Annotated in this window: 55 protein-coding genes, 1 tRNA gene, 1 other RNA gene and 1 pseudogene (1 of these 58 only partly in view); 27 read left to right on the forward strand and 31 right to left on the reverse strand. The window is 69.4% G+C overall.

What is annotated here, in order from left to right; translation table 11 throughout:
* Positions 1-358 precede the first annotated feature (358 nt).
* Both AC07NB_RS16995 and AC07NB_RS17000 read left to right on the forward strand, forming a co-directional pair.
* Entirely contained in the window at positions 359-1,258 is a 900-nt protein-coding gene (locus AC07NB_RS16995; RefSeq protein ID WP_494572483.1) for an SDR family NAD(P)-dependent oxidoreductase, read from the forward strand.
* Positions 1,259-1,493: 235 nt separating this feature from the next.
* Complete coding sequence (locus tag AC07NB_RS17000) at positions 1,494-2,699, forward strand: acetyl-CoA C-acyltransferase (protein ID WP_494572452.1); 1,206 nt, start codon at positions 1,494-1,496, stop codon at positions 2,697-2,699.
* Positions 2,700-2,731: 32 nt separating this feature from the next.
* Here the strand turns inward: AC07NB_RS17000 and AC07NB_RS17005 are convergent, their stop codons facing one another.
* On the reverse strand, positions 2,732-3,463 hold the full coding sequence (locus tag AC07NB_RS17005) for a helix-turn-helix transcriptional regulator (RefSeq protein WP_494572453.1): 732 nt from the start codon (positions 3,461-3,463) through the stop codon (positions 2,732-2,734).
* 212 nt (positions 3,464-3,675) lie between these two features.
* Here AC07NB_RS17005 and AC07NB_RS17010 point away from each other — a divergent pair, with 212 nt between their 5' ends.
* On the forward strand, positions 3,676-4,290 hold the full coding sequence (locus AC07NB_RS17010; protein ID WP_291838448.1) for a glutathione S-transferase family protein: 615 nt from the start codon (positions 3,676-3,678) through the stop codon (positions 4,288-4,290).
* Positions 4,291-4,294: 4 nt separating this feature from the next.
* On the opposite strand, the gene AC07NB_RS17015 is transcribed toward AC07NB_RS17010, so the two are convergent.
* From AC07NB_RS17015 to AC07NB_RS17030, 4 genes are all read right to left on the reverse strand, one after another.
* Positions 4,295-5,740 carry an alpha,alpha-trehalose-phosphate synthase (UDP-forming) gene (locus AC07NB_RS17015; protein ID WP_494572454.1) on the reverse strand — a complete coding sequence of 482 codons (1,446 nt, stop codon included), beginning with the start codon at positions 5,738-5,740 and terminating at the stop codon, positions 4,295-4,297.
* 6 nt (positions 5,741-5,746) lie between these two features.
* Entirely contained in the window at positions 5,747-7,534 is a 1,788-nt protein-coding gene (locus AC07NB_RS17020; RefSeq protein WP_494572455.1) for a glycoside hydrolase family 15 protein, read from the reverse strand.
* Positions 7,531-8,319 carry a trehalose-phosphatase gene (gene otsB / locus AC07NB_RS17025; protein ID WP_291838456.1) on the reverse strand — a complete coding sequence of 263 codons (789 nt, stop codon included), beginning with the start codon at positions 8,317-8,319 and terminating at the stop codon, positions 7,531-7,533. Before otsB ends, AC07NB_RS17020 begins: the two co-directional genes overlap by 4 nt.
* Before the next feature lie 79 nt (positions 8,320-8,398).
* Positions 8,399-9,496: a serine hydrolase domain-containing protein gene (locus tag AC07NB_RS17030; protein WP_494572456.1), complete on the reverse strand. Its 1,098-nt coding sequence runs from the start codon at positions 9,494-9,496 to the stop codon at positions 8,399-8,401.
* Between the two features lie 77 nt (positions 9,497-9,573).
* Here AC07NB_RS17030 and AC07NB_RS17035 point away from each other — a divergent pair, with 77 nt between their 5' ends.
* Complete coding sequence (locus AC07NB_RS17035) at positions 9,574-10,563, forward strand: KpsF/GutQ family sugar-phosphate isomerase (protein WP_291839973.1); 990 nt, start codon at positions 9,574-9,576, stop codon at positions 10,561-10,563.
* Here the strand turns inward: AC07NB_RS17035 and AC07NB_RS17040 are convergent.
* Positions 10,560-10,760, reverse strand: a complete 201-nt coding sequence (locus AC07NB_RS17040) for a hypothetical protein (RefSeq protein ID WP_494572457.1) — start codon at positions 10,758-10,760, stop codon at positions 10,560-10,562. The two genes, AC07NB_RS17035 and AC07NB_RS17040, sit on opposite strands and share 4 nt — an antisense overlap.
* Positions 10,761-11,171: 411 nt before the next feature.
* Between AC07NB_RS17040 and AC07NB_RS17045 the strand changes: the two genes are divergently transcribed.
* Positions 11,172-11,855, forward strand: a complete 684-nt coding sequence (locus AC07NB_RS17045; protein ID WP_494572458.1) for a hypothetical protein — start codon at positions 11,172-11,174, stop codon at positions 11,853-11,855.
* Positions 11,856-11,890: 35 nt separating this feature from the next.
* Here AC07NB_RS17045 and AC07NB_RS17050 read toward each other — a convergent pair whose 3' ends face one another.
* Together AC07NB_RS17050 and AC07NB_RS17055 are read right to left on the reverse strand one after the other, a co-directional pair.
* Entirely contained in the window at positions 11,891-12,460 is a 570-nt protein-coding gene (locus tag AC07NB_RS17050; protein ID WP_494572459.1) for a CAP domain-containing protein, read from the reverse strand.
* Positions 12,461-12,517: 57 nt separating this feature from the next.
* Positions 12,518-13,081 (reverse strand): hemerythrin domain-containing protein, encoded by a 564-nt coding sequence (locus AC07NB_RS17055; protein ID WP_492314134.1) that lies wholly within the window; start codon positions 13,079-13,081, stop codon positions 12,518-12,520.
* A gap of 171 nt (positions 13,082-13,252) precedes the next feature.
* Between AC07NB_RS17055 and AC07NB_RS17060 the strand changes: the two genes are divergently transcribed.
* From AC07NB_RS17060 to AC07NB_RS17075, 4 genes are all read left to right on the forward strand, one after another.
* Positions 13,253-13,630 carry a VOC family protein gene (locus AC07NB_RS17060; protein ID WP_494572460.1) on the forward strand — a complete coding sequence of 126 codons (378 nt, stop codon included), beginning with the start codon at positions 13,253-13,255 and terminating at the stop codon, positions 13,628-13,630.
* Positions 13,631-13,788: 158 nt separating this feature from the next.
* Positions 13,789-14,994, forward strand: a complete 1,206-nt coding sequence (locus tag AC07NB_RS17065) for an acetyl-CoA C-acetyltransferase (RefSeq protein ID WP_492314132.1) — start codon at positions 13,789-13,791, stop codon at positions 14,992-14,994.
* Between the two features lie 16 nt (positions 14,995-15,010).
* Complete coding sequence (locus tag AC07NB_RS17070; RefSeq protein WP_494572461.1) at positions 15,011-17,185, forward strand: 3-hydroxyacyl-CoA dehydrogenase NAD-binding domain-containing protein; 2,175 nt, start codon at positions 15,011-15,013, stop codon at positions 17,183-17,185.
* 1 nt (position 17,186) lies between these two features.
* The gene (locus AC07NB_RS17075) at positions 17,187-17,579 is read left to right on the forward strand and encodes a hypothetical protein (RefSeq protein ID WP_494572462.1); all 393 of its coding nucleotides are present in this window, start codon (positions 17,187-17,189) and stop codon (positions 17,577-17,579) included.
* Positions 17,580-17,587: 8 nt separating this feature from the next.
* On the opposite strand, the gene AC07NB_RS17080 is transcribed toward AC07NB_RS17075, so the two are convergent.
* Positions 17,588-18,019: a DUF488 domain-containing protein gene (locus AC07NB_RS17080; protein ID WP_291837801.1), complete on the reverse strand. Its 432-nt coding sequence runs from the start codon at positions 18,017-18,019 to the stop codon at positions 17,588-17,590.
* Positions 18,016-18,366: a hypothetical protein gene (locus AC07NB_RS17085; protein WP_492314129.1), complete on the reverse strand. Its 351-nt coding sequence runs from the start codon at positions 18,364-18,366 to the stop codon at positions 18,016-18,018. The genes AC07NB_RS17080 and AC07NB_RS17085 overlap by 4 nt, the downstream gene beginning before the upstream one ends.
* 92 nt (positions 18,367-18,458) lie before the next feature.
* Here AC07NB_RS17085 and AC07NB_RS17090 point away from each other — a divergent pair, with 92 nt between their 5' ends.
* Both AC07NB_RS17090 and AC07NB_RS17095 read left to right on the forward strand, forming a co-directional pair.
* Positions 18,459-20,171 carry an amidohydrolase gene (locus tag AC07NB_RS17090; RefSeq protein ID WP_494572463.1) on the forward strand — a complete coding sequence of 571 codons (1,713 nt, stop codon included), beginning with the start codon at positions 18,459-18,461 and terminating at the stop codon, positions 20,169-20,171.
* A 38-nt stretch (positions 20,172-20,209) separates the two neighbouring features.
* Positions 20,210-20,283: transfer RNA gene (locus tag AC07NB_RS17095), tRNA-Gly, on the forward strand.
* Positions 20,284-20,288: 5 nt separating this feature from the next.
* On the opposite strand, the gene AC07NB_RS17100 is transcribed toward AC07NB_RS17095, so the two are convergent.
* From AC07NB_RS17100 to AC07NB_RS17135, 8 genes are all read right to left on the reverse strand, one after another.
* The gene (locus AC07NB_RS17100; RefSeq protein WP_494572464.1) at positions 20,289-21,266 is read right to left on the reverse strand and encodes a TraB/GumN family protein; all 978 of its coding nucleotides are present in this window, start codon (positions 21,264-21,266) and stop codon (positions 20,289-20,291) included.
* A gap of 43 nt (positions 21,267-21,309) precedes the next feature.
* Positions 21,310-21,963: a hypothetical protein gene (locus AC07NB_RS17105; RefSeq protein ID WP_291837407.1), complete on the reverse strand. Its 654-nt coding sequence runs from the start codon at positions 21,961-21,963 to the stop codon at positions 21,310-21,312.
* 9 nt (positions 21,964-21,972) lie between these two features.
* Positions 21,973-22,161: a helix-turn-helix transcriptional regulator gene (locus tag AC07NB_RS17110; protein WP_291837405.1), complete on the reverse strand. Its 189-nt coding sequence runs from the start codon at positions 22,159-22,161 to the stop codon at positions 21,973-21,975.
* A gap of 10 nt (positions 22,162-22,171) precedes the next feature.
* Positions 22,172-22,612 (reverse strand): hypothetical protein, encoded by a 441-nt coding sequence (locus AC07NB_RS17115; protein ID WP_492314125.1) that lies wholly within the window; start codon positions 22,610-22,612, stop codon positions 22,172-22,174.
* Positions 22,613-22,701: 89 nt separating this feature from the next.
* Positions 22,702-23,967, reverse strand: coding sequence for a DNA recombination protein RmuC (locus AC07NB_RS17120; protein WP_494572465.1), 1,266 nt, complete (start codon positions 23,965-23,967; stop codon positions 22,702-22,704).
* Positions 23,968-24,122: 155 nt separating this feature from the next.
* Positions 24,123-24,725, reverse strand: coding sequence for a recombination mediator RecR (recR, locus tag AC07NB_RS17125; protein WP_291837397.1), 603 nt, complete (start codon positions 24,723-24,725; stop codon positions 24,123-24,125).
* Positions 24,725-25,060, reverse strand: coding sequence for a CPCC family cysteine-rich protein (locus AC07NB_RS17130; protein ID WP_291837395.1), 336 nt, complete (start codon positions 25,058-25,060; stop codon positions 24,725-24,727). Before AC07NB_RS17130 ends, recR begins: the two co-directional genes overlap by 1 nt.
* Positions 25,060-25,389, reverse strand: coding sequence for a YbaB/EbfC family nucleoid-associated protein (locus tag AC07NB_RS17135; protein WP_291837392.1), 330 nt, complete (start codon positions 25,387-25,389; stop codon positions 25,060-25,062). The genes AC07NB_RS17130 and AC07NB_RS17135 overlap by 1 nt, the downstream gene beginning before the upstream one ends.
* Before the next feature lie 161 nt (positions 25,390-25,550).
* Between AC07NB_RS17135 and AC07NB_RS17140 the strand changes: the two genes are divergently transcribed.
* Both AC07NB_RS17140 and AC07NB_RS17145 read left to right on the forward strand, forming a co-directional pair.
* The gene (locus AC07NB_RS17140; protein ID WP_494572466.1) at positions 25,551-26,165 is read left to right on the forward strand and encodes a malonic semialdehyde reductase; all 615 of its coding nucleotides are present in this window, start codon (positions 25,551-25,553) and stop codon (positions 26,163-26,165) included.
* 94 nt (positions 26,166-26,259) lie between these two features.
* A complete protein-coding gene (locus AC07NB_RS17145; protein ID WP_494572467.1) occupies positions 26,260-28,692 on the forward strand; it encodes a TonB-dependent receptor plug domain-containing protein in 2,433 nt (810 codons plus the stop codon).
* 1 nt (position 28,693) lies between these two features.
* Here AC07NB_RS17145 and AC07NB_RS17150 read toward each other — a convergent pair whose 3' ends face one another.
* Positions 28,694-30,580 (reverse strand): DNA polymerase III subunit gamma/tau, encoded by a 1,887-nt coding sequence (locus AC07NB_RS17150; protein ID WP_492314119.1) that lies wholly within the window; start codon positions 30,578-30,580, stop codon positions 28,694-28,696.
* A gap of 166 nt (positions 30,581-30,746) precedes the next feature.
* Positions 30,747-30,840, reverse strand: an RNA gene (gene ffs, locus AC07NB_RS17155) — signal recognition particle sRNA small type.
* 57 nt (positions 30,841-30,897) lie between these two features.
* Here ffs and nudC point away from each other — a divergent pair.
* Positions 30,898-31,839, forward strand: coding sequence for an NAD(+) diphosphatase (nudC, locus tag AC07NB_RS17160; RefSeq protein ID WP_494572468.1), 942 nt, complete (start codon positions 30,898-30,900; stop codon positions 31,837-31,839).
* On the opposite strand, the gene AC07NB_RS17165 is transcribed toward nudC, so the two are convergent.
* Positions 31,827-32,225: a hypothetical protein gene (locus tag AC07NB_RS17165; protein WP_494572469.1), complete on the reverse strand. Its 399-nt coding sequence runs from the start codon at positions 32,223-32,225 to the stop codon at positions 31,827-31,829. The genes nudC and AC07NB_RS17165 overlap by 13 nt on opposite strands.
* Positions 32,226-32,332: 107 nt before the next feature.
* Between AC07NB_RS17165 and AC07NB_RS17170 the strand changes: the two genes are divergently transcribed.
* Entirely contained in the window at positions 32,333-33,136 is an 804-nt protein-coding gene (locus tag AC07NB_RS17170; protein ID WP_494572470.1) for a helix-turn-helix domain-containing protein, read from the forward strand.
* Between the two features lie 135 nt (positions 33,137-33,271).
* Here AC07NB_RS17170 and AC07NB_RS17175 read toward each other — a convergent pair whose 3' ends face one another.
* Complete coding sequence (locus AC07NB_RS17175; RefSeq protein WP_494572471.1) at positions 33,272-33,994, reverse strand: 3-deoxy-manno-octulosonate cytidylyltransferase; 723 nt, start codon at positions 33,992-33,994, stop codon at positions 33,272-33,274.
* 151 nt (positions 33,995-34,145) lie between these two features.
* On the opposite strand from AC07NB_RS17175, the gene AC07NB_RS17180 reads away from it, so the two are divergent.
* Positions 34,146-34,874 carry a c-type cytochrome gene (locus AC07NB_RS17180; RefSeq protein ID WP_494572472.1) on the forward strand — a complete coding sequence of 243 codons (729 nt, stop codon included), beginning with the start codon at positions 34,146-34,148 and terminating at the stop codon, positions 34,872-34,874.
* Between the two features lie 246 nt (positions 34,875-35,120).
* On the opposite strand, the gene AC07NB_RS17185 is transcribed toward AC07NB_RS17180, so the two are convergent.
* The gene (locus AC07NB_RS17185) at positions 35,121-35,894 is read right to left on the reverse strand and encodes a C40 family peptidase (RefSeq protein ID WP_494572473.1); all 774 of its coding nucleotides are present in this window, start codon (positions 35,892-35,894) and stop codon (positions 35,121-35,123) included.
* 168 nt (positions 35,895-36,062) lie between these two features.
* Positions 36,063-37,448, reverse strand: coding sequence for a leucyl aminopeptidase family protein (locus AC07NB_RS17190; protein ID WP_494572474.1), 1,386 nt, complete (start codon positions 37,446-37,448; stop codon positions 36,063-36,065).
* A gap of 74 nt (positions 37,449-37,522) precedes the next feature.
* Here AC07NB_RS17190 and AC07NB_RS17195 point away from each other — a divergent pair, with 74 nt between their 5' ends.
* The 5 genes from AC07NB_RS17195 (at position 37,523) to AC07NB_RS17215 (ending at position 41,472) form a co-directional block, all read left to right on the forward strand.
* Complete coding sequence (locus tag AC07NB_RS17195) at positions 37,523-38,335, forward strand: tetratricopeptide repeat protein (RefSeq protein WP_291834610.1); 813 nt, start codon at positions 37,523-37,525, stop codon at positions 38,333-38,335.
* A gap of 29 nt (positions 38,336-38,364) precedes the next feature.
* Positions 38,365-38,829: an iron-sulfur cluster assembly scaffold protein gene (locus tag AC07NB_RS17200; RefSeq protein WP_291834613.1), complete on the forward strand. Its 465-nt coding sequence runs from the start codon at positions 38,365-38,367 to the stop codon at positions 38,827-38,829.
* An 81-nt stretch (positions 38,830-38,910) separates the two neighbouring features.
* Positions 38,911-39,171, forward strand: coding sequence for a membrane protein insertion efficiency factor YidD (gene yidD / locus AC07NB_RS17205; RefSeq protein WP_291834641.1), 261 nt, complete (start codon positions 38,911-38,913; stop codon positions 39,169-39,171).
* Entirely contained in the window at positions 39,168-41,093 is a 1,926-nt protein-coding gene (gene thrS, locus AC07NB_RS17210) for a threonine--tRNA ligase (RefSeq protein WP_492314110.1), read from the forward strand. The genes yidD and thrS overlap by 4 nt, the downstream gene beginning before the upstream one ends.
* 88 nt (positions 41,094-41,181) lie before the next feature.
* Entirely contained in the window at positions 41,182-41,472 is a 291-nt protein-coding gene (locus AC07NB_RS17215) for a GIY-YIG nuclease family protein (RefSeq protein ID WP_492314109.1), read from the forward strand.
* A 58-nt stretch (positions 41,473-41,530) separates the two neighbouring features.
* Here AC07NB_RS17215 and phnE read toward each other — a convergent pair whose 3' ends face one another.
* From phnE to AC07NB_RS17240, 5 genes and pseudogenes are all read right to left on the reverse strand, one after another.
* Positions 41,531-42,289, reverse strand: coding sequence for a phosphonate ABC transporter, permease protein PhnE (gene phnE, locus AC07NB_RS17220; RefSeq protein WP_291834643.1), 759 nt, complete (start codon positions 42,287-42,289; stop codon positions 41,531-41,533).
* A 231-nt stretch (positions 42,290-42,520) separates the two neighbouring features.
* Positions 42,521-43,378: pseudogene (gene phnD / locus AC07NB_RS17225) on the reverse strand (phosphate/phosphite/phosphonate ABC transporter substrate-binding protein); the annotation flags it as partial.
* Between the two features lie 50 nt (positions 43,379-43,428).
* Positions 43,429-44,445, reverse strand: coding sequence for a phosphate/phosphite/phosphonate ABC transporter substrate-binding protein (phnD, locus tag AC07NB_RS17230; RefSeq protein WP_492314108.1), 1,017 nt, complete (start codon positions 44,443-44,445; stop codon positions 43,429-43,431).
* Positions 44,442-45,239, reverse strand: coding sequence for a phosphonate ABC transporter ATP-binding protein (gene phnC / locus AC07NB_RS17235; protein WP_291834622.1), 798 nt, complete (start codon positions 45,237-45,239; stop codon positions 44,442-44,444). Before phnC ends, phnD (AC07NB_RS17230) begins: the two co-directional genes overlap by 4 nt.
* Before the next feature lie 123 nt (positions 45,240-45,362).
* Positions 45,363-48,146: a M16 family metallopeptidase gene (locus AC07NB_RS17240; RefSeq protein ID WP_494572475.1), complete on the reverse strand. Its 2,784-nt coding sequence runs from the start codon at positions 48,144-48,146 to the stop codon at positions 45,363-45,365.
* A gap of 258 nt (positions 48,147-48,404) precedes the next feature.
* On the opposite strand from AC07NB_RS17240, the gene AC07NB_RS17245 reads away from it, so the two are divergent.
* From AC07NB_RS17245 to AC07NB_RS17255, 3 genes are all read left to right on the forward strand, one after another.
* Positions 48,405-49,670 carry a type III PLP-dependent enzyme gene (locus AC07NB_RS17245; RefSeq protein ID WP_492314106.1) on the forward strand — a complete coding sequence of 422 codons (1,266 nt, stop codon included), beginning with the start codon at positions 48,405-48,407 and terminating at the stop codon, positions 49,668-49,670.
* Positions 49,671-49,770: 100 nt separating this feature from the next.
* Positions 49,771-50,850 carry a 1,9-bis(guanidino)-5-aza-nonane synthase gene (locus AC07NB_RS17250; protein ID WP_291834633.1) on the forward strand — a complete coding sequence of 360 codons (1,080 nt, stop codon included), beginning with the start codon at positions 49,771-49,773 and terminating at the stop codon, positions 50,848-50,850.
* Between the two features lie 93 nt (positions 50,851-50,943).
* The gene (locus AC07NB_RS17255; RefSeq protein WP_291834636.1) at positions 50,944-51,126 is read left to right on the forward strand and encodes a hypothetical protein; all 183 of its coding nucleotides are present in this window, start codon (positions 50,944-50,946) and stop codon (positions 51,124-51,126) included.
* Between the two features lie 68 nt (positions 51,127-51,194).
* Here AC07NB_RS17255 and AC07NB_RS17260 read toward each other — a convergent pair whose 3' ends face one another.
* A complete protein-coding gene (locus tag AC07NB_RS17260; RefSeq protein WP_494572593.1) occupies positions 51,195-51,842 on the reverse strand; it encodes a PadR family transcriptional regulator in 648 nt (215 codons plus the stop codon).
* Between the two features lie 136 nt (positions 51,843-51,978).
* On the opposite strand from AC07NB_RS17260, the gene AC07NB_RS17265 reads away from it, so the two are divergent.
* The 3 genes from AC07NB_RS17265 (at position 51,979) to AC07NB_RS17275 (ending at position 53,699) form a co-directional block, all read left to right on the forward strand.
* On the forward strand, positions 51,979-52,332 hold the full coding sequence (locus tag AC07NB_RS17265; protein ID WP_494572477.1) for a ribonuclease: 354 nt from the start codon (positions 51,979-51,981) through the stop codon (positions 52,330-52,332).
* Between the two features lie 105 nt (positions 52,333-52,437).
* Positions 52,438-52,926: a hypothetical protein gene (locus AC07NB_RS17270; RefSeq protein ID WP_494572478.1), complete on the forward strand. Its 489-nt coding sequence runs from the start codon at positions 52,438-52,440 to the stop codon at positions 52,924-52,926.
* Positions 52,927-52,949: 23 nt separating this feature from the next.
* Positions 52,950-53,699 carry a phosphatase PAP2 family protein gene (locus AC07NB_RS17275; RefSeq protein ID WP_494572479.1) on the forward strand — a complete coding sequence of 250 codons (750 nt, stop codon included), beginning with the start codon at positions 52,950-52,952 and terminating at the stop codon, positions 53,697-53,699.
* On the opposite strand, the gene aguB is transcribed toward AC07NB_RS17275, so the two are convergent.
* Positions 53,696-54,420, reverse strand: partial view of an N-carbamoylputrescine amidase gene (aguB, locus tag AC07NB_RS17280; RefSeq protein ID WP_494572480.1) — the 3' portion only. The gene runs 142 nt beyond the window's last position; only the last 725 of its 867 coding nucleotides appear in the window; the start codon falls outside the window, past its right edge; the stop codon is at positions 53,696-53,698. The two genes, AC07NB_RS17275 and aguB, sit on opposite strands and share 4 nt — an antisense overlap.

The following is a 54,420-nucleotide window of genomic DNA, read 5'->3' on the forward strand; positions in this document are numbered from 1 at the left end:
AATTGCGGACCGGCGTTTTGCGACACCAGTTCCAGGTCGTCGATGGTGTGGTACCCGGCGTCGATCGCCCCGTACCAACCATTCGGCTCGGCCGCCGCAGCGCCGGCTGCGAACAGCCCCGCCATCGCGACGCCGGCGAGAAGTTTCACCTTCATCATATCCCTCACTCAAGGTTTGCCCGATATCCCCACGCTTACACGGGGGGCTCCCGGCACCTAACCACAATGTACGGTTCCGGTTCCGCAATCTGGCTCTCAATGCGGCGACTGTGGCGCCGTTTCAACACAATGGGCGGGGTTTCCCTGATTGAAACGCCTGCTAGGAGAATACTCACCACAGGGAGAATGTTCGAATGACGATGAGTTTTGAGGGTCGCGTGGCCATCGTGACCGGCGCCGGGGGTGGTTTGGGGCGCGAACACGCCCTCGCGCTCGCCAAACGCGGCGCAAAAGTGGTCGTCAACGATCTGGGCGGGGCCCGCGACGGCTCGGGCAGCTCGGCCACCGCCGCCGAGGCCGTGGTCGCCGAGATCGAAGCCCTGGGCGGTGAAGCCATCGCCAACGCCGCCTCCGTCACCGACTACGCCGCGGTCGAGGCCATGGTCGCCGCCGCCATGGCGAAATGGGGCCGCGTCGACATCCTGGTGAACAACGCCGGCGTCCTGCGCGACAAGAGCTTCGCCAAGATGGACATCGCCGACTTCCAGTTCGTCATGGACGTGCACCTGATGGGCGCGGTGAACTGCACCAAGGCGGTGTGGGAGATCATGCGGACCCAGAATTACGGCCGCATCGTCATGACCACCTCGTCCTCGGGCCTGTACGGCAATTTCGGCCAGGCCAACTACGGCGCCGCCAAGATGGCCCTGGTCGGCTTCATGCAGACCCTGTCGATCGAGGGCGCCAAGAACGGCATCCAGGTCAACAGCCTGGCCCCAACCGCCCACACCCGCATGACCGAGGACCTGGGCGCCGCCCTGCCGCTGGAGGCCCTGGGGCCCGAGCTGGTCTCGCCGGGCCTGCTCTATCTGGTCAGCGAGAACGCGCCGACCCGCTGCATCCTGGCGGCCGGCGCCGGCGGCTTCGAGCGCGCCTACATCACCCTGACCCAGGGCGTCCGCATCGTCGGCGAGGACGCGCCCGAACAGATCGAGGCCCGCTTCGCCGAGATCTCGGACCGCGCCGGCGAGATCGTGCCGGAGATGGGCGCCGCCCAGGGCATCATCGAACTGACCAAGGCGAAGAAGGCCCACTCTTAAGAGAGCGCGCCTGCGGCGCGGCGCCTACGTTCGGCTCGCGGAGCCTCACTGCTTGAGGCGCAGGGAGGTTTCGGGGCCGGACAGGATTGCGTTGACGCCACGGCACGCGCCTAGACTATTCACCAGTCGCTGAACCGGCCGACAGAAGCCGGGGGCAAGTCCAGAGGAAATCGCGCTCAAGCAGCGAGGCCCCGCGGGCCGAGCGGTAGCGCACTTACAAAGAGAGATACTTCAGATGTCCCGCGAAGCCGTCATCGTCTCCACCGCCCGCACCCCCATCGGCCGCGCCTACCGCGGGGCCTTCAACGACACCCAGGCCCAGCAGCTCGGCGCCCACGCCGTGAAGCACGCCGTCGCCCGCGCCGGGGTCGAGCCGGCCGAGATCGAGGACGTGGTCATGGGCGCGGCCCTGCAGCAGGGCTCGACCGGCACCAACGTCGCTCGCCAGATCGCCCTGGCCGCCGGCCTCCCCTCCTCCGTCCCCGGCATGAGCCTGGACCGCCAGTGCGCTTCGGGCCTGATGGGCATCGCCACGGCGGCCAAGCAGGTCATCTTCGATCAGCAGAAGATGGCGGTCGGCGGCGGCCTGGAGAGCATTTCGCTGGTCCAGAACCAGCACATGAACCTGTACCGCGGCAAGGACGAGGAGCTGCTGAAGCTGGCGCCGCACATGTATATGTCGATGCTGGAGACCGCCGAGGTCGTCGCCCGCCGCTACAACATCGATCGCGACCGGCAGGACGAGTACGCCCTGCAGTCGCAGCAGCGCACCGCCCAGGCCCAGGCCGAAGGCCGGTTCGACGCCGAGATCGTGCCGATGACCACCACCATGCTGGTCACGGACAAGGCCACCGGCGAGACCTCGAAGAAGGAGATCACCCTCTCCAAGGACGAGGGCAACCGCGCCGATACGACGCTGGAAGGCCTGAAGTCTCTGAAGACCGTGTTCGGCTCGGGCGAAGAGATCCAGCAGGGCGAGTTCATCACCGCCGGCAACGCCAGCCAGCTGTCGGACGGGGCCTCGGCCTGCGTGATCATGGAGGCCGGCGAGGCGGTGAAGCGCGGCCTGCAGCCGCTGGGCGCCTATCGCGGCATGGCCGTCGCCGGCTGCGAGCCGGACGAGATGGGCATCGGCCCGGTCTACGCCGTGCCCAAGCTGCTGAAGCGCCACGGCCTGACCATGGACGACATCGGCATCTGGGAGCTGAACGAGGCCTTCGCCGTTCAGGTCCTGTACTGCCGCGACACCCTGGGCATTCCGAACGAGCTGCTGAACGTCTCGGGCGGCGCCATCTCGATCGGCCACCCCTACGGCATGTCGGGCGCCCGGATGACCGGCCACGTCCTGATCGAAGGCAAGCGCCGCGGGGCCAAATACGGCGTCGTGACCATGTGCATCGGCGGCGGCATGGGCGCTGCGGGTCTGTTCGAGATATACTGAGACGCGGCCGTTCCTCCCCCTAGGGGGAGGAACTACCCGTGCGGATCGGGCTTACCGGCGGCGATCCAGGCCGCCCGGTCGGCTTCCATCTTGGCGGTCCAGCGGGCGCGCAGCACGGCGGGCCGTCCAGGATAGCGCTCTTCCAGGAACTCGGCCGACACCACCCGGTCCGTGCGGAAGGTGCGGAAGTCGTCGCGCGCCTCGCACCAGCCGACCAGCAGCCGCGTCGTCTCGCGGTAGCCGACCAGGAAGGGCCAGATGGTGCGCGTGGTCTCGCGCCCCTGCTCATCGGCGTAATGCAGGGCCAGCTTGCGGCCCGCGTGAATCCACATCCGCACCTGCGCCATGTCCAGCGCGTCCGTCTTGCGTTCCCTGGTCCACACGGGCGGGCCGGCGACGGCGGGCTCCAGCACCACGGGCCGCAGGCGTTCCGGCACCGTGGCGGCGATCTTGGCGATCAGGTCGCGCGCGGCCCGGGCCAGCGCCGGGTCGCCCCGGCCGGCCACCCACTGCGCGCCCAGCACCGCCGCCTCGATCTCGTCGGAGGTCAGCATCAGGGGCGGCATGTCGAAGCCGCCCTCCAGCACATAGCCCAGCCCGGCCTCGCCCCGGATCGGCACCCGCTGGCCCATCAGGGTGGCGATGTCGCGATAGATCGACCGCTTGGACGTCTCCAGCTCGGCGGCGATCGCGTCGGCCGTCACCGGCTTGGACGAGCGCCGCAGCACCTGGATGATCTGGAAAAGGCGGTCGGCGCGTCTCAAGATGTTCTGCCCTATCACTCGCGACGCGGTCGCTCGCTGCTTGAGGGCAGGATGGCGAACGGCTGCTGACAGCATGCTGGCAGCAGGGTGGCAGTAGTCAATGGACTGCCGGCGACGAGGGGTCGTCGGGCGCAGGGCCCAGGTCGCGAATTGTCATCCCCACGAAAGGGAGGACGCGTAGCGAGCATCGCCCGCCACAATGGAGAGACACGATGCTGACCCTGTTTCACGCGCCCTGGTCCCGTTCGGGCCGCATCGTCTGGCTGATGGAGGAGATCGGTGCACCCTGCGAGATCGAATACGTCGACATCATCCGCGCCCAGACCGCCTCGGGCCGCCGCGACCCGGCCAACCTGCATCCGGACGGCAAGGTCCCCGCCCTGCTGCACGACGGCGCCCTGGTCACCGAATCGGCCGCCATCGCGCTGTATCTGACCGACCTCTTCCCCGCCGCCGATCTCGGCGCGCCGGTCGGATCGCCGGAGCGGGCCGCCTACGTCACCTGGCTGGCGTGGACGGCGGGCGAGATGGAGCCTGCCTACTGGGCCCGGATCAGCGGCCAGACGGAGACCGATCCGGTCGCCAAGGCCCGCTACGATCAGGTCAACGCCCGCATCCTGACCGCGCTGGAGCATGGCCCCTATCTGATGGGCCACCGGTTCACGGCGGTGGATGTCATGGTCGGCTCGGCCATGGCCTGGGGCCGCGAGTTCGCCCCCAAGAGCGAGCTGATGGACCGCTGGCTGGCCCGCATCACGGACCGTCCGGCCAACCTGCTGGCGACGGCCAAGGACGGCACGCCGCCGGTGATGGCAGAGGTCGCCTGACCGATCAGGCGGCGTGGGCGGCGCCGCTTCCGTCGTCCCCCATGCCGCCGCCCTCGTCCCCGGTCGTTCGCACGACCGCCTGCAGCGAGGCCACGAAGTCGTCGCGCCAGATGCCCACGTCGGTGTCGCGCACGACCTGCATCAGCGCCTGCCACTTCCGTTTGCGCTCCTCCAGCGGCATGTCCAGCGCCCGCTTGATGGCGTCGGACAGCTCCTCGCGGCTGAACGGATTGACCAGCAGGGCCTCACCCATCTGCTCGGCGGCCCCGGCGAAGCGCGACAACACCAGTACGCCGGGATCGTCGGGGTTCTGGGCCGCGACATATTCCTTGGCCACCAGGTTCATGCCGTCGCGCAGCGGCGTCACCAGCCCGACCCGCGCGGCGCGGTAGATCCCCGCCAGCTGGTCGCGGCGATAGGTGCGGTTGAGATAGCGGATCGGCTGCCAGTCCATGTCGGCGAACTCGCCGTTGATCCGTCCGGCCAGGCCTTCCAGCCGTCCGCGGATGTCCTGGTAGGTGTCCACGTCGTCCCGGCTGATCGGAGTGACCTGCAACAGGAAGACATCGCCCCGCTTGTCGGCATTGTCCTTCAGGAACTGCTCATAGCCCAGCAGCCGCTCCTCCAGCCCCTTGGAGTAGTCCAGCCGATCCACCCCGACCATCATCGAGCGGAAGGCCGACGAGGCCGCCATCCGGTCGTAGGTCCGGCGGCCGAAGGCCGAGTTGCGCGCCTTCAGGAAGCCGTCCACGTCGATGCCGATGGGGAAGACGCCGGTCTGGACCGTCTTGTCGAAAGCCTCCAGCGCGTCGTTCGGCAGCAGCCTGCCGTTCACGCTGGGCTCGGAGGCGACGTAGTCACGGAACAGGTCCAGCCACTCGCGGGTCTGGAAGCCGAGCAGGTCGTAGTCGAACATCGACTCCACCAGCCGCCGGTGATGCGGCAGGGTCACCAGCAGCTGCCGCGCGGGCCAGGGCGTGTGCAGGAAGAAGCCGATGCGGTTCTTGATGCCCAGCCGCCGCAGGTCCCGGGCCATCGGGATCATGTGGTAGTCGTGGATCCAGATGATGTCGTCCGGCTGGATCAGCGGCGCCAGCACCTCGGCGAACCGGGCGTTGGTCCGCTCATAGCCTTCGCCGTACGACCGCTCGTAGGCCGCCAGGTCGGTGCGGTGATGGAACAGCGGCCACAGCGTCTTGTTGGCGTAGCCGTTGTAATACTCGTCGACGTCCTGGGCCTCCAGATCGACCAGGGCCACCGTCACCCCGGCGCGATCCTCGATCTGCAGCTCGCCGGTGAAGTGCTCGACGGTCTCGCCCGACCAGCCGAACCACAGGCCGTCGTATTTCTTGAGCGCCGCCGACAGCGCCATGGCCAGCCCGCCCGCCGAGCCCGCGGCGGGGTCCTTGGGGGCCGAGACCCGGTTGGAGACGACGATCAACCTACTCATGGAAACTCACCGGACATCCGTCCACGACCGGCTCAGCAGCACGGCGCAGTTGATGATGCCCACCAGCGAATAGGTCTGCGGGTAGTTCCCCCACAGCTCGTCATCACCGAGAGAAATGTCCTCGCTCAGCAGGCCCGCATGGGTCCGGCGGCTCAGCATCTGTTCGAAGATCTCGCGCGCCTCCTCGGTGCGGCCGTTCTGGTGCAGGGCCTCGATGAACCAGAAGGTGCAGAAGTTGAACGCCGTCTCCGGCTCGCCGAAATCGTCCGGCTCGACGTAGCGGAACAGGTAGGGGCCCTTCTTCAGGTCCCGCTCGATGGCGTCGAAGGTCGCCACCTGCCGAGGATCGCGGGCGTCGAGGAAGCCGAGGTCGGTCATCTGGAGCAGGGAGGCGTCCAGCTCGCGGTTGCCGAAGCTGGCGGCGAACCGGCCCTCATCCGGCAGGAAGGCCTCCTTCTCGATCCGGGCGCGGATCTGGTCGGCCCGCGCGCGCCAGACCTCGGTCCGCGAGGTCAGCCCCAGATGGTCCGCCGCCTTGGCCAGACGGTCGCAGGCCGCCCAGCACATGACCGAGGAATAGGTATGGATCCGGGCGATGGTCCGGAATTCCCACAGGCCGGCGTCGACCTGGTCGTGCATGGCGAACGCCCGCTCGCCGACCTTCTCCAGCGCGTGGAAGTCGTCGATGGTGCCGGGGCGCAGCAGGCGCTGGTCGTAGAAGGCCTGGACCAGCGGCAGGACGATCTGTCCGTACACGTCATGCTGCAGGTGTTCGCGCGCCTGGTTGCCGACGCGGACCGGCTTCATGCCGCGATAGCCGGCGACGGTCTCGGTGATCCGTTCGTCGATGTCTTCTTCCAGGCCGACACCGTAGACCGGCTGCACATGGCCGCCGCCCGAGGCGTCGACCAGGTTGCGCAGATAGCCGAGGTAGTTCTCCAGCAGGTCGACCGCGCCCAGACGGTTCAGCGCCCGTACGACGTAATAGGCGTCGCGGATCCAGCAGTACCGGTAGTCCCAGTTGCGTCCGCTCTCCGGGAACTCGGGCACCGAGGTGGTCAGGGCCGCGACGATGGCTCCCGTTTCCTCATAGGCGCAGAGCTTCAGCGTGATCGCCGCCCGGATCACCGCCTCCTGCCAGTCCAGCGGCAGGTAGAGCTTGCGCACCCAGTCCTGCCAGTAGGCGATGGTGCGATCCAGCGCCGCCGAGACGCCCGGTCCGACATCCTGGTCGTAGCCCTCATCCGGCCCCAGGAAGAAGGCGTGGGCCTTCTCCAGCCGGAAGGTCCGCTCGTTCATCACATGCGAGACCGGGCAGTCGGTCGTCAGCCGCAGGATGACGTCCGTGCACAGATAGCGGATGTGGTTGGAGCCGCTGGTGCGTTCAGCCGGACGCGCGCCCCAGTCCGCCGAGGGCCGCAGCCGCACGCGGATGCGGGGCGATCCCTCCAGCGGCCGCACGATCCGGGCGAAGGCCAGCGGGCGATAGGTGCGGCTGTGCTTGGGATGGCGGGGAGCGAAGTCGAGAATCTCGACCATGGCCCCGTCCGCGCTGGTCAGCACGGTCCGCAGCACCGGGGTGTTGCGAATATAGGCCTGGCTGATGTGCTTCAGCCCCTCCAGCTCGATGTCCCAGAACCCGTGCTGAGGGTCATTGCCGTCCATCAGCGCCGAGAAGACGGGGTCGCCGTCCACCCGGGGGGCGCAGGCCCAGACGAAGCGGCCGCGCCGGTCGATCAGGGCGCTGATCGAGCAGTTGCCGATGGGGGCCAGGTCCAGGTCGGGTTGGGTCATGCCTCCACCTCGAGCTGCTCCAGCCAGTCCAGCACGGCGTCCACCCCGGACAGGCCGTGGCGGGCGGCGGTCTCGCGCGGCGGTCCGACCAGGACGCCGAAGCCGCCCAGTTCGCTCGCCGCCCGGAAGCCGTCCTCGTCGGTCAGGTCGTCGCCCAGCATGACCGGAACCGCCCCGGCGAAGGGCGCCTCGGCCATGAAGGCCTTCAACGCCGTGCCCTTGCTGGCTCCGGGCGTCTTCAGCTCGATGACCATATTGCCGGGCTGCAGCGTCAATCCGGTCTCGGCCGCCAGGCGGCGGGTCAGGGCCTCGGCGTCCCCCGCCGTCTCGGGCGCGCCGCGATAGTGCAGGCCGGCGGCCACGGCCTTGTCCTCGACCACCACCCCGGGGCGGTTGCGGGCGAACTCCTCGAAGGCCCGCACCGCGCCGCGCACGGCCTCCGAGGCCTCGGCGCGCAGGAAGGCGCCGTCGGCGCGGCGGCGCTCCAGCCCGTGCACGCCGGAGGCCGAAGCCATGCTGGAATCGGAGATCCGGTCGATCTCGGCGATGGTCCGACCGCTGATGATCGCCACCCGTCCACCCAGCCGGGGCGTCAGCGCCTGCAGCACCGCGGTGCGGCGGGCATCCGGAACCACGGCGTCGGGCGTCGGCGCCAGCTCGGCCAGCACGCCGTCCAGATCGAGGAAGAGGGCCGGTCGGCTCAGGCGCGCGGGCGGCGCAGGCAAACGCGGAATGGCGTCGACCGCCGCGGTGTCGGCGTCGAGAGTCAGGTCGGACGTGCCCATGGCCGTCCTAACGCGTCAGGCCCCACGGGTTTCCCTCAGCTTGGCCTTTTGTTTCGCAGATGCAGCAAACGACGGCGGCTCAGGGCGTTTCGGAATTCCCGGCGCGCAGGATGATCGGCTGGATCGAATCCACGAAGGTCCGCGTCCAGGTGTTCTCGGGCGTGCCGTTGGTCAGATAGACGATGATGTAGTGGTCGCTCAGGTCCTCGCCGCGGAACAGCAGCCGCACGCGCACCTTGACGCTCCCGTCGTGGCCGACCTCGCGATAGTCGCCGCTCTCGCCATAGTCCCAGCCCGAGGCGAAGCCGGTCCCGCCGTTCGGCAGGGGATAGGGCCGCCATAGCCGCGCCAGCGTCTCTTGCCGGGCGAACCGCCCCTGCGCCACCGCGGTCAGGAACCGTCCCAGGTCATCCGCCGTGGTGTAGAGCTCGGCATGGGAGACGCTGTAGTCGCGCCACTGGATCGGCCGATCCGGAACGAGGCGCCCGTCCTCGCCGTGATAGGGGCTGACCAGCCGGTCGCGGGGCGCGTTCTCGACGCCCAGATAGACATCCTTCAGCCCGAGCGGCTCGACGATGCGGCTGCGGACGATGTCCCGGTAGGACATGCCGTACACCGCCTCCAGAACGGCCTGCAGCACGACATAGTTGGTCTGGTTGTACCGGGCCTGCGTGCCCGTCGGGAAATCGAAAGGCCGCTCGCCCATCACGCGGAACATCTCGTCGCGGGTCGATGGGAAGACCGTCGTATCATCGGCGCCCGAGACGAAGTCGGGCAGGCCCGAGACATGGCTGAGCAGCTGGTCCACCTGCACCTCGCGCCAGGCCGCGGGCAGGGTCGGCATGTACCGGGCGGCCGGAGCCTTCAGGTCCAGCCGTCCCTTGTCGGCCAGTTCCAGGATCAGGGTGCTCGCGAACAGCTTGCTCACCGAATAGACGCCGTAGACGTCGTCCGGGCGCACGGCCCGTCCGGCCTCGACATCCGCCAGGCCGATCTGGTTGCGGTACAGCACCTCGCCGTTGTGCAGGACCAGCACCGACTGCGCCGGGGGGCCGTACCGTTCGGCGTTGGCCCGCAATTGGGCGTCCAGCGCGGCGCTCAGGTCCGAGCTCGCCGCGGGTCCGCCGCACGCCGAAAGGAACAGGCACAGGCCGGCCGCCAGATGCGCGAACTTCATGCTTTCCCCACCTGCGAACTGGAGCCCGGTCCTCGCCGGTTTGAGCAAGAGGCCGTTCCTTGTAAAGGCTTTCGTCCATGACCGAACCCACTCTGTCCGCCGATCCCGCCGTTATGGTCGCCCGCGCCCGCGAGGTGATCGAGATGAACATCGCGGCCCTGCAGCAGCTGGAGGCCGCCATCGACGACAGCCTGGCCAGGGCGGTCGAGATCATCCTGTCGCGGCCCGGCTATCTGGTGGTCACCGGCATGGGCAAGTCGGGCCACATCGGCGGCAAGATTGCCGCCACCCTGGCCTCCACCGGGACCAACGCCTTCTTCGTCCATCCGGCCGAGATGAGCCACGGCGACCTGGGCATGCTGCGCAAGGACGTGACGCTGCTGGCCATCTCCAACTCGGGCGAGAGCCGCGAACTGCGCGATCCGCTGATCTATTGCCAGCGCGAGGGCATTCCGGTCATCGGCATCACCCAGCGCCCCAACAGCTTCCTCGGCCGCTCCTCGGCCGTCTGCCTGACCCTGCCCAATGCGCCCGAGGCGCACCCGGACGGCCTGGCCCCGACCACCTCGACCCTGATGACCCTGGCGATGGGCGACGCCCTGGCCATGGTCCTGACCGAGCGGCGCGGCTTCACGGCCGAGGACTTCGGCCTGCACCACCCCGGCGGCAAGCTGGGCATGAGCCTGCAGAGCGTGCGCGACTGGATGGGGGACCGTCCGCCGGCGCCGGCCACAGTGCCCCTGACCGCGACCTTCGCCGAGGTCGTCTCGGCCATCACGGAAGGGCGCAAGGGCGCCGCCGCCGTGGTCAACGCCGACGGGACCCTGGCCGGGATCGTCACCGACGGCGACGTGCGCCGGGCCTTCGCGCGCGGCGACCTGTCGGGCCTGACCGCCGCCGACGTCATGAGCCCTCGGCCCAAGGTCATCGATCCCAGCGCGCGCATGAGCGACGCCATCGACCTGATGACCCAGAACAAGATCGCCACCCTGCTGATCGTCGAGGACGAGCGCCCCCTGGCCATCGTCCACATCGCCGAGCTGATGCAGGCGGGCTACGTCGGCTAGGCGACGCTCGGCTCCTCCAGGACCTCTGCGCGAGCAAGAGCCGCCGCCTTCGCCAGGCGATGACGGTGACGATGCTCCAGAACGATCAGGCACCCTATCGAACAGTGCAGGGTCGCTTCGATCAGTTCGTGGCCCGGGATAGTCACGACGGGCAGGAAACCCAGGGCGAAGTAGGCGGCGGAGTGAAGGCGAAACATGGCTGGCTCCTTTGAGATGAGCCAGACCGTGCGAAGGCGAACACCCGCCATCAAACCGAGTCTTGAGGCCTAGACATGTGGATCGCCTGCACACGCGATCCTCAAAGGCGCGTCAGCGACGCCTCGCCCAGGTTCCGTCTACTTTCAGACAACATCCAGCCAGGTCAGCGCCTTCGTTGGAGTGCTGTGGCGAACCGACAGGCTCGCCTGGCGACGGGGGAACCACCCCTTAACCCCTTCTTAACTTCCGAGGCGATGGGACACGCATGCGTGCGCCACCACGGACCGACCACACGCAGGGGTATTGCATCATTTGGGAGGTGTCTCACGCCCCGACGCTATGCCGACACGAGGAAGCACACCCTTGACACTTCGCTCTCACATGATGACGTTCGCCGGAACGGGGCCGATATGCCTAGACCAAACGACGCATCAGACCTGATCCGCTTTGAAGCGGGCGCGGAGGATTTTCGCGTCGGCGACTGGTGGAGCACGTTCAAAGAGGCTCGCCTCTTTCTGCCGCGCGGCTTCGCCGCGGCCATGAAGACTCTTGGTCTTCACACGGTCGATCCGTTGAACGAATTCGCGACGGACGCCGTCCAGGCCATCAATGGGACCGGGTGGAAGGAGCAGTTGCCGTCGAAGCACTGGAATGATTCCGCTCCGACACAATTCAAGAGCGCCGCGGGCGAGCACCCCATGCTCCTGCCGAAGATCGCGATCGCGATCGAGGCCCTGAACCTCTACGCGCAGAGAAAATGGGCAAATCCCAAGAACGAAGTCTTTGACGGCTACGCGGTCATCGATTTCTTCGCCGCAGGCTATTGGGCCGATGGGTGGACCGAAGAGGTCTATGGAGAGGCGAAGGAAACAGACGCCTACAAGAAGCTCATCAAATCCCTTCGGGCGATGAGCCAGACGCATCCTGACATCGTGCTGCACGACGTGGCCGCCGGGAAGCATGCGACGCACGGCATCTGCACCCTGATCTCCGCGGCATTCCCGGACAGGGAGTTGATTGTGCGCCCCGCCCAGCGCTTTCCAAGACGGGGCGTGGCGCCGGCAAGCGACATGCTTCGCCCCTATCCGGACTAGGCCACGCTCGTCGGCGGGCAGGTTTTGATCCGACGTCAGTAGGCCCGCATGCCGTCGATGTTGCCCGGCGGGGAGTAGCGGCAGTTCAGCACCGACCGGTCGCCGCGGCGGACGACGGCGCAGCCCACGTGGGTCGTGCCGCTCCACACCAGCTGGGTGTAGTGGCCGACGGCGGCCCAGTCGCCGGTCCGGCTGACGGCGGGGAAGGCGCCGTGGCGGTATTGCGCCTTCTCGGCGATCCACTCCCCGACCATCTCTTCGGGCGTCCAGCGGCGATTGCCCCAGCCGGTCCACAGGTTCTCGCCGTGGCCGTGCTGGGCGGGGTCGTGCGCGAACTCGCCGGTGTCGATCAGGTGCTGGGCCCAGGCCCGCGCCTCGCGCTCCAGCCCCTCGTCCCATATCAGCGCCGGCGCGCCGACCCGCGCCCGCTCGGCGTTGTGGGCCCGCAGCACCCGCACCTCGATCGCATCCGAGGGCAGTGCGTCCCGCGGCGGCCGGATCGGCCGCACCGTGCGCGGGCCGTCGCCCGGATCGGACGGGGCGGCGCAGCCCGGCGTGACGACCAGGACGCTCAAGGCGAGGGACAGGCAGGCGAGACGGCGCATCGGATCTCCGGACAGGACGGACCGGATCAAAGCGTACGCCGCCCGTTCGCGTTCCGCCTAGCGCTCAAGCGGCACGCCTTGTCCGTCCATCGGCTCGTCGGTCAGGGCGCTCGCCACGTCGTCCCCTTCCATGGTGCGCGTCTCAGCGGGCTTGCCGGCCTGGAACTCCTCCATCGCCGTCGCCTTGCGGGCGCGCATGCGGTCGGCCAGGTCGTCCATGTCCAGTCCGGCGTCGCGGGCCTGGCTGAACATGCCTTCAACGCGCTGCTCCTCTTCCTTGACGTGGTGCTCGATCATCTCGGAAAGCACCTTCACCTTGGCGTCGTAGAAGTCCTCCGCCGGGCTGCCCGCCTCGATCTCGTTGATCAGGGTCTTGGCCGCGTCGTGCTCGACGTAGCTCTCATCCAGCAGATCGTCCTCGATGCGACCGCGACAGGCCGGATAGAAGATCTCCTCCTCGATGGCGGTGTGGACCTTCAGTTCCAGGCAGGCCTGTTCGGCCAGCGCCTGCTTGCGGTCGCGGCTGGTCGCCTTTTCGAACGCCTCGAAGATTCCTTCCACCTTGCGGTGGTCGGCCTTCAGCATCGCGATCGCGTCCATCTCTTCGTAGGTCTGGGCCATGGGGTTCCTCCTGGGCAATGGCTTCGACCCCGGAAAGCCGCGTTCGCCGCGCCGTTCCAAAGGCCAAGCTAGCTGAGAGTCGTTCGCTCGAATTCAGCCCTTTGGGCGTCCGGTCGCTGACACAACGGCCCGTTTCGCGCGTTTGAAAGCGGACACAGGAGATCGCCCGCCATGCTCGACCACATCGGCCTCGACGTCGCCGACATCGCCGCCTCCCGCGCCTTCTATGAGAACGCCCTCGCCCCGCTCGGCTACGCGGTGGTGCACGAGATCGCCGAGGACGGGACTACCGTCGTCATGTTCGGCGTCGACGGCGAGATCGATTTCGTCATCGCTGACAAGGACCGCCCGGGCGAGGCCAACCACATCGCGTTCCGCGCCCCGACCCGCGGTCAGGTCGACGCCTTCCACGCCGCGGCGCTGGCGGCGGGCGGCCGCGACAACGGCGCGCCGGGCCTGCGTCCCCACTACGGCGCGACCTACTACGCCGCCTTCGTCCTCGACCCCGACGGCTTCAACGTCGAGGCCGTCTGCCACGCGGCGGAGTGACGCCGCCCACATCCCCTTGCGGACGCCTTCACGGTTGTTACTTGACGTTGACGTAAACGTACGCTTTCTGCTGCCCAAGTTTCAATTCCGCACCCTCCCCTCAAGCAGCGAGGCGCCGCGCGCCGAGCGTTAGGGGACCCAAGAAAGAGACCTCCTCCATGGCCGACGCCTACATCTACGACGCCGTGCGCACCCCGCGCGGCAAGGGCAAGAAGGACGGATCGCTTCACGAGATCACCGCCCTGTCGCTGGCCACCCAGGTGCTGGAAGCCCTGCGCGACCGCAACGGCCTGGACACCTCCAAGGTCGACGACGTCATCCTGGGCTGCGTCTCGCCGGTGGGCGAACAGGGCGCGGACATCGCCCGCACCGCCGTGCTGAACGCCGGCTGGGCCCAGACCACGGCGGGCGTCCAGATCAACCGCTTCTGCGCCTCGGGCCTGGAAGCGGTGAACATGGCCGCGGCCAAGGTGAAGTCCGGCGAGGCCGACTTCGCCGTCGGCGGCGGCGTCGAGGCCATGAGCCGCGTGCCGATGGGCTCGGACGGCGGCGCCTGGCCGGTCGATCCGTCCTCGGCCTTCCCGACCTGGTTCGTCCCGCAGGGCGTCTCGGCCGACATGATCGCCTCCAAATGGGGCTTCAGCCGCGACGACGTGGACGCCTACTCCGTGGAAAGCCACAAGCGTTCGGCCAGGAGCTGGGCCGAGGGCCGGTTCAAGGGCTCGGTCGTGCCGGTCAAGGACCAGCTGGGCCTGATCCGTCTGGACCATGACGAGACCATCCGCCCCAACACCGACATGCAGACCCTGGGCGCGCTGAACCCGTCCTTCGCCATGATGGGCGAGATGGCCTTCGACGCCGTGATCAACCAGCGCTACCCCGAGGTCGCGCGGGTCAATCACGTCCACACCCCGGGCAACTCCTCGGGCATCGTCGACGGTTCGGCCGGCGTGCTGATCGGCTCGCTGGAAGCCGGCAAGGCCCTGGGCCTGAAGCCGCGCGCCAAGATCCGCGGCGCCGCCTCGATCGGCTCGGAGCCCTCGATCATGCTGACCGGCCCGGAGTTCGTGGCCAACAAGCTGCTCGGCAAGCTGGGCATGTCCAAGTCGGACATCGACCTGTGGGAGCTGAACGAGGCCTTCGCCGCCGTCGTCCTGCGCTTCATGCAGGCGCTCGACATTCCGCATGACCAGATCAACGTCTGCGGCGGCGCCATCGCCATGGGCCACCCGCTGGGCGCCACCGGCGCCATGATCACCGGCGTGGTGCTGGACGAGCTGGAGCGCTCGAACAAGGAAACCGCCCTGATCACCCTGTGCATCGGCGGCGGCATGGGCACCGCCACCGTCATCGAACGCGTCTGATCCGGAGATCATGAACATGGAAAACTTCAAGATCGACGTCGACGTCGACGGCATCGCCCTGATCACCTTCGACGTCCCGGGACGCTCGATGAACACCCTCACCTCGGGCGTGATGCAGGAGATCCCCGAGTGGGTCGAACGCATCAAGACCGACGACGCCATCAAGGGCGCGGTCCTGACCTCGGGCAAGGCCTCCGGCTTCTGCGCCGGCGCCGACCTGGGCGACATGGCCGGCGGCATGCTGGCCGGCGGTTCGCTGCAGGAAGCCTATGACGCAGGCTGGAAGCTGAACGGCGCCCTGCGCGCGCTGGAGACCTGCGGCAAGCCGGTGGCCGCGGCCATCAACGGCCTGGCGCTGGGCGGCGGTCTGGAACTGACGCTGGCCTGCCACTACCGCGTCGTGGGCGACAGCTCGAAGATCCAGCTGGGCCTGCCCGAGATCAAGGTCGGCCTGTTCCCGGGCGGCGGCGGCACCCAGCGCCTGACGCGCCTGATCGGCGTGCAGGCGGCCATGATGGCCATGACCGAAGGCAAGTCCTTCCGTCCGAACGACGCCAAGGGCGCCGGCTTCGTGCATGAGGTCGTTCCCGTCGGGACCGAGGTCGAGGCCGCCAAGGCCTGGATCAAGGGCGGCGGCAAGGCCGTCCAGCCGTGGGACGACAAGTCCTTCAAACTGCCCGGCGGCGGCCCCTACCACCCGGTCGGGGTGCAGAACTTCATCGTCGGCAACGCGATGATCCGCAAGCAGACCTACGGCAACTATCCGGCCGCCACCAACCTGATGAAGGCCGTCTATGAGGGCGTTCAGGTCCCGATGGACGCGGCCCTGCGCATCGAGACCCGCTACTTCATCAAGACCCTGATGACGCCGCAGGCCCAGGCCATGATCCGCTCGCTGTTCCTGTCCAAGCAGGAACTGGACAAGGGCGCCGTCCGCCCCGCGGGCGTGCCCAAGTCGGACCCGAAGAAGGTCACCGTCCTGGGCGCCGGCATGATGGGCGCGGGCATCGCCTATGTGCAGGCCCTGGCCGGCATCGAGACCATCCTGATCGACCAGACCCAGGAAGCCGCCGACAAGGGCAAGGCCCACGTCGAGGAGCTGCTGAAGAAGCGCCTGTCGCGCGGCCAGATCGACCAGGCGAAGTACGACGCCCTGCTCGGCTCGGTCACCGCCACCACCGACTACGACCTGATCAAGGGATCGGACCTGGTCATCGAGGCCGTGTTCGAGAACCGTGAGATCAAGGCCGAGGTGACCAAGCGCGCCGAGGCCCAGCTGGCCCCGGGCGCCATCTTCGGCTCCAACACCTCGACCCTGCCGATCACCGGCCTGGCGGAAGCCTCTGTCCGTCCCGAGGACTTCATCGGCATCCACTTCTTCTCGCCCGTCGACAAGATGATGCTGGTCGAGATCATCCTGGGCGAGAAGACCGGCGAGGCGGCCATCGCCAAGTCGCTGGACTACATCCTGAAGATCAAGAAGACCCCGATCGTCGTCAACGACGGCCGCGGCTTCTACACCTCGCGCTGCTTCGCCACCTACGTCGCCGAAGGTCTGGCGATGCTGGAGGAGGGCTACGCCCCGGCCCTGATCGACAACCTGGGCCGCATGACCGGCATGCCGCGCGGCCCGCTGGAAATGCACGACGACGTCGCGCTGGACCTGTCGGTCAAGGTCGCCAAGCAGACCGCGCTGGACCTGGGCGACAAGTACCAGCCCCTGCCGGGCTCCGAGATCGTGCGCGTGATGGTCGAGGACCTGGGCCGCTACGGCCGCAAGAACGGCAAGGGCTTCTACGACTACGAAACCAAGCCCAAGACCCTGTGGGCCGGCCTGTCGGACCTGGCCCCGGTGAAGATCAACGACTCGACGCCCGAGCTGATCGAGGACCAGAAGCAGCGCCTGCTGTACCGGCAGGCGGTCGAGGTCGCGAAATGCTGGGACGAGGGCGTCATCGACGACCCGCGCGAGGCCGACGTCGGGGCCATCCTGGCCTGGGGCTTCGCGCCCTGGACCGGCGGCCCGATCACCTTCATCGACCAGACCGGCCTGAAGGCCTTCGTGGCCAAGGCGGACGAATACGCCGAACGCTACGGCGACCGCTTCAAGGTCCCGCAGTTCGTGCGCGACATGGCCGCCAAGGGTGAGACCTTCTACGGAAACTTCGAAGGCAAGAAGGCGGCGGCCTGACATGGAAGGGACGGCGGTCAATGCGGGTTTCGCGGCGGCCGCTGTCCTCTCCCTGATCACCTTCGCCGTGCATACCTTCGTGGGCGGGCGGTTCGCCGCCCGTCCGCTGCTGGACGCCCACGACTTCGACAAGGCCAGCCGCTGGCTGAACTACATGACCTGGCACATGGTCACGGTGCTGCTGCTGGTCATGGCGCTCGGCTACGGCGTCGCCGCCGTTCGTCCGGGCTCGGCGGATGTGGCGATCCTGCTGACGCTGGTCGCCGTCATCCTGTCCCCGCTTTCCATCTGGGTCGCGATGAAGGGCGGGATCGCGCCCTGGCGCTTCCCCTCGTCCTGGCTGTTCGCCTTGATCGCCATCGCGGCGGGATGGGGCCTGTTCGCGGCCCACTGAAGCGGGCCCTAGAGGTTCACCACCTCGAACCCGTCCTCGCCGGCCAGTCGCTCGGCCAGGACCGCGCGATGACACCCGGCGTGGTCGGCCTCGAAGCACAGCAGCGCGGTCCGCTTTTCCGACGCCAGCGCGCGCAGCTGCTGGAACGCCGCCTCTGACGCGGGTTCGGCCATATGGCCCGCGAAGATTTCCCGCATCTCGCCGATCCGACCCTTCTTCGCCGCCTCGCGCCCGGCCTTGGGCGTGCCCAGCGGACGCAGGTGGACGTAGTCGATCCCGGCCTCGCCCAGGCTGTTCCCCAGCACCGTCTTGGAGAAGCCGGCGCGGCGCGAGGCCGCGACCGCGCGCACATCGACCAGCACCTCGACGCCCGCGGCCTTGAGCCGGTCGATCACCGCCGCCTGCGGCTCGCCTTCATAGCCGATGGTGAAGAGCTTCATCCCGGGCTGACCCGCGCCATTCCCGGGACGGCCCCGGCGCTGATCGCCTCGTCCACGCACGAGCCCAGCTCGGAGTCGTGGCGCGCCCGGTCCTGCGTCCTGCGCTCGGCCAGCGTCCGTTCGAGCGCGGCTCTTTGTTCCGGCGTCAGGGTTCCGGCCTCGCCCGACGCAGGCGTCCGCTCCTCCCACCAGTCGCGGATGAACCAGCTGGGGCCGGCGACCCGCCCCGTCTCCCGCACGGCCTCGGCGATCATCACGTTCACATGGGCCAGGCAGAGTTCGGCCCTGACCGGCTCGGCCGGCGCCGTCTGGAACACTCCGGCGAACACGAGGATGAGCGGCGTCATGGCGTAGGTCCCTCGAACGATCGAAGTGTCGAGCTTGACGGGGCGGATGCAATAAGGCGAGTCCGAAGCCCCTTCCCGTAAGGAACGATCAGATGCGACGGACGCTCCTTCTCGCCCTGCTGCTGGCCGGAACCGCCACTTCGGCCCAGGCGCAGGACCTGATCATCCGGGGCGGTCCGATCTACACCGGCGTGGACGGCGCGCCGACCGCCGAGGTGGTCCAGGTCCGCAGGGGCCGCATCGCCTATGTCGGACCGGCCCGGGGCGCGCCGGACGCCGCGGATCTGGAGGTGGTGGACCTGCAGGGCGCGGCCCTGTTCCCCGGCTTCACCGACGGCCACGCCCACCTGGACGGCGTGGGCTGGCGCGAACTGACCCTGAACCTCGAAGGCTCGGCCTCGGTCGCGGATGCGATGGCCCGGCTGACGGTCTGGGCCCAGGCGCATCCGGACGGCCCCATCGTCGGGCGCGGCTGGATCGAGACCCGGTGGCCGGAGGGCCGCTTCCTGACCGCCGCCGACCTGGACGCCGCCGCGCCGGGGCGCATCGTCCTGCTCAGCCGCGCCGACGGCCATGCGGTGGTCGTCTCCTCCCCCGCCCTCGCCGCCGCCGGGATCGACGCCTCGACCGCCGCGCCGTCCGGCGGAGAGATCCTGAAGAGGCCGGACGGCGAACCCACCGGCCTGCTGGTCGACGCCGCCGAAGGGCTGGTCGCCCGCCTTATGCCCCAGGCCGATCCCGCCGCCACCCGCGAGGCCTATCGCGCGGGCTTCCGCGTCGAGGCCGCCTACGGCTGGACCGGCGTCCATTTCATGAGCGCCCCGTGGCGCGACGTGCCCCTGCTGGAGCAGATGGCCGAGGCGGGCGAGGCGCCGCTGCGGGTCTACAACAGCGTCACGCCCGACGGCGCCGCCGAGCTGATCGCCGGCGGTCCGCGCAGCGCCGCCGACGGCCGGATCATCACCCGGGCGATCAAATACTACGCCGACGGCGCCCTGGGCTCGCGCGGCGCGGCGCTGTTCGAGCCCTATGCCGACCGGCCCGACACCACCGGCCTGATGCAGATCACCGAGGCGGAGATCGTTCCCCTGTACGCGGCCGCGCTGCGGGGCGGCATCCAGGTCGCGACCCACGCCATCGGCGATCGCGGCAACGCCTCGGTGGCGAGCTGGTACGCGGAGGCCCTCAACGCCGTCCCCGCCGCCGCGCGGCCCAACGGCGCGGACGTCCGCTGGCGGATCGAGCACGCCCAGATCGTGCGCCCGTCGGACTATCACTGGTTCCACGACCTGCCGATCATCGCCTCGATGCAGCCGAGCCACGCCATCGGCGACCTGCATTTCGCCCCCGCGCGGCTGGGCGACGCCCGGCTGGACGGGGCCTATGCCTGGCACAGCCTGGCCGACCGGGGCGTCATCGTCGTCGGCGGCTCGGACGCGCCGGTCGAGCGCGGCTCGCCCCTGATCGAGTTCTACGCCGCCGTCGCGCGGCGCGATCTGGAGGGCTTCCAGGGGCCCGACTGGCGTCCCGACGAGGCGGTGGATCGCGCCACGGCCCTGAAGATGTTCACCCTGTGGCCGGCCTACGCCAGCTTCCGCGAGGCCGAGCTGGGCACCATCGAGGTCGGCAAGCGCGCCGACCTGACCGCCTTCGACGTGGACCTGATGACCGCGCCCCTGGCTGACATCCCCAAGGGACGGGCCGTGCTGACGATCGTGGACGGCTCGACCGTCCATGCCGTCATCTCGGCCACAGACGGCGTGGAGTTCCGTCTGCCTGGAACCCCCGCGCGCATCTCGCCTTGATGCACCGCGACGTTCCGCTTAAGGCTGCCTCCGGCTGCGCGGGCGTGATGTAGTGGTAGCCTGAAAGCTTCCCAAGCTTTTCGTGCGGGTTCGATTCCCGCCGCCCGCTCCAGTCCCCTACTCGACCCGCGTGGCGTGGACGCCGCGGCGTTCGAGGATCGACTGCACGCTGTCGTCCCCCGCCAGGTGCGCCGCGCCGACCGCGATGAAGACGGTGCCCGAGCCGTCCAGCAGGGTCTGGATCTGGCCCGCCCAGTTGACGTTCCGGTTGGTCAGCAGGGTGTCGTAGACGACCTTGTTGTCGTCCTTCATCTCCTGCACGCCGTAGCGCTCGATGGCCGCCACATCGCCCTCCGACCAGGCGCCGACCAGGCGGTCGAGCTCGACGGTGGCGTTGTCATAGGTCTCCAGCGTGCTGCGCAGGAAGTCCAGCTGGGCGTCGTCGGGCAGTCCCGCGATCAGGCCGACCTGTTCCTCCAGCGTCTCGAAGCCGTGGAGCGGCTTGCCGGCGGCCAGGGCGCGGGCCTTCAGCACCAGCTCGACGCCTGAGGCCGGATCGTAGCCCGCCTTGACCAGCGGGGCGACCGACAGGGTCAGGCCGGCCAGCCAGGGGCGGAAGATGTCCATCTGGGCGGCGGGCATGCCGATCGAGGCCGCGGCGGCCTGCAGGTCGGCGTTCTCCTCAGCGTTCAGCAGGCTGGAGAGGGGCGTCTGCGGCGAGAGGCCGAGGCGCTGCACGATCGGCATCATGGCCGCCTGATCGTCCGGGTTGGAGATCTCGAACCAGATCTGGTCGGCGCTGTCGAAGGCGGTGTCGATCCGGTCGGTCGCCCAGCCGGTGGTGGGGCGCAGCACATGGACGGTGCCGAACAGATAGATGGTCGAGTCCGCGTCGCGGATGACCCACAGGGCCGGACCGGCGCCCTCGGCGCGGGGCGCGGCGGCGACGGCGGGAGCGGCGGGAGCCGCGGCCTGGGCCAGCGCCGGAGCGGGCTGGAAGGCGATGGCGGCGGCCAGGCCCAGCCCCGCGGCGAGGCCGAAGACGGTGCGGCCGGTCAGGGCGGCGGTGGATTTCAGGCGCGAAGCGAGCGTCATCGGAACGGTCTCCTGGAGAAGGGCTGGATCGGGGAGGCGGGAATCAGGCGAGGCCGCGGCGGAAGGTCACGACCATCGACACGATGAGGTAGACGCTCATCAGGACGACATAGATGTCCCAGGCGGTGAGCGGCGGGGCGACCGCCAGGCGTTCGGCGGCGGCCCAGATGAAGAGCAGGCCCTGTCCGAGCCAGAAGGTCAGGGCGCCGGCCTCGACCACCACGCGGCGGAACAGCTCGTCGACCGAGCGGTAGAGGCGCAGGTTCAGCGCCGTGTGCAGCACCAGCAGAAGGCCGATCCCGGCGAGGGAGGCGGTCACCGGCAAGGCCAGGCCGGAGAGGATCATCGGCAGGATCATGATGATCCCCGACAGGCCCAGGACGGCGGACTGCCTGCGGGCGTCGCGGACCTCATCATCGCCGGCCGGACCTTCCAGCTTGAGAACGCGGCCCAGGCTCCGGCGATAGAAGGAGGTGATGGCCGTGCCGAGACAGCTGACCAGCAGCACCGCGGCGACCAGGCCGGCGACGATGTCGGCCCAGCGCAGGTCGGGCAGGTCCGGCTCGAGGCCGGGGAAGAGCTTGGCGGCGAACTGGCCGACGGCGTAGCCGACGGCGCCGAAGACGGCGCCCGCGAGGACGGCCTTGCTCAGCTGGCGGGCCCATTCGGGCGTGGAGGCGGGGAAGAGGCCGGACATCGCAGGCTCCTATTCCGAGAAGATGGATTCGATGGGCTGGTCGAAGACCCTGGCGATCTTGAAGGCCAGCGGCAGGGACGGGTCATAGCGGCCGGTCTCGAGCGCATTGACGGTCTGGCGGGAGACGCCCAGCGCATCCGCCAGATCGGCCTGGCTCCAGTTGCGCTCGGCGCGCAGCACCTTGAGACGGTTGTTCATGACAGGGTCCTCACCGACGCTTCGCCCACCACACCGCCCAGGCGATGCAGTAGCCCACCACCTGACAGGTGAACATCAGGGTCATGCCCGCGACCAGGACGTCGTTGGGCGCCATGGCGCCGAGCCCCAGGTCGCCGTCCCGGTGCAGGGCGGTCAGCAGGAGGGCGCCGCCGACGAGCGCGCCGGAGCAGCCGCCCCACCACCAGGCCCATTTATGGGCCTCGCGCGCGGCCTCGTCGATCCGGCGCCACCACCAGACGCAGAGGAACAGGGCCGCGGCCATGGCGGCGCCGTTGACGGCCAGCGACGCGGCCAGTCCCGGCGCGCCGGGAACCTCGCCGGCGAAGACGCTGCCGACGCCCGCGAAGACGCCGACGAGGATGGACAGCCCGAATACGAGGCCGAAGGCGGCGACGCCGGTCAGGGGGCGTTTGGGTTTGGCGGACGGCATGACAAGCTCCCCTGTCTGTTTGACAAGGGTGTTTTACATCACCAGCGAGACGTGTCAAGCGCCCTTGTCAATCGGCGCCGGGACAGGTCTCAACCGCCTTCGGTCAGGCTGAGGCGGGCGCTGTCGGTGAGTTCGGGGCGGCTGAGGGTGCGGGGCGCCTGTTCGACGGGGGCGAGCTCGGGGATGTCCTTGCCCTCGTGATCGACGTGCAGGTCCTCGAAGCGGCGGGCCGAGACCATGACCTGGCTTTCCAGCGAACCGACGAACTGGTTGTAGCGGCCCACGGCGGCTTCCAGCGCCTTTCCGACCGATGCGGCGTGGCCGCCCATGACCGAAAGGCGCTTGTAGAGCTCCTTGCCCAGCTTCGCGACCTCCTCGGCGTTCTTGGCCTGCTCCTCGGCGCGCCAGCCGTAGGCGACGGCCTTGCACAGGGCGAACAGGGTGGTGGGGGTCGCGATGAGCACGCGCGAGGCCATGGCCTGGGTGATCAGTTCGGGTTCGTGGTCCAGGGCGGCGGCGAGGAAGGACTCGCCCGGAACGAACATAACGACAACGTCCGGGCTGGGCTTGAACTGGTCCTGATAGGCCTTGGAGGCCAGCTGGCGCGCGTGGGTCTTCATGCTGGCCGCGATCCGGATCGAAGACGCCCGCGCCTGCGCCTCCTCGTCGCCATCGGCGGGATCGTCGAAGGTCAGGGGCACCTTGGCGTCGATGATAAACATGCCGCCGCCGGGCATGCGGACGATGAAGTCGGGGCGTTTCTGGCGCCCTTCCTCGTCGGCGTAGGAGGACTGTTCCTCGAAATCGAAGCGGCCCGCCATGCCGGCGGCCTCCAGCACGTTGCGGCAGGTCTGCTCGCCCCAGCGGCCGCGGCGGCCGGTGTTGCCGCGCAGGGCCTCGGTCAGCTTGCGCGCCTCGTCGCGGGTGGCGCTGGAGGCGGTCATCAGCTGGGCCAGCTGCTCCTTGAGTCCGCCGGTCTCCTCGACGCGGGTCTTCTCGAGAGCCGCGACCTGCTCCTGGAATTTCAGCAGGGTTTCGGCGACCGGCTTGAGCTGGGCCTCCATCCGTTGCTGGGCCATCAGCTCGCGGGTGCGGAAGGTCTCGTCGGTCCGCTTCAGCAGCGTCTCGGCCACCGTGTCGGCCTGCTCCCTCGCCTGGGCCTGAAGCAGGGCGGTCTGGGTGGCGGCCTGGTCCTCCGCATAGTGCAGACGGGCCTCGGTGGCGGCGAAGCGCTGCGACAGGTCCCAGGCGCGGGCGTCCGAGGCGGCCGCGCGGCGACGCTCCATCACCGCCCATGCGAGGGCGATGAGGGCGACGACGGAGGCGGCGAGGGCGGCGACGAGCGAGGCGTTCATGCTCCGTTCCTTATCCGGAGTCGCGGAAAGCCGCCACGTCCGACTGAAAACACCGTCCGATGCGTCCGATGCGTCCGATGCGTCGCCCTGGGAGGCAACCGGCGGCAGGATAGCCGATAGCTGCGTCAGAAACGGACGCAGCCCGCCCGATGGCCTCAGGCCGGGCGTCGCGCCCGCAGGGCCTGGACGATGGTGCCGTCGTCCAGCCAGTCCAGCTCGCCGCCGACGGGGACGCCGCGGGCCAGGCTGGTGATCTCGACCTGGCCGCCCGCCAGTCGCTCGGCGATGTAGTGGGCGGTGGTCTGGCCGTCGACGGTGGCGGGCAGGGCCAGGACGACCTCGCGGGTCTCGCCGCCGCGCACGCGCCCGACCAGCTCGGCGATGCGCAGGGCGTCGGGGCCGACCCCGTCCAGCGCCGACAGCAGGCCGCCCAGCACATGATACTTGCCCCGGAAGGCCCCCGACCGCTCCATGGCCCACAGGGCGCCAGCCTCCTCGACCACGCAGATCAGGCCGTTGTCGCGGGACCCGTCCGAGCAGATGGAGCAGGGGTTGCGGGTGTCCGGCGCGCCGCAGACCGAGCAGGACGACACCTTCTCCGCCGTCTCCGCCAGGGAGGCGGCCAGCGGGACCAGCAGCTGGTCACGCTTCTTGAGCAGGGCCAGGGCGGCGCGGCGGGCCGAGCGGGGCCCCATGCCCGGGAGCTTGGCCAGCAGGCTGATCAGCCGCTCGATCTCGGGTCCGGCGGAGGCGGCCATCAGGTGCGCAGCCAGTAGGGTTCGGCGGCCGTCATGATCGGGCCGCCCTGCATGTCGCGGCCGTTCTCGAGCGGCCGCCATTCGGGGTCCGGCTCGTCTTCGGCGGGCGCGCGGACGTGGGCGGAGAAGCGGGGATCGCTGACCCCGGCGCTGATGAAATACAGCTGCGCCTCGGCCAGGCTGACTGAGTTGGCGCCGTCGCGCAGGAGGGGGTTGGCCAGCTGCTGCCCGTCGTCTTCCCACCAGCAGATGGGGCAGACCTGGAACGAGCCCCAGCCCTCAGCGAGCGTGCGGTAGCCGCAGCACGGGCATGTGGTCCCCTCCCCGCCGTGCATCAGAACAGCTTGGGCATGCCGGGAATGTTCATCCCCGCCATCGGACCGGCGGCCTCGCGCATCAGGGCGGCGTTGACCTCGTCCAGCCGGCGCTTGGCGTCGGCGTGGGCGGCGACGATCAGGTCGGCGAGGATTTCGGTGTCGCCGGGGACCATCAGACTGTCGTCGATGGTCACGGCGGTGATGTCGCCCGGCCCCTTCAGGGCCACGGTGACGAGGCCGCCGCCGGAACTGCCGGAGGCGGAGGTTTCAGCCATCTTGGCCTGGGCGTCCTGCAGCCTTTGCTGCATCTGCGCGGCCTGTTGCATCAGGGCGTTGAGGTCTTTCATGGCCCCTAGATAAGCGGTTCGCGCGCCCGGCGACAGGGGGCGGCGAAATGACGGATCCGCCATCTGCAACAGAAAGTGTTCCAGAGCCCTTGGCGCCGCCTTCAGGCCCTCCTATTTAGCACCCGCTGCTGTTGCAGTTCTATATCTGGAGGGACCACACGATGGCCTTTGACGCTCTGCCCGACCGCGACGCCCCGCTTAGCGAAGCGGCGCTGGCGCAACTCTTCACCGAAGCCCGCACCCGCAACGCCTGGACTGACCGTCCGGTGTCCGAGGCGCTGCTGCGCAAGCTGTACGACCTGACCAAATTCGGCCCGACGGCGGTGAACAACACCCCCGCCCGCTTTGTCTTCGTGACCTCGCCGGAGGCGAAGGCGCGCCTCGTGCCGCTGATGGCGGAAGGCAACCAGGCCAAGACCGCGCAGGCGCCGGTGACGGTGATCGTCGGCCAGGACCTGGATTTCCCCGAGCATCTGTCGACGCTGTTCCCCCACGCGCCGGGCGCGAAGGACTGGTTCGCCGATGAAGCGATGCGCCGCGAGAGCGCCTTCCGCAACGCCTCGCTTCAGGGCGGCTACATGATCCTGGCCGCGCGGGCGCTGGGGCTGGACGTCGGCCCGATGTCGGGCTTCGACCCGGCCGCCGTGAAGGCCGAGTTCTTCCCGGACTCGAACGTCGAGCCGAACTTCATCATGAACATCGGCTACGGCTCGGACGAAAACCTGTTCCCGCGCTCGCCGCGGCTGAGCTTCGAGGACGCGTCGCAGATCCTGTAGGGGCCGGAAGCCGGAGCGGCGGTTGACACCCGCCGCGTCCCCAAACTAAGCATGCTCCATATGTTATGTTATTACATAACAATCGGGGGTGTTCATGAAGAATGTCGTTTTGAACGGGCTGGCGCTCGCCTCCCTGGTCGGGGGTTTGGCGTCCGGAGCCGCCGCCCAGGAGACGCGGCCGGCGGGCGCGCCCGTCGAAAGACGCGAAGACCGCGATGAGGAGGCCTACGCCGTCGGCGACATCATCGTCACCGGCTCGCTGATCCGCGGCCTGCCGAAGGAATACATGGCCAGCCCGGTGTTCACGCACGGCCGGGACGACATCGTGCAGTCCGGGGCGGGGTCCGTCTCGGAATACATGCTGACCATCCCGCAGAATTTCGCGGGCGACCTCAGCGAACTGGCCACCACCGGGGCGGGGATCGGCAGCCCCCTGGGCAATGCGACGCCCTATAACCAGTACGACGGCTTCGCCGGGTTCGCCTTGCGGGGACTGGGTTCGGACGCGACGCTGACGCTGCTGAACGGCCGGCGCATGCCTTCGGTCGGCATGAGCGAGGCCCCGACGGTTTCGGTCATTCCGTCGATGCTGATCGAGCGGATCGACATTATTCCCGACGGCGCCTCGGCGACCTACGGGGCCGACGCGGTCGCCGGCGTCGTCAACATCGTGACCCGCCGGCCGACGCACGGCCTGGAGCTGCAGGTGCGCGGCGCGACCGCCACCCAGACCGACAAGAAGGACCTGCAGATCGGCGTCCTGGCCGGTCACGACTGGAGCAGCGGCAGCGCCTACGGCATGGCCATGTACCAGGACCGGTCTCCGTTCGTCGGCGACCCGGTCGTGGCGCAGGGCGAGACGCTTCAGATCACCCAGTTGCCGAACGAACGGCTGACCGGTCTCTACGCCGGGGCGGAACAGGCGGTCGGCGATATCACCCTGACCCTCGACGCCTCCCACTTCCGGCGCGATCGGGATGCGCAGCAGCTGTATCTCGACCACCCCGCGTTCAGCCGGGCGTTCCGGACACGGACCGAAGGCTCGTCGGTCTACAGCGGCGCGCACTGGCAGGGCGGCGATTTCACCAGCCTGGACCTGACGGTCGACTACCACCGCAACCAGACCGACAACAGCGTCGGCCGGATGGGGCGGCCGCCCGGCACGCAGCGGGACGTCAACACCCTGTTCGTCGCCGAACTGCGCGGCCAGACCACGCTGGCGACCCTGCCGGCGGGGCCCGTCTTCGCGGCGGCGGGCCTGCAGTACCGCAAGGAGAAGCTGCACACCGACGCGACCATCTTCTTCAACCGCAACGGCGGCGCGCGCGAGGTCAAGTCGATCTTCGGCGAAGTGAACGTGCCGATCGTGGGCGCGGAGCAGGCGGTGCCGCTGATGCGGTCGTTGGCCCTGTCCGTCGCGGCCCGGTACGAGGATCTGAGCTTCGACACCGCCCTGTCGCCGAAAGTCGGCCTGCGCTGGCAGGTCGACCGATCCTTCACCCTGCGGGGCACCTATGCGCGGTCGTTCCTGACGCCGCGGTTCCGCAACACCATCGGCATCGCGGAACAGGTGTCGTTCGGGATCTACGACTACGGCTTCCTCGCGCCCGGCGACCAGGATCCCGCCCTGCCGCCGGGACAGGCGCTGGTCATGTTCCGGGCGGGCGCCAATCCGAACCTGAAGACCCAGAACGCCGACACCCTGACGCTCGGCTTCGACTTCACCCCGACCTTCATTCCCGGCCTGACGGTCAAGGCCAACTATTACCGGGTCAAGATTTCGGACCGGATCGGCACGCCGTCTCCGGACGACAGCCTGTCCGTTCCGGACCTGCAGATCTTCAACACGCTGCGGCCGACGCCGGCGCAGGTGCGGGCCGTCGTGGACAATCCGGCGGTCTTCCGCCGGTTCGCGGAGGTGCCGTCGATCAACGGCGGGGACCTCACCTTCTTCGATTCCGCGGGACAAGTCCCCGCCGGCCTGCTGTCGCAGGTGCAGCTGATCGCCGACATCCGCGCCCAGAATTTCGCGGTGGAATCCACCGACGGCTTCGATCTGGACTTCGGCTATCGCGGCGCGCTGTTCGGCGGTTCGGTGGCCGTGAACGTCAGCGGCCAGTACATCCTGAACCTGGAGATGAAGGCGGGAGGCTCGACCGCTATCTCGCGGCTGGACGGATACGCCAAGCCGGCCGATCTGCGGCTGAACGGCTCTGTCGTCTGGGGGCGGGACGGCTATTCCATCGGGTCGGTGGTGAACTACGTCGACGGCTTTACCGATGACCGGCCGGGGAAACCCCGGCGGAAGGTGGGCGCCTTCACCACCGCCTCGCTGTTCGTCGGCCTGGACCTGGGCATCCTGTCGGCGGCGCCGTGGCTGTCGGACAGCGAACTGCAGGTGACCGTGGCCAATGTGTTCGACGAGCAGCCGCCGCGCATCGTCGACGGCGTGATCGGCTTCGACCCGTACAACAACCCGCCGACGCCCCGCACTGTCGCGCTGGTGCTCACCAAACGCTTCTGGTGACCTAGTCCTCGTCGTCCGCCTCGTCCGGGATGACCGGCAGGTCCACCGGCGCGGCGGTCGTGCGGATCTCGCCGATCTTCGCGCCGGGGAAGGCCTCCATGATCGCCTTGACGAAGGGATCGGCCTCGACCTCGGCGCGCTCTTCGGAGCGTTTGCGGCGGTCGATCTCGATGATGGTCTCGCCGCCGCCCTGGCCGTTGGCGGCGATCAGCCAGGTGCGGCCGGTCCATTCCCTGAGCCGGGCGGACAGTTTGCGGGCCAGGTCGATCGGCGCGCCCTGCACGCTCTCATAGGTGATGGCGCCGGGCTTGAAGGCCACCGGGCGGACGAAGCGCTGGACGTCCATCTGCAGGCCGACTTCGCGCTTCTCGCCGATCAGGGCCACGACCTGTTCGAAGGACTGGGGATCGGGCAGGGCCGGGGCCGCGACCGGCCGCGCGGCCAGCTGGGCCCCCAAACTGGCTTGGGCGCCGCCGCCTCCACCACCACCGCCGCCGCGCGGGGCCGAGCCGCCGCCGCCGACGGGGTCGCCGTCGCGCAGGGCTTTCAGAGCCTCTTCCGGTCCCGGAAGGTCGGCCGCATAGGCCAGGCGGATGATGGCCATCTCCACGGCGTCGGCCGGATTGGGCGCGCGCCGGACCTCGTCCAGCGCCTTGAGCAGCATCTGCCAGACCCGCGCCAGCGTGCCCGCCGAGATGACCGCGCCCAGCGCCGTCAGCTTCTGGGCCTGATCATTGGGCAGGCGGGTGGCGTTGGGGCCCAGCATCTTGGCCACCGAGGCGGCGTGGCAATGCTCCAGCAGATCGTTGGTCACCTGCACCGGATCGGCGCCGTAGCCGTACAGGGTGCGGAACAGCTCCAGCGCCTCGGGCGTGCGCCCGGCCATGATGGATTCGAACAGGGCGATGGTCTGGGTGCGGTCGGCCAGACCGAGCATGTCGCGCACGATCTCGGTCTTGACCGTCTCGCCGCGCTCGCCCTGGACCAGGGCCTGATCCAGCAGGCTGAGGCCGTCGCGGACCGAGCCTTCGGCGGCGCGCGAGATCAGGGCCAGGGCCTCCTGCTCGATCTTCATGCCTTCGCGGTCGGCGACGCGGCCCAGATGCTCGACCAGGATTTCCGGCTCGACGCGGCGCAGGTCGAAACGCTGGCAGCGGGACAGGATGGTCACCGGCACCTTGCGGATCTCGGTGGTGGCGAAGATGAATTTGGCGTGGGGCGGCGGCTCTTCCAGCGTCTTCAGCAGGGCGTTGAACGCCTGCGTCGACAGCATGTGGACCTCGTCCAGGACGTAGACCTTGTAGCGGGCCTCGACCGGCGCATAGCGGACGCTCTCCAGGATGTCGCGGATGTCGTTGACGCCGGTGTGGGACGCCGCGTCCATCTCCATCACGTCCATATGCTGGCCGGCCATGATGGCGGCGTCGTGCCGGCCATGGGCCGTCAGCTCCAGCGAGGGCCGGTCGATGACGTCGGTCTCGTTGTTCAGGGCGCGGGCGAGCAGGCGGGCCGTGGTCGTCTTGCCGACCCCCCGCACGCCGGTCAGCATGAAGGCGTGGGCGATGCGGCCGGTGGCGAAGGCGTTGGTCAGGGTGCGCACCATCGCCTCCTGGCCGATCAGGTCCTCGAAGGTGCGCGGCCGGTATTTGCGGGCCAGCACCTGATAGGCGGCGCCGTCGTTCTCATGCGCCGGCTGTTCGGCCGCGAGCGCGGGCTTCGGCGGCGAAGGCGCGGCGGCCTCGGCCAGGGCGACTTCCTTCTCGGGCTCGGGGGCCACGGGCGGAGCGCCGAACATGTCCTCGGTATTGGGGTCGCGCTCTTCCGCCGCCCCTTCCGGGGCGTCCTCGTCCCACGGGGGGCCTTCGAGACTCGGGTCGATGTCGCTCATGGGATTGTCTTAGCGTGGGCGGAGAGATTCCGGGAGGGCGGATGTGCGTGCATCCGGCGCCCCTCCACCACCGGCTCCGCCGGCGGTCCCCCTCCCCCATGGGGGAGGAATGCGCTCAAGCAGCGAGGCTCCGCGAGCCGAGCGTTAGCGCACCAAGATGTCAGGAGAAGGTGGAGACCGCGACCCGAAGGGGAATTCGTTGTGGCTGCTGCCTTCCGGCCCTGACCAGATTGGCGAAGCCTTCGCCCGCGATCTCCGATCGGGGATATGACGATTCCGGCTCGCGGATGCAAGCGCCGCCTTGCTAGAACACCGCCATGCCCCTCCCCGCCCTGAACACCTTCGCCGGCAATCCGCTCGATCGGGCGGGGGATCGGCGGAACGATCCTGAATGGCTGATCGAACAGGCCGCCGATCCCGAAGCGCTGGCGCTGGTCATGTGGCAGGGCAAGCCGCTGGTCGAGGACCATGCCGAGGGACCGCGCCTGCAATGGCTGGCGCTGAACCACGCCCGGGCCGTGGTCCCGGACCGCGAGGTCTTCCTCGGCCTGTGGAAAGCCGCCCCGGTGTTCGCCGTCGAGGTCGAGGGGCCGGTCGATCCGACGGCCGGGCCGCTGCAGGGGCTGGGCGCCTTCCCCGAGATGCGCGAGGCGGCGGGGGTGCTGTCGGACGCCGACGCGGCCATGGCCGGACTGGCCAAGAGCCTGTTCGACTGGCGCGCGCGGCACGGCTTCTGCGCCGCCTGCGGCCAGGCCAGCGACACGGCGTCCGGCGGCTGGAAGCGGATCTGTCCGGCCTGCAAGACTGAGCATTTCCCGCGCGTCGATCCGGTCACCATCATGCTGGCGATCTACAAGGGCGGGCCGGAGCCGAAATGTCTGTTGGGCCGCCAGGCGGCCTGGCCGGAGGGCCGGATGTCAGCGCTGGCGGGGTTCCTGGAGCCCGGCGAGACCATAGAGGAAGGCTGCGCCCGCGAGATCGAGGAAGAGGCCGGCCTGACGGTGACGGCGGTCCGCTATCACTCCAGCCAGCCCTGGCCCTTCCCGTCCCAGCTGATGATCGGCCTGTTCGCCGACGTGGACTCGGACGACGCTCGGCCGGACCAGACGGAGCTGGAGGCGGTGGCCTGGCTGACACGGCAGGAGGCGGCCGACGTGCTGGCCGGCCGCCATCCCTCGATCAAGGCTCCGCCGAAGATCGCCATCGCCCGCAGCCTGCTGCAGGCCTGGGTCGACGGCGCCGACGATCAGGCCGCCTGACGGGCGCCCCGGATCGCGAAGACCTGCAGGCCGGCGAAGACCGCCACCGCCGCCGCCTGAGCCAGGACGAAGGCGACGCCGAGCCCGTTCGGCTGCAGCCAGCCCAGCACCAGGGTCATGACGCTTTCGATCACCCACAGGGCGTTGACCGCGATGACGGCCATGACCAGCGGCCGGGCCGGGCGGGCCTGCAGGGCGAGGGCGGCGACGCCCAGCGCCCAGGCGACCAGGAACAGGCCGGCGGGCCGGGTGAAGGCGGGGTCCAGGCCCAGCAGGTCGTCCAGCGGGCCGGAGCCGAAGGCCAGCAGCAGGCCGGTGGCGCCGCTGGCCAGGGCGTCGAGGCCCAGAACGCGACGCAGGAACAGGGGGGTGTTGGCGGTGGTCATGTCGTCCTCCTCGGTGTTGACGATCCGAGATTGACGGCCCCGCTCAGGCCGGTCGATTACGCGAGAGGTAATGGCCAGACCCACCTCGGAGGGATTGGATCGTCGTCATGCAGAACATCACCGACACCACCCCGACTTCTGGCCCGACCTTCGGCCACGCCCTGCGCGACTGGCGCCGCCGTCGCCGCCTGAGCCAGATGGACCTGGCCATCGAGGCCGACATCTCGACCCGCCACCTCAGCTTCCTGGAGACCGGCCGGGCGCGGCCCAGCCGGGAGATGGTGCTGAACCTGGCCGAGCGGCTGGAGGTGCCGATGCGCGAGCGCAACGCCCTGCTGAGCCTGGCCGGCTTCGCCGCCGTCCACGCCGAGCGCGCGCTGGACGCGCCGGACATGGCCGTGGCCCGGGCGGCGATCGAGCGGCTGCTGAAGGCGCACGAGCCCTACCCCGCCCTGGCCGTCGACCGCGGCTGGAACCTGGTGATGGCCAACGCCGCCGTGGGGCCGTTGCTGGCCGGCGCCGCGCCGCACCTGCTGGAGGGACCGATCAATGTGCTGCGCCTGAGCCTGCACCCCGAGGGCCTGGCGCCGCGCATCCGCAACCTGCCGGAGTGGCGGGCCCATGCGCTGGAGCGGTTGCGGGCGCAGTTCGCGGCCTCGGCCGACCCCGGCATCCTGGCGCTTCTGGACGAGCTGTGGGCCTATCCCGCGCCGCCGGGGCCGCGCGCCCACCCGGCGCCGGGCAGCGCCATCGCCACGCCGCTGGTGCTGGACGGACCGGACGGGCCGCTGTCCTTCCTGACCACGACGACGGTGTTCGGCACGCCGCTGGACGTGACCCTGTCCGAGATCGCCATCGAATCCTTCTTCCCGGCGGACGAGGCGACGGCGCGCGCCCTGGGCGGGCGGTGATTCTCCCTCCCCCGAAGTGGGGAGGGATGTCGGCGCGCCAGCGACGACAGGGTGGGGTCCGTATCCGAGCGCTCGGTTCCCCACCCGTCTCGCTTCGCGAGCCACCCTCCCCATGAGGGGAGGGAGAAGATTGGGTCAGGCCAGCCTTCGGGCCGCCTCGAGGTCCGCCGGATTGTCGACCGACAGCGGAGCCTCGTCGATCACCGCGGCCCAGATCTGCAGGCCCATTTCGAGGGCGCGGAGCTGTTCCAGCTTTTCGCGCTTCTCCAGCGGCGAGGGCGGGGCGGCGCAGAATTTCAGCAGGGCCTCGCGGCGGTAGCCGTACAGGCCGATGTGCCGCCAGACCGGGGCGTCGCCGTACAGGGTCGAACGGGTGAAATAGAGGGCCTGACCGTGGCGCTCGCCTTCAGGCAGGGCGATGACCGCCTTGACCACGTCCGGATTGGAGCGGTCCGAGACGTCGGCCTCGCGCGCCACCAGGGTGGCGATGTCGCAACGCGGCTCGCCGTGCAACAGGGCCGCGCAGGCGACAGCCAGGCCCGGATCGGCGAAGGGCATGTCGCCCTGGAGATTGATCACCGCATCGTGGACGCCGTCCGGATCGATGGCCTCCAGCGCGGCGCGGATACGGTCCGAGCCCGAAGGCAGGTCCGGATCGGTCAGGACGGCCACGCCGCCGATGGCCTCGATGGCGTCGACGATGGCCTGATCGCCCGCCGCCACGGCCACCGGCAGGCCCGACAGGGCGGCCTGCTCATAGGCGCGCACGATCATGGGCTTGCCGCCGATGTCGGCCAGCGGCTTGTCCGGCAGGCGGGTCGCCGCCATGCGAGCGGGAATCATTATCAACGGATTCATCGGTCTGCCTCGCTGCCTGCGACGCCGGACCGCCTGAAAGGTCGCTCCGGCCCGGTTGCGAAGGCCGCGCTAGCGTGTAAGAGACGCCCACGCAAGAATTCGCCCGCCGTCCAGACGGTCGGGCCCTAATGTACGGGATGCGACGAGACGCATGAGCGGCAATCTGAACGGCAACAAGATCCTGGGCGCCGCTCTGGCGACCGCCTTCGTCATCATCGGCGTGCAGCAGGTGACGGGCGCGATCTATCATACCGAAGCTCCTGAAAAGATGGGCTACTTCGTCGACGCTCCGGAAGAAGCCGCGGGCGGTCCGGCCGAAGTGGTCCTGCCGCCGGATTGGGGCACGGTCCTGCCGGCCGCCGATCTGGCCGCCGGTGAAGCCGCCTTCGCCCGCTGCCAGGCCTGCCACGACGCGCACTCGGGCGGCGCCGACAAGATCGGCCCGAATCTGTGGGGCGTCGTCGGCGGCCCGGTCATGCACCGCGCCGGCTTCGCCTATTCGGACGCCATGGCGACCCATAAGGCCGAAGCGCCGACCTGGGGCTATGACCAGCTGGACCAGTTCATCACGGCGCCGGGCCGCTACGTTCCGGGCACCAAGATGTCGTTCGCGGGCATCCGCGACCAGCAGACCCGCATCAACCTGATCGCCTGGCTGCGCTCGCAAGGCTCGGGCGGCTTCGCCATCCCGGCGCCGGACCCCGCGCGTCAGCCCGGCGCGGCTCCCGCCGCCGCTCCGGCGGAAGGCGCGGCTCCGGCCGAAGGCGCCGCCGCCACCGAGGGCGCGGCTCCGGCCGCCCCGGGCGCCGCTCCGGCGACGACCCAGGCCACGCCGGCGGCTCCGCCCGCCGCGACCAGCCCGGCCCCGGCCAACCACTAGGCTCGGTCACAGATACGGAAAGGCCCCGCCGGCGACAGCGGGGCCTTTTTCGTTCTGGCCCGCTATCGTCATCCCGGCGAAGGCCGGAACCCAGCGGCGCGCGAAAGCGCGAACCTGTGGGGAGCTCGAGTATCGGCGACAGCGAGCTTGGTTGACGGCTGATGGTGTTTCACCGCAGTCGCGGCGCCGCTGGGTCCCGGGGTTCGCTTCGCGCCCCCGGGATGACGATAGCAACGGAGTTGTGGCTCAGAGCCTGCGGAAGCGCGGCGCCTTGAAGCCCTCGGCGGCGTAGCGGGCTTCCGCCTCGGCCAGCGGCTCGATGACCACCGCGCCGTGGTGGCCGGTGGCGTGCAGGACGCGGTCGGCGTCGATCAGGATGGCGGAATGGCCGTTCCACGGCCCCATGTCGTCATGCAGCCAGATCACCAGGTCGCCGCGACGGGCCTGCGCGCGCGGCGTCTCGGCGCCCAGCTTGACCTGCTGGTCCGGGTAGCGCGGCGCGGCGCGGCCGCAGGCGTAGAGCGCCTGCTGGACCAGGCCTGCGCAATCGGTGCCGCGCGAGGAGCGGCCGCCGGGAACGTGCGGCACGCCGAGCAGGCGTTCGGCCACGGCGACGGGATCGGTCTCGAACACGCCGACGGGCTGGAAACTGGGGTCTTCGCCCTCGAGGACGAGGGCGTTCAAGGGCAGGGCGGCGTCAACCGCGGCCACCCGGGCGCGGGCCAGGGGCGCGCCCTCGGTCAGGTTGGAGGCCTTGACCCAGCCGACCACGCCGTCGCGGCGGGCGCGGCCCCACAGGCGGTCGCCGTCGGCGTCGAGGATGTCGAAGACCTCGCCGAAGACCAGCTGGTCGATGCGGGATCCGGTTTCGCCATGGATGTCGGCCACCGGGGCGGTGCAGCGCATCGCCCGGGTCGCGCGGTAGGCCGCGGCGCGGACCACGCCTTCCAGCGCCTGCTCGGCCAGATCGGGCCGGGCCAGGATGGTGCGGGGGTCCAGAATGTCGGCGGCAGCGGTCAAACGAAGCTCGTCTGGTTGAGCCGGTGTTGTAGCGCGCGGTGGTGGAAGGGCCGTTAACGGGAGGAATTTAGGCGGTAGGCGGTAGGCAGTAGGCAGTAGGCAGTAGGCAGTAAGGTGCAGACCGTCGGCGGAGGGAGCAATCGTCCCTATTGCCTACTGCCTATCTGCCTACTGCCTCACCGCGAAGCGGCGCTTCAGCATCTCGAACGACGCCCGCAGGCCTTGCGCCTCGCCGCCCTCGGGCCAGCCGGGGCGGGCGCGGGGGTTCCAGGCGAAGATGTCCATGTGCGCCCAGGCGCCGGTCTCGGGGGCGAACTTCTGCAGGAACAGGGCCGCGCAGACCGAGCCGGCCTGCGCCCAGGCGGAGGAATCGTTCTTCAGGTCGGCGATCTCGGTCTCCAGCGCCGACCGGTAGCCGGCCCACAGCGGCATGCGCCACAGCGGGTCGCCCACGGCGGCGGCGGCGGCCAGCATGTCGGCGGCCAGAGCCTCGTCGTCGGTATACAGCGGCGGCAGCTCCGGTCCCAGCGCCATCCGCGCGGCGCCGGTCAGGGTGGCGAAGTCCAGCGTCAGGTCGGGGTTGTGCTCCGCCGCCCGGGTCAGGACGTCGGCGAGGATCAGCCGGCCCTCGGCGTCCGTATTGCCGATCTCGATGGTCAGGCCCTTGCGGCTGGACAGGACGTCGCCGGGGCGGAAGGCGTCGCCCGACACCGCGTTCTCGACGGCGGCGACCAGCACCACCAGCCGCACCGGCAGCCCGGCCTGCATGATCAGGCGGCCGAGCGCCAGCACATGGGCCGAGCCGCCCATGTCCTTCTTCATGTTGCGCATGCCCGCGGCGGGCTTGAGGTCCAGTCCGCCGGTGTCGAAGACGACGCCCTTGCCGACCAGGGCCACCAGGGGCAGGCCGGTCTGGTCCAGGTTCCAGCCGATCTCGATGACCCGGGGCGCGCGGTGCGGGGCGGCGGCGCGGCCGACGGCGTGGACGGCGGGGTAGTTCTCTTCCAGCAGGGCGTCGCCGGTGATGACGCTCAGGGCCGCGCCGTGGGCCTCGGCGATCTCGCGGGCGATGGTCTCGATCTGCAGGGGGCCCATGTCGCCGGCGGGGGTGTCGACCATCTCGCGGGCCAGGGCGCAGGCGGAGACGATGTTCAGCAGGGGCTGCGCGTCCACGCCGGGGGCGGCCAGACGCGCGCCCTGGGCGGGACGGCTCTTGTAGCGGTCGAAGCGATAGGCTCCCAGGGCGAAGGCCAGGGCCGCCTGCGAGGCCGCCTCCCCGTCCACGCCGTCCAGCCGCCACAGGCCGGCGGGCAGTCTGGCCGCCAGCCCCCGGGCGGCCATGGGATCGAAGCGGTCGCCGGCGCCGAACAGGGCGCCCGCCACGGCGCCGTCCGCGCCGGGCAGGACCAGCAGCTGGCCGGCCTTGCCGGTGAAGTCATTGGCGGCGGCCCAGGCCGCCTCGGCGCCGCTCAGAACCGCGTCCTTGCCGACCACGCGGACCGGAAGCGCGCCCGTGGCGTCGGCGGTCAGCACATCGGGATGGAGAACGGACATGGAGTCGGCCTTTGTTAACCAGCAGTTGACGCGGAGGGCCGATTCTATGGCCGACCTTTCCGGAGCGCCTTCTCATGTCGCGCACGACCGCCTGTATCGCAACCGTCGTCCTGTTCACCGCCCTCGCCGCCCCGGCGCTGGCGCAGGTCACGCCTGTGCCTCAACAGGCCGCCGAGCCCGCGCCGCCGCGCACGCCCGCGACCGCCGAGGTGCGCGCCGCCTATGAGCGGGCCGACGCCCTGTCGCGGTCGGTGTTCTGGACCCAGGAGGCCGAGATCACGCCGCTGGACCCAGTCGCCGGAGTGAAGGCCTCGCAGGCGCTGCGCGAACTGGGCCGCCACGACCAGGCCGCCGACATCGCCCAGCGCGTGCTGCTGGTCCAGCCGGGCAACTACGACGCCATGCTGGAGCTGGGCCGGGCCCATATCGCGCGCGGCCAGGCCTTCTACGGCATCCTGGCGCTGGAGCGGGCCCGCGACATGAAGCCCGACGACTGGCACCCCTGGTCGCTGCTGGGCACGGCCTATGAGCAGGTGCGCCGGACCGACGACGCGCGCGCCTCCTGGGCCCAGGCCCTGGCCCTGTCGCCCGAGAATCCCGACGTGCTGACCAATATGGCCGTCTCGGCCATGACGCGCGGCGACAACGCCTCCGCCGAGCCCCTGCTGCGCCGCGCCGCCGCCCAGCCGGGCGCCTCGCTGAAGGTGCGGCTGAACCTGGCGCTGGCCCTGGGCCTGAACGGGAAGATGGGCGAGGCGGAGCAGATCCTGCGCCGCGACCTGCCGCCGGACCAGGCCGACAGCAACCTGGCCTGGCTGAACGCCCGCAACGCCGCGGGCTCGCAACAGGCCGCCGCCCGCACCTGGACCTCCCTGCAAGGTAGCTGAGGGGCGGTTGATCCCCTACATTGGGTTCCATGATCGACGAGCTCTACAGCACGCGCATCCTGACGCTGGCGGCCAACCTGCCGCACAGCGGCCGCCTGCCCGCGCCGGAAGGCACGGGCGAGCGGGTCGCCAAGCTGTGCGGATCGAAGGCCGTCGTGGACGTGACGCTGGACGCCGAGGGCCGCATCGCGACCTTCGCCCAGGACGTGAAGGCCTGCGCCCTGGGCCAGGCCGCCGCGGGCGTGCTGGGCGAGGCGGTGATCGGCGCGACGGCGAATGAGCTGTCCGCCGCCCGCGACGCCATGCTGGCCATGCTGAAATCCGGCGGTGAAGGCCCCGAGGGCCGGTTCGAGGGCCTGCGCGCCCTGAAACAGGTCGCCGACTACCCGGCCCGCCACGCCTCCACCATGGTCGCCATCGAGGCGACGCTGGACGCCGTCCGCGAGGCGCTGGAGCGCAAGGCTCCGGACACCCGAACTCGCCTCGCCGGCTAGGCGGTTGCTCCTTTATCTTTGGCCTATCGCGCGGTCGCGCTACTTGAGGCCAGGCCCTTCACGGGGGATAAGCGCGGCGACATGGCTTCCGGCGGAACTCTCTACGAACGCGGCGTCCGATTGGCCCATCGCGGGTACAAGGTGACGCTGTCGCCCCTGATCGGGCAGCAATGCCGGTTCCGGCCGACCTGCTCCGACTACGGGCGGGACGCGCTGATCCAGCACGGACCGCTCAAGGGGGGATGGCTCACGGTCAGACGCCTCTGTAAATGCCACCCCTTCAGCGGCATGGACTGGACCTATGATCCGGTGCCTCCGCCGCCCGAAAAGACAGACCGATGATCGAACTCAAATTCCCCGACGGCGCCAGCCGACAGTTTCCCGCCGATGCGACGGGCCGTGACGTGGCGGCCTCCATCTCCCCGTCCCTGGCCAAGCGCGCGGCGCTGGTCGAGATCAACGGCCAGCAGTGGGACGTGGACCGCCCGCTGGAAGTCGGCGGCGACTTCAAGCTGATCATGCGCGACGATCCCGACGCGCTGGAGACCATCCGCCACGACGCCGCGCACATCCTGGCGCAGGCCGTGCAGGAGCTGTTCCCCGGCACCCAGGTCACCATCGGCCCGGCCATCGAGGACGGCTTCTATTATGACTTCTTCCGCGAGGAGCCGTTCTCGACGGACGACTTCGCCGCGATCGAGAAGCGGATGGCCGAGATCGTCGACCGCGACGAGAAGCTGGTCCGCGAGGTCTGGAACCGCGACGAGGCCATCGCGATGTTCGAGGCCAAGGGCGAGAGCTTCAAGGCCGAGCTGATCCGCGACCTGCCCGCCAGCGAGACGATCACCGTCTACCGGACGGGAACCTGGGCGGACCTGTGCCGCGGACCGCACTTCCCCTCGACGAAGTTCGTGGGCAAGGCCTTCAAGCTGACCAAGCTGGCCGGCGCCTACTGGCGCGGCGACCACCGCAATCCGCAGCTGCAGCGCATCTACGCCACGGCCTGGGCCAGCCAGGCCGACCTGGACGCCTATCTGCTGCGCGTCGAGGAGGCCGAGAAGCGCGACCACCGCAAGCTGGGCCGCGCCATGGAGCTCTTCCACATGCAGGAAGAGGGCCGGGGCATGGTCTTCTGGCACCCCAAGGGCTGGGTGCTGTGGCAGGTCATCGAGGCCTATATGCGCCGCCGGCTGGACGCCGCCGGCTATGTCGAGGTCAAGACGCCCCAGGTGCTGGACCGCACCTTCTGGGAGAAGTCGGGCCACTGGGAGAAATACCGCCCCAACATGTTCGTCTGCGAGACGGTCGAGGGCGAGACCCTGAGCCTGAAGCCGATGAACTGCCCGGGCCACGTGCAGATCTTCGGCATCGGCCAGCGCTCGTACCGCGAACTGCCGCTGCGCATGGCCGAGTTCGGCGCCTGCCACCGCTATGAGCCGTCGGGCGCCCTGCACGGCCTGATGCGCGTGCGCGGCTTCACCCAGGACGACGCCCACATCTTCTGCCGCGAGGACCAGATCGTCGAGGAGACGGAGCGCTTCATCCGCCTGACGAAGATGATCCACGCCGACCTGGGCATGGAGACGGCCTACATCAACCTGGCCACCCGCCCCGAGATCCGCGCCGGGTCGGACGCGTTCTGGGACAAGGCCGAGGGCATGCTGGCCGAGGCCGCCAAGGCCGCGGGCGTCGATCCCGTCATCGCCGAGGGCGACGGCGCCTTCTACGCGCCCAAGCTGGACTTCGTGGTCAAGGACGCCATCGGGCGCGAGTGGACCTGCGGCACGCTGCAGCTGGACTACGTCCTGCCCGAGCGGCTGGACGCGACTTACATCGGCGAGGACGGCCAGAAGCATCGGCCGGTCATGCTGCACCGCGCGATCCTGGGCTCGTTCGAGCGCTTCATCGGCATCATGATCGAGAACTACGCCGGGGCCTTCCCGCTGTGGCTGGCGCCGACGCAGGCGGTGGTGGCGACCATCGTCTCGGACGCCGACAGCTACGCCGAAGAGGTGGTGGCGAAGTTCAAGGCCGCCGGGCTGCGGACCGAGATCGACCTGCGCAACGAGAAGGTCGGCTACAAGGTGCGCGAGCACTCGGTCGGCAAGGTCCCGGTCATCGCCGTGGTCGGCAAGAAGGAAGCCGAAGAGGGCATGGTCGCCCTGCGCCGCCTCGGCTCGCAGGCCCAGGAACTGGTCACCGTCGAGGAAGCCATCCGCATGCTGACGGAAGAGGCGACGCCGCCGGATCTGCGGCAGGGCTGACACACGCTTGACGTGCATGGATGATCGGATTTAATTCCGCTCATCCCCGCGAAGGCGGGGACCCAGGTTTTAGCCGCGGTCTCCGCCTTTGGCCTTTTTCACCTACATCGTCGCCAGCAAGCGGAACGGCACCCTCTATACGGGATCGACCGACAACCTGCTGGTGCGCATCACGCAGCATCGAGACAAGATGCGACCGGAGAGCTTCACGGCGAGATACGGCGTCGCCCGGCTTGTCTGGTATGAGGTCTACGAGAGCCGCGCCGGCGCATTCCGGCGCGAGCGCCAGATCAAGAAATGGAATCGGCTGTGGAAGCTGAGGCTCATCGAAGAGATGAACCCCGGCTGGCACGACCTGTTCGACCGGCTGCGCGCTTAGCTCAAGCCTGGGTCCCCGCCTTCGCGGGGATGAGCGGAGGTGGGTGCGGTTCTCAGGCTCAGAGCAGCCGCTTGCGCATGGCCTGGGACAGCATGTCGATCAGGGTCACCGCCACGACGATGATGATCGCGATGGTCGAGACCTTGGAATATTCGAACGCCTGCAGGCTTTCGAACAGGGTCTGGCCGATGCCGCCGGCGCCGATCAGGCCCAGCACGGTGGCCGCGCGGCTGTTCGATTCGAAGCGGTAGAGGGCGAAGGACGTCCACAGCGGAGCCACCTGCGGGATGACGCCCCAGGCGATCTCGTGCAGGCCGCCCGCGCCGGTCGCCTTGACGCCCTCGATGGGACCCTTGTCGATCGACTCGACCGCTTCCGAGAACAGCTTGGCCAGCACGCCGGCGGTGTTCAGGGCGATGGCCAGCACGCCGGCCAGCGGGCCCAGGCCGACAGCGACGATGAACAGGGTGGCGACCACCAGGTCGGGCACCGAGCGCAGCAGGTCCATCACGCGGCGCACCGGCCAGACCAGCCAGGCCGGCGACAGGTTGCGCGACGCCATGAGGCTGAGCGGGATGGCGATGAAGACCGCCAGGAAGGTGCCCCACAGGGCGATCTGAACCGTCAGCCACATCTGGCCGACCAGCATGCGCCACTGGCTGAAGTCCGGGCTCAGGAAGGCCTGGCCGTATTTCTGCATCTTCTCCGGGCTGGAGAAGAGGTTGCCGATATTGGGCAGGCCGACGTGGCCGACCGCCGCCAGCAGGATGATGGCGAAGCCGCCCCACAGCAGGATGTCCAGCGACCAGGCGGCCATGGACTTCTTCGGCGGCGCCGGAACCACGGCCGGATCGCTCGGCGCGGGAGCCGGCTTGGGCAGGACGTTCAGACCGATGGCCAGCAGCACCAGGACGCCGATCAGGGCGAACGGCCCCCAGCGGGTGATCTGATCCTTCCTGGACGGCGGCGCAACCTCGGGCGGACGGCCTTCGCGGCGGGCCTGGTCGGCCTTCATCTCGCGGATGGGGTCCAGGTAGCTGTTATCGGCGGCGCGGAACTGGGAATAGTTCAGCTTGGTCATCACCGCGCGCTGTTGCTCGACGTCGGGGCCGTAGCCCTGGCCGTAGGTGACGAAGAACTGACGAATCTTGGCCTTCACGTCGGCGGGAAGGTCGCCGCGGATCAGGATGCCCGATTCCGGGATCGGCGGGGACTGCCAGATGACCTCGATCTGGTCGGCGATGGCCGGGTTCTCGCGGCGCAGGAAGATGGTGTTGACCGAGTTGGAGGTCGCCACGTCGACCAGGCCGTTGGCCACGGCGAAGGAGTTGGCCTGGTGGCTGGCCGAGCGGACGGTGGCGAAGCAGGCCGACGGCGTGATGTTCCGCGGGCTGAAGAAATAGGTCATCGGCGCCAAGGTGCCCGACGTCGACTGGGCGTCGCCGATGCCGAAGTCGTAGCGCTTTCCGCAACGCTCGACGTCGGCGAGCGTGATGCCCGAGCCCTTCTTCACGATCAGGGACGAGGTGTAGGAATCCTTGCCCTCGATATCGACGGTGCGGGCGATGACCTCGGCGCCGGCGCGGTCGATGGCCTGGACGGCCGGCAGGGCCGAGAACCAGCCGATCTGGGCCTGGTCGGCGCTCATGGCCTCGACCAGAACGCTGTAGTTGGAGCCGAAGATGGGCTCGACCGGAATGCCGACCGCGCGTTCCAGATCGTCCAGCAGCGGTTGCCACATCGGGCCGGACGAGGCCTGGCCTTCCGCCGACAGGATGGTGAAGACCAGCTTGGTCGGGCGCTCGGCCCGGGTCTGGGCGGCGGCGGGGACCGAGGTCAGTCCGAGGACGACGACGGCGAGCGCCAGGACGGCGGCGAAGACGGTACGAAGGCGGCTCATGCCCATGGCTTTCCGGAACGCGCCCGAACGGGCGGCGGTTGTGGTCTTGAGGGGGTTCACGGCTGAACCTCGCGTTTCGCCCGCAGGCGTTGCAGTTCCTGCTCGGCCTCGGCGACGCCGGCGGCGTTGCGCTCGGCGCGGGCGGCGATCAGCCGCTGGTCGGCCATCATTTCCCGCACGGGGTCCAGATAGTCGTCGTCAGCGGCGTTGAAGCGTGAATAGCGCAGTCCGGCCAGCACGCGGCGCTGGCGCTCGGCCTCGACCCCGGCGCCCTGGCCGTAGGTCAGGAAGAAGCTGCGGATCTTTTCCTTCAGCGCCGGGTCCAGGTCCTCGCGCACCACAATCCCGCCCTCGGGGATCGGCGGCGACTGCCAGATGACCTGGATCTGCTCGGCGAGGGTCGGGTTCTGGCCCTGTAGGGCCGCGCCGCTGACGGTGTTGGAGGTCGCCACGTCCAGCACGCCGGAGGCGACCTCGAAGGCGTTGCGCTCATGGTTGGCCGAGCGGACGCTGCTGAAGCAGCGCTCCGGATCAATGCCGCGCGGCGTGAACAGATAGGTCAGCGGAGCCAGGGTGCCCGAGGTCGACTGGGCGTCGCCGATGCCGAAGCTGTAGCGCCGCCCGCAGGCCATGACGCCGTCCAGGGTGATCCCCGAACCCGTCTTGACGATCAGGGTGGCGCGATAGTTGTCCTGGCCCTGCTGGTTGACGGTGCGCGCGATCAGTTCGGCGTTCGCGTCATCGATGGCGTCGATGGCGGGCTGGGCCGAGAACCAGCCGGCCTGGACCTCGCCCCGCTTCATGTCCTCGACCAGGGCGGCGTAGGTCGAGGCGAACTGCGGCTTCACCGGCGCGCCGACGGCCTTGGACATGTCGTCCAGCAGAGGCTGCCACAGGGGGCCGGCGGACGCCTGCCCCTGGGCGGAGAGGATGGAGAAGGTCACGGTCTCGGCCGGCTTGCCGGACGCGCCGTTCCGCTCGCCGCAGCCGGCCAGAGCCACGCCGGTCAGGCCCAGCGCGGCGACGGCGAGAGCGCCGATCCCGGAACGGCGAGCCCAGCCGGAAAGGATCATGCCTTGGTTTCCCAGAAGGCGTCCTCGAACTCCGGGCCGTAGATTTCGATCAGGCGGGCCGTGTCCAGACCGGTCGACGGGCCGTCGTAGACGATCTTGCCGCCCTGCAGGGCGATGACGCGGTCGCAATAGCGGATGGCGTAGTCGACCTGGTGCAGGGTGACGATGACGCCCATGCCGTCGCGCTGGTTCAGCTCGACCAGCAGCTCCATGACCTTGCGGGCGGAGACGGGGTCCAGCGAGGCGACAGGTTCGTCGGCCAGGATGGCCTTCGCGCCCTGCACGATGGCGCGGGCGATGGCGCCGCGCTGCTGCTGGCCGCCGGACAGGGTGTTGGCGCGCTGGGCCGCATAGTCGGACACGCCGACGCGGTGCAGGGCGGCCATGGCGAGTTCCTTGTCCGCGCCCGGCCAGGCGCCGAACAGGCCGCGCCAGCCCGGAACGCGGCCGAGCGCGCCCAGCATGACGTTGGAGAACAGCGACAGGCGGCCGACCAGATTGAACTGCTGGAAGATCATGCCCAGCTTCTGGCGCGCGGCGCGGACCTGACCGGTCACGCGGCCGTTCTTCTGAACCACCTCGCCGAAGACGGTGATGGTGCCCTTGCCGCCGTCGATCGATTGCAGGCCGGTGATCGAGCGCAGCAGGGTCGACTTGCCGGAGCCGGACGGGCCGATCAGGGCGACCATCTCGCCGGCGCCGACCTCGACGGAGACGCCGTTCAACGCCTTCCGGGCGCCGAAGGTTTTGGACACGTCCTTGACGGACGCGACAGCGGCGGGAGCTGAGGTCATGAGCACGCGAATTTGCGGTTGCAAGGGCGCGCCGCATGGCCCGACAGGGCCCGCGAGGCAAGTCTTAATGGCACGTCCGCGACGATTTCGTCCAGCGGAACGGCGCCGCGGGCACGCCCTGCCCTACTGCGCCGTCCGGACTTCGACCGGCAGGCCGAGGGCTTCCAATTGGGGCCGGACGGTCGCCGCATCGCCCACGACCACCCAGACGAAGGGCGCTTCCCCCAGAAGGCGGCGGGCCTCGGCGTCCAGCGCGGCCTGGTCCAGCCCCTGATAGCGGGGCGCCAGGGTGGTCCAGTAGTCGTCAGGACGGCCGTAGAGGGCGTTCGAGCGCAGGGCGCCCAGCAGGGCCGCCGAGGTCTCGAACTGGCCCGGGATCTGGCGGACGTTGGCGTTGACGATCCGCTCGCGCTCGGCGGCGGTGACGCCCCGGTCGGACAGGAAGGCGCGGTACTGATCGATCAGGACCTGCACCGACTCGCCCGTGCGGTTCGACTGGACGGGGGCGGAGATGATGTAGGGCACCTGCTGTTCCAGCCCGGCGGCGGAGCCGCCCAGGCCGTAGGACCACCCGCGCGTCTCGCGGATGTCCTGATTGATGCGCGACAGGAAGCCGCTGCCGATCGCCTCGTTGGCGGCGGTGAAGACCACCCGGTCCTGATGGCCGGTCGTCGGCAGGACCATGGCGCCGAGGATGATCGACTGGGGCGACTGGGGCCGGTCGACCAGGATGATGCGCGGCTGGGCCGTCGGGACGGCGGCGGCGAAATTCTTCTCGCCGCGGGCCGAAGCCGGCGGCGCCCACTGACCGAGATGGGCTTCCAGAAGGGCGGCGACCTCCGACAGGGGCTTGTCGGAAACGACGAAGATCTGGGCCAGGTCGGGGCGGATCCAGCGGGCATGGAAGGCCTGCAGATCCTCGCGGCTGATCGCGCCGACGCTCTCGGGCGAGCCGAGGCCGGTCATGGGACGGCCGTAGGGATGGCCGGCGCCGAAGACCAGGGCGGGCCAGGCGCGCCCGGCCATGCCGTTGGGCGAGCTGCGCTCCTGGGCGATCTGGGCCAGTTGCTGGGTCCGGCGGCGCTCGATATCGCCCGGCCGGAAGGCCGGACGGCGGATGATGTCGCCCATCAGGGCCAGGGCCGGGTCCAGATTGGCGGTCGGCGACATCAGGCTGATGACCGTGCGGTCCATCGACGCGCCGGCGCTGATGCTGGCGCCCAGCTGTTCCTCGCGCTCGGCGATCTGGGCGGCGTCACGGTCGCCGGCGGCTTCCTTCAGCAGGCCCAGCATCAGGGTCTGGGCGCCCAGTTCATCGGCCGGATCGGCGGCCAGGCCGGCGTTGAACTCGACCGCCACGCGGGTGATCGGCACCGTGGTCGAGCGGGCGTAGACGACCTCCATCCCGTTCGACAGGCGCAGGCGTTCGGTGGCCGGGAAGACCAGCGGGCGCATCTCGCCGACAGGCGGCATGGGCGCGCGCGGGGTGATCGTCAGAGGGGCGGCGGGCGCCGGGGCCGGACGGTTATCGGCGGCCTCGGCATAGGCTTCGCGCTCGCCCGGCTCGACGCGGACGGCCAGCACCGGACGGGTCAGCCAGCGCTGCATGGCCGCCTTGACCGAGGCGGGCGTCACCGCACCGTAGGCGGCCAGCTGACGACGGTAGAAGCCGGGATCATTGGCGTAGAGCTCGCCTTCGGCCAGCGTCACCGCCTTTCCGCCGAAGCCGCCGGTCGGCTCAAGCGCCTGCAGCACCCCGGCGATGCGGCGGGTCACGGCGCGCTCGACCTCGGCCTGGGTCGGGCCGCTGGCGATATAGTCGGCCAGCAGCTGGTCCAGCCGCGCCGAGACGGCGTCCGCGTCGCCGCCCGCCTTCACGTTCACATCGATGTCGATCATGCCCAGCCGCTGGAACGGCTGATAGGAGGCGCTGACCGAGGTCGCCGTCTCGTCGCCGCGCACCAGGGCGTTGTCCAGGCGCGAGCTGGCCAGGCCGCCGAACACGCTGGCGGCGATGTCCAGGGCCGCCGCCTCGTCGGACACCAGGCCGGGGACCACCCAGTTGCGCGACAGCTGGGTGTTGGGCACGCGGTCGTGCAGCACCTTGTCGACGCGCGCCGCCAGGGTGGGGATGTCGGCCTGGGCCGGTTCGTTCACCGCGCCGCTGGGGATGTGGCCGAAGTATTTCTCGACCAGCGGCCGCGCGGTCGCCGTGTCGATGTCGCCCGCCAGCACCAGGACGGCGTTGTTGGGGCCGTAGTTGTCGCGGTGCCACTGGCGCAGATCTTCCAGGCTGGCGGCGTCCAGATCGGCCATCGAGCCGATGGTCGAGTGGCGATAGGGGTGCCCCTCGGGGAAGAGGGTCTCCAGCACCGTGTAATAAACGAGGCCGTAGGGCTGGTTGTCGCCCTGGCGCTTCTCGTTCTGGACCACGCCGCGCTGGTTATCGAGCCGCTCCTGGCTGAGCGCGCCCAGCAGGTGCCCCATCCGGTCGCTCTCCATGTAGAGCGCCTGGTCCACCGCCGAGGTCGGCACGGTCTGGAAGAAGTTGGTGCGGTCGAACCAGGTGGTGCCGTTCCAGTCTGTGGCGCCCATGGCCCGCAGGGGCTCCATCAGGCCCCCGGGCACGTTCTCGGTCGGATTGAACAGGCCGATGTGCTCGAACAGGTGGGCATAGCCGGTCTGGCCCGCCGGCTCGTCCTTGGAGCCGACGTTGTACCAGGCGTGGATGGCCACAACCGGCGCCTTGCGGTCGGTGTGGACGACGACCCTCAGGCCGTTGTCGAGGGTGAACTCTTGGAAGGGGATGTCGACGCTGCGGGCCAGTTCGGAGGCCGGAACCTGGGCGAAGGCCTGCCACGGCGTGACGGCGAGAAAGACGGCGGCGAGAAGAGCGGCGCGGCGCATGGAACAGTCCCCCGAATGATATGCGGAGGGGACGGTATCAGCGCTCCGCGGCGCGGCAAGTTACGGCTGAGTCATGCCGGGCGGCCAAGCTCGTTCCGCACGCGGACAAATCTCGAGCAAGATCAACGCCCGCCTAGAAAAAACCTCTTTACATGACAGTCGTATGACCTCATATCGCGCCTTCCGGCGGACCCCGTAGGTCTAACGTTGCGCTGCTAACGCCGGTCTGGGTTTAACAATTACAGGGGTTTACGTGAATTGCGCACGTATCCATTTCCCCTGGACCTGGTCCGCGAGCGGTCCCCTGAACGTCCCGTCGCCCTCGTGCGACCGCGTTCGGTTTCCGTAGCGGCGCGCTGGTTCCAGGACAATCTGAACGCTGACGTCTTCTATGCGGTGAAGGCGAACCCTTCGCGCTGGGTCATCGAGACCCTGATCGAGTCGGGCGTCACCGCCTTCGACGTGGCTTCCATCGGCGAGATCGAGCTGGTTCGCTCGGTGAGCGTCGACGCACGCCTGGCCTTCATGCACCCGGTCAAGAGCCGCGGCGCGATCACCAAGGCCTATTTCGACCACGGCGTCCGCACCTTCTCGCTCGACAGCCATGACGAGCTGCAGAAGATCATCGAATCCACCGGCGGCGCGACCGACCTGAACCTGCTGGTTCGCATGGCGGTCTCGGCGGACGGCGCGGCCTATTCCCTGTCGGGCAAGTTCGGCGTCTCGCCGGACCAGGCCCCGTCCCTGCTGCTGGCCACCCGCCAGGCGGTGAAGGACGGCCTGATGGGCGTCTGCTTCCACGTCGGATCGCAATGCATGCGCCCGTCCGCCTATGAGGCCGCCATGGCCCAGGTCGGCCGCGCCATCAGCCGCGCCGGCGTCTTCGTGGACATCGTCGATGTCGGCGGCGGCTTCCCCTCGGTCTATCCGGGCATGGTCCCGCCGGACATGAGCGAATACGCCGACGCCATCCATCGCGGCTTCCGCGAGATGCCCGTGTCGGAAACGACCGAGCTGTGGTGCGAGCCGGGCCGTTCGCTGGTCGCCGAATCCTCGTCGGTCCTGTGCCGCGTGGACCTGCGCAAGGGCGACGCCCTGTATCTGAACGACGGGTCCTACGGCTCGCTGTTCGACGCCACCCACTCGCGCTGGCCCTTCCCGACCAAGCTGGTCCGGGACGGAGACGCCTCGTCTGACCTGAAGCCCTTCCGCTTCTACGGCCCGACCTGCGATTCCATCGACCACATGCCGGGCCCGTTCTGGCTGCCGGCCGATGTGCAGGAAGGCGATTTCATCGAGATCGGCATGCTCGGCGCCTATGGCGTCGCCATGACCACCGGCTTCAACGGCTATGGCGAGCATGACATCGCCGCGGTCGAGGACGCCCCGATGGCCTCGCTCTACGGCCTGGCGCCGCGCTCCATCCCGACCGTGCGCACCTCGGCGGAAGAGCAGGCCCGCAAGATCGTCCGCCTGTCGCGCCCGAAGGGCAAGGCGGGCCAGCGGAAGAAGCAACGGCGCTAAACCGTCGCTTTTGCGTTGTAACAAGCAGCGGCCCGTCGCTCCGTCCGGGCCGCTGTTCTCTTTTGACGACGGGCGCTCAAATCAAAGGGAAACCCTTGCAATGAACGCTCCCGTTCAATCGAACCAAAAAGCCCAACTGCTCCAGAACACGGTCGAGCACGTCGACATCACCTCGTTCGACGCCCGTCCGATCATCGACAGCATGCGCAAGATGTCGTTCTCGTCGCGCGACACCGCCCGCGCCGCCGACATCTTCAACATGGCCATCGAGGACAAGGACTGCTCGCCGTGGCTGATCCTGGCCGGCTCGACCTCGGCCGGCGGCTGCATGCACGTGTACCGCGACATGGTGAAGTTCGGCATGATCGACGCCGTGGTCGCCACCGGCGCCTCGATCGTCGACATGGATTTCTTCGAGGCCCTGGGCTTCAAACACTACCAGGCCGCCGGGGAAGTGGACGACAACGTCCTGCGCGACAACTACATCGACCGGATCTACGACACCTACATCGACGAGGAAGAACTCCAGGCCTGCGATCACACCATCCTGGAGATCTGCAACCGTCTGGAGCCGCGCGGCTATTCCTCGCGCGAGTTCATCTGGGAAATGGGCAAGTGGCTGTCGGAAGGCAACGCGAAGAAGCCCGGCTCGCTGATCCAGACCGCCTATGAAGAGGGCGTGCCGATCTTCTGCCCGGCCTTCGTGGACTCCTCGGCCGGCTTCGGCCTGGTCAAGCACCAGAAGGAGCGGATCGCCGAGGGCAAGCCCTATCTGATGATCGACGCGGTGGCGGACTTCCGCGAACTGACCGACATCAAGATCGCCGCGGGCGTCACCGGCCTGTTCATGGTCGGCGGCGGGGTGCCCAAGAACTTCGCCCAGGACACGGTCGTCTGCGCCGAGATCCTCGGCATCGAGGCCGAGATGCACCGCTATGCGGTCCAGATCACGGTCGCCGACGTCCGCGACGGCGCCTGCTCGTCCTCGACGCTCAAGGAAGCCGCCTCGTGGGGCAAGGTGCAGACCACGCACGAGCAGATGGTCTTCGCCGAAGCCACCACCGTCGTGCCGCTGATCGGCTCGGACGCCTATCACCGCGGGACCTGGAAGAACCGCGACAAGCGTCGCTGGAACAAGCTGTTCGGCAAGGACGAACGCATCCTGATGCCCGCGGGCTAGACCCGGCGCACGAGAGAGAGACACGAAAGGCCGGGAGCGATCCCGGCCTTTTTCTGTTTGGGAACAAGGGTCGGACCGGATCATTCAGTCCGCATGAGCCAGCGCCCGCCCAAGCCCGATGACCTGATTGTCGATCCCCTGACCCCGGCGCCCGTGGACGGCGTGGTCGTGATCAAGGATCCGCCCGAGGCGGCGATGACCTTGACCGCCGACGCGGCCGAGATTTCCGCAATTCGGATGCTGGACGCCGCCGACCGGGCCCGCAAACAGCGCTGATCGGCCAGACCGGGCATGAAGAAGGGGCCGCGAGCGATCGCGGCCCCCTTTTTCCTGTCGGTGTTCGCCTATTGGCCGCTGATCTCGCGGACCGCCTTCATCAGGCTTTCGACCACCCGCGCGGTTTCCGGATCGCTCCAGTCGCCGGGCTTGGTGACGATGGCCTGACGCAGGGTGTGCAGGGCCTCGCGCACCACTTCCGGAGCCTGTTCGCCCGAGACCATCCGGGCCGCCAGCACCATGCGCTGCATGACGCCGTCCACGGCCGTGCGGTTCTCGTCCAGCCAAGCCTGGCCCGCCTCCGTCACCGAGAAGACCTGCTTGCCGCCGGCTTCGACACCGGCGATCAGGCCTTCGTCCGAGAGCAGAGACAGGTTGGGGTAGACCACGCCCGGCGACGGGGCGTAGCCGCCGCCGAAGGCGGTCTCGATGGCCTTGATCAGGTCGTAGCCGTGGCGGGGCTCCTGCTCGATGAGCGCCAGCAGCACCAGCCTCAGGTCGCCCGGGCCGAACATGCGCCGGCCTCGGCCGCCGCCCCGTCCGCCCATGCCATGGCGCCCGCCGGGTCCGCTGCGGCCGAACATGCCCCGACCGAAGCCGCGGCCTTCGCCGTCGCCCCGGTCCGCGCCGCAGCGGGCGCCGCGGCCCCATTCCCGGTCGTGATTGTGGTGGCGGCCGTGGTGGCCGCGTTCGTCTTCGTGAAATCCAAACATCATGTGTCCTTTCGTTTTCATGCGGCAAAGATATATCTTAAAAATCACTACGCAATAGTCGTAAGATATATTTTTACGGGCTGCTCCCGCTTCGGAACCTCGCCCGCCCCCGACCGCTATGTTCGGGAAGGAGTTTTCCATGACCGAGCAGCAACAGCAGACCGAAGACGCCCGCGAAGCCGACGACATGGGTGAAAAGCCGGACCTGGGGCGCACGCCGGACGCCCTGACCGAGGCCCTGTCGGGTTCGGACATGGGATCGGACACGCGCGCTGGCTCCCTGCAGGGCGGGGCCGCCACGGGTTCGGACGACGACCCCGACCAGGACCTGATCAACGAGACCCTGGCCAGCGAGGGCATGGCCTACGCCGATCCCCAGTCTCCGTCGGGTGTGGAACCCAATGCGGTGAAGAACACGGGCAAGGATCTGAAAGGGCCGGCGGGCGATCCCGCCGAGGGCGGGCGGGGAGAAGCCGACGCGGCGACGGGCTGACACACTCCGGCGCTCGGTCGCCGAACCGGCCTCTTGCCGCCTTGCCGCCGCCGCATGGTTGGGCCACGGTGAAGCCAACAACGCAGTCTCAAGGACGGATACGGGATGAAGCGCATGCTTTGGGCCGCCACGATCACGGCGGCCATCGTCATGACCGGTTGCGACAGCAACGCGAAAAAGGATGACGCGGCCGTCGAAGCGACGCCGACGGACGGCGCCACCGAGGCCACGACGGCGGCCGGCCCCGCCGTTGCGCCCCCTGCGACAACCGCCGAGCCCGCCGCGGCTGACGCTCCCGCGTTCGCGGTCATCTACCCGGGCGGCCAGCCCAAGTCTGCGGCCATCTCGGCCCAAGGGCCTGCGGGTCCCGGCGGCATGCTTGATTTCACCACTGACGCCACGCCGGACGAGGTCGTCGCCTTCTATCGCCAGCGCGCTGAAGCCGCGGGCCTGAAGCCGATCAACAGCCTGAACCGGGGCGAGGCGCGGGCCTATTCGGCCGGCGACGGCGGAACCCGCCTGCTGACCGTGGTCGTGACCCCGGTCGACGGCGCCCCCAACGACGTCCAGCTGTCGTGGACCGGCGGCCACTGATCCGGACGGCCGCCGTCGCGGCTATGATCCTGCTGCCGGGGGCCTGCGCCACGAGCGGCAGGAGCGGCCCGGCGGCCCTGCCCGTGTCCGGCTATCTGGACGCCGGCGCCCTCGACGCCCTGTCCGGCGCCTTCACCCCCTCGCTCACGACCCTGACCTGGACCGGTGACGAGACGCCGGGCGCCGCGCCCGGGTCCGACCGCTGGTGGATGGCCACAGCCCAGGCGGAGTTGCGTCCGCCCGAAGCCGCCCAGCATTTCGACTGCGCCCTGGGGACCCGCCTGGCCGGCGCGCCCCGCCCGGCCCTGACCCGGCTGATGAACCGTCTTCTGGTCGACGCCGACAGCCTGACCCGCCGCCTGGCCGCCGGGCACGCGCGCGCGCGTCCCATCGCCGTCGACCCGACCCTTCAGCCCTGCCAGCGCGTCACCGACACCATGCGCGACAGCCCGTCCTGGCCCGCCAACGGCGCGGTCGCGGGCGCCGCCTATGGCGAAATGTTCGCCGACCTCGCGCCCGACCGGGCCGAGGCCGCGCGCCGAGAGGGGGCCGAGATCGGCTTCAGCCGCATCGTCTGCCGCATGAACTGGCCTAGCGACGTGCGGGACGGCGCGAGCATCGGCCGGACGCTGTACGCCCGCGCCGCCGCCACGCCGGATTTCGCCGCCGATCTGGAGGCCGCGCGCGCCGAGGTGGCGGCCGCCCGGGCGGAAGGCCTGACCAATCCGTCGTGCGCCGCAGAGCGCCGGGCGCTCAGGCAGGCCGGCTCCTAGGCCGGGCGCGGGCCGCTGATGACGCCGTAAAGGTCGGTGCGGCGGTCGCGGAAGAAGCCCCAGGCCGCGCGGTGGCGATCCAGGAAGTCGAGGTCGAAGGTGTGCACCAGCACGCCCTCCTCCCGCTCCAGGCTCTCGACCAGGTCGCCGCGATGGTCGGCGATGAAGGAGTGGCCGTAGAAGGTCTGGCCCGCCTCCGTCACCTGCTCATGACCGATGCGGTTGGCGCCGACGACCGGCACGACGTTTGACACGGCATGGCCCTGCATGGCGCGGCGCCACGGCGCGGCGGTGTCCAGGGTGTCGTCATGCGGCTCGGTGCCGATGGCGGTCGGATACATCAGGATCTCAGCGCCCTGCAGCATCATCGCGCGGGCGGTCTCCGGGTACCACTGGTCCCAGCAGATGCCGACACCGATGCGGCCGAACTTGGTGTCCCAGACCTTGAAGCCGGTGTCGCCGGGCCGGAAGTAGTACTTTTCCTGATAACCGGGGCCGTCGGGGATGTGGCTCTTGCGATAGACGCCCATCAGGGTCCCGTCGGCGTCGATCATCACCAGCGAGTTGAAATAGTGCGGCCCCTCGCGCTCGAAGATCGAGACGGGAATGACCACGCCCAGTTCCCTGGCCAGCGGCTGCAGTTGGACGACGGCGGGGTGTTCACGCCACGGCCAGGCCGTGCCGAACCACTTCTCCTCCTGCGAGACGCAGAAATACGGCC

The organism is Brevundimonas sp. GW821-FHT09G01 (assembly GCF_059416065.1).

Bases quoted from the DNA above. Each gene is read 5' to 3' on its own strand.
- phnC (WP_291834622.1), bottom strand. From the start codon at position 45,239: ATGACCTCAGCTCCCGCCGCTGTCGCGTCCGTCAAGGACGTGTCCAAA.
- AC07NB_RS17165 (WP_494572469.1), bottom strand. From the start codon at position 32,225: ATGACCACCGCCAACACCCCCCTGTTCCTGCGTCGCGTTCTGGGCCTC.
- otsB (WP_291838456.1), bottom strand. From the start codon at position 8,319: ATGGGCACGTCCGACCTGACTCTCGACGCCGACACCGCGGCGGTCGAC.
- AC07NB_RS17070 (WP_494572461.1), top strand. From the start codon at position 15,011: ATGGAAAACTTCAAGATCGACGTCGACGTCGACGGCATCGCCCTGATC.
- AC07NB_RS17075 (WP_494572462.1), top strand. From the start codon at position 17,187: ATGGAAGGGACGGCGGTCAATGCGGGTTTCGCGGCGGCCGCTGTCCTC.
- AC07NB_RS17035 (WP_291839973.1), top strand. From the start codon at position 9,574: ATGACCGAACCCACTCTGTCCGCCGATCCCGCCGTTATGGTCGCCCGC.
- AC07NB_RS17140 (WP_494572466.1), top strand. From the start codon at position 25,551: ATGGCCTTTGACGCTCTGCCCGACCGCGACGCCCCGCTTAGCGAAGCG.
- AC07NB_RS17180 (WP_494572472.1), top strand. From the start codon at position 34,146: ATGAGCGGCAATCTGAACGGCAACAAGATCCTGGGCGCCGCTCTGGCG.
- yidD (WP_291834641.1), top strand. From the start codon at position 38,911: ATGGCTTCCGGCGGAACTCTCTACGAACGCGGCGTCCGATTGGCCCAT.
- AC07NB_RS17055 (WP_492314134.1), bottom strand. From the start codon at position 13,081: ATGGCCCAGACCTACGAAGAGATGGACGCGATCGCGATGCTGAAGGCC.
- AC07NB_RS17130 (WP_291837395.1), bottom strand. From the start codon at position 25,060: ATGCACGGCGGGGAGGGGACCACATGCCCGTGCTGCGGCTACCGCACG.
- AC07NB_RS17240 (WP_494572475.1), bottom strand. From the start codon at position 48,146: ATGCGCCGCGCCGCTCTTCTCGCCGCCGTCTTTCTCGCCGTCACGCCG.
- AC07NB_RS17195 (WP_291834610.1), top strand. From the start codon at position 37,523: ATGTCGCGCACGACCGCCTGTATCGCAACCGTCGTCCTGTTCACCGCC.
- AC07NB_RS17175 (WP_494572471.1), bottom strand. From the start codon at position 33,994: ATGAATCCGTTGATAATGATTCCCGCTCGCATGGCGGCGACCCGCCTG.
- AC07NB_RS17045 (WP_494572458.1), top strand. From the start codon at position 11,172: ATGCCTAGACCAAACGACGCATCAGACCTGATCCGCTTTGAAGCGGGC.
- AC07NB_RS17105 (WP_291837407.1), bottom strand. From the start codon at position 21,963: ATGTCCGGCCTCTTCCCCGCCTCCACGCCCGAATGGGCCCGCCAGCTG.
- AC07NB_RS17200 (WP_291834613.1), top strand. From the start codon at position 38,365: ATGATCGACGAGCTCTACAGCACGCGCATCCTGACGCTGGCGGCCAAC.
- AC07NB_RS17000 (WP_494572452.1), top strand. From the start codon at position 1,494: ATGTCCCGCGAAGCCGTCATCGTCTCCACCGCCCGCACCCCCATCGGC.
- AC07NB_RS17065 (WP_492314132.1), top strand. From the start codon at position 13,789: ATGGCCGACGCCTACATCTACGACGCCGTGCGCACCCCGCGCGGCAAG.
- AC07NB_RS17100 (WP_494572464.1), bottom strand. From the start codon at position 21,266: ATGACGCTCGCTTCGCGCCTGAAATCCACCGCCGCCCTGACCGGCCGC.
- AC07NB_RS17030 (WP_494572456.1), bottom strand. From the start codon at position 9,496: ATGAAGTTCGCGCATCTGGCGGCCGGCCTGTGCCTGTTCCTTTCGGCG.
- AC07NB_RS17145 (WP_494572467.1), top strand. From the start codon at position 26,260: ATGAAGAATGTCGTTTTGAACGGGCTGGCGCTCGCCTCCCTGGTCGGG.
- AC07NB_RS17135 (WP_291837392.1), bottom strand. From the start codon at position 25,389: ATGAAAGACCTCAACGCCCTGATGCAACAGGCCGCGCAGATGCAGCAA.
- AC07NB_RS17080 (WP_291837801.1), bottom strand. From the start codon at position 18,019: ATGAAGCTCTTCACCATCGGCTATGAAGGCGAGCCGCAGGCGGCGGTG.
- AC07NB_RS17020 (WP_494572455.1), bottom strand. From the start codon at position 7,534: ATGACCCAACCCGACCTGGACCTGGCCCCCATCGGCAACTGCTCGATC.
- AC07NB_RS17275 (WP_494572479.1), top strand. From the start codon at position 52,950: ATGATCCTGCTGCCGGGGGCCTGCGCCACGAGCGGCAGGAGCGGCCCG.
- AC07NB_RS17270 (WP_494572478.1), top strand. From the start codon at position 52,438: ATGAAGCGCATGCTTTGGGCCGCCACGATCACGGCGGCCATCGTCATG.
- AC07NB_RS17110 (WP_291837405.1), bottom strand. From the start codon at position 22,161: ATGAACAACCGTCTCAAGGTGCTGCGCGCCGAGCGCAACTGGAGCCAG.
- AC07NB_RS17010 (WP_291838448.1), top strand. From the start codon at position 3,676: ATGCTGACCCTGTTTCACGCGCCCTGGTCCCGTTCGGGCCGCATCGTC.
- AC07NB_RS17115 (WP_492314125.1), bottom strand. From the start codon at position 22,612: ATGCCGTCCGCCAAACCCAAACGCCCCCTGACCGGCGTCGCCGCCTTC.
- AC07NB_RS17255 (WP_291834636.1), top strand. From the start codon at position 50,944: ATGAGCCAGCGCCCGCCCAAGCCCGATGACCTGATTGTCGATCCCCTG.
- AC07NB_RS17190 (WP_494572474.1), bottom strand. From the start codon at position 37,448: ATGTCCGTTCTCCATCCCGATGTGCTGACCGCCGACGCCACGGGCGCG.
- AC07NB_RS17170 (WP_494572470.1), top strand. From the start codon at position 32,333: ATGCAGAACATCACCGACACCACCCCGACTTCTGGCCCGACCTTCGGC.
- AC07NB_RS16995 (WP_494572483.1), top strand. From the start codon at position 359: ATGAGTTTTGAGGGTCGCGTGGCCATCGTGACCGGCGCCGGGGGTGGT.
- AC07NB_RS17250 (WP_291834633.1), top strand. From the start codon at position 49,771: ATGAACGCTCCCGTTCAATCGAACCAAAAAGCCCAACTGCTCCAGAAC.
- phnD (WP_492314108.1), bottom strand. From the start codon at position 44,445: ATGATCCTTTCCGGCTGGGCTCGCCGTTCCGGGATCGGCGCTCTCGCC.
- AC07NB_RS17260 (WP_494572593.1), bottom strand. From the start codon at position 51,842: ATGATGTTTGGATTTCACGAAGACGAACGCGGCCACCACGGCCGCCAC.
- nudC (WP_494572468.1), top strand. From the start codon at position 30,898: ATGCCCCTCCCCGCCCTGAACACCTTCGCCGGCAATCCGCTCGATCGG.
- AC07NB_RS17150 (WP_492314119.1), bottom strand. From the start codon at position 30,580: ATGAGCGACATCGACCCGAGTCTCGAAGGCCCCCCGTGGGACGAGGAC.
- recR (WP_291837397.1), bottom strand. From the start codon at position 24,725: ATGGCCGCCTCCGCCGGACCCGAGATCGAGCGGCTGATCAGCCTGCTG.
- AC07NB_RS17265 (WP_494572477.1), top strand. From the start codon at position 51,979: ATGACCGAGCAGCAACAGCAGACCGAAGACGCCCGCGAAGCCGACGAC.
- AC07NB_RS17090 (WP_494572463.1), top strand. From the start codon at position 18,459: ATGCGACGGACGCTCCTTCTCGCCCTGCTGCTGGCCGGAACCGCCACT.
- AC07NB_RS17085 (WP_492314129.1), bottom strand. From the start codon at position 18,366: ATGACGCCGCTCATCCTCGTGTTCGCCGGAGTGTTCCAGACGGCGCCG.
- AC07NB_RS17015 (WP_494572454.1), bottom strand. From the start codon at position 5,740: ATGAGTAGGTTGATCGTCGTCTCCAACCGGGTCTCGGCCCCCAAGGAC.
- thrS (WP_492314110.1), top strand. From the start codon at position 39,168: ATGATCGAACTCAAATTCCCCGACGGCGCCAGCCGACAGTTTCCCGCC.
- AC07NB_RS17050 (WP_494572459.1), bottom strand. From the start codon at position 12,460: ATGCGCCGTCTCGCCTGCCTGTCCCTCGCCTTGAGCGTCCTGGTCGTC.
- AC07NB_RS17120 (WP_494572465.1), bottom strand. From the start codon at position 23,967: ATGAACGCCTCGCTCGTCGCCGCCCTCGCCGCCTCCGTCGTCGCCCTC.
- AC07NB_RS17060 (WP_494572460.1), top strand. From the start codon at position 13,253: ATGCTCGACCACATCGGCCTCGACGTCGCCGACATCGCCGCCTCCCGC.
- AC07NB_RS17040 (WP_494572457.1), bottom strand. From the start codon at position 10,760: ATGTTTCGCCTTCACTCCGCCGCCTACTTCGCCCTGGGTTTCCTGCCC.
- phnE (WP_291834643.1), bottom strand. From the start codon at position 42,289: ATGGCCGCCTGGTCGCTGGACATCCTGCTGTGGGGCGGCTTCGCCATC.